This is a genomic window from Pseudonocardia cypriaca (assembly GCF_006717045.1).
GTDB lineage: Bacteria > Actinomycetota > Actinomycetes > Mycobacteriales > Pseudonocardiaceae > Pseudonocardia > Pseudonocardia cypriaca.
The window spans coordinates 3688284-3738413 of record NZ_VFPH01000001.1 but is presented as its reverse complement, the minus strand read 5'-3'; the positions used below and the strand labels follow the sequence as shown (position 1 = coordinate 3738413).

Annotated in this window: 53 protein-coding genes (1 of these 53 cut by a window edge); 34 read left to right on the top strand and 19 right to left on the bottom strand. The window is 71.8% G+C overall.

The window, feature by feature from the left end:
* Positions 1-246 (bottom strand): alpha/beta fold hydrolase (locus FB388_RS17845; protein ID WP_142102363.1); only part of this gene is annotated, 246 nt, incomplete at its 3' end.
* 123 nt (positions 247-369) lie between these two features.
* Here FB388_RS17845 and FB388_RS17840 point away from each other — a divergent pair.
* The 6 genes from FB388_RS17840 to FB388_RS17815 all read left to right on the top strand — a co-directional run bounded on the left by FB388_RS17840 (position 370) and on the right by FB388_RS17815 (position 5136).
* Positions 370-948 (top strand): TetR/AcrR family transcriptional regulator, encoded by a 579-nt coding sequence (locus FB388_RS17840; protein ID WP_142102361.1) that lies wholly within the window; start codon positions 370-372, stop codon positions 946-948.
* A 199-nt stretch (positions 949-1147) separates the two neighbouring features.
* Complete coding sequence (locus FB388_RS17835) at positions 1148-2440, top strand: sensor histidine kinase (protein WP_142102359.1); 1293 nt, start codon at positions 1148-1150, stop codon at positions 2438-2440.
* Complete coding sequence (locus tag FB388_RS17830) at positions 2437-2877, top strand: roadblock/LC7 domain-containing protein (protein ID WP_142102357.1); 441 nt, start codon at positions 2437-2439, stop codon at positions 2875-2877. Before FB388_RS17835 ends, FB388_RS17830 begins: the two co-directional genes overlap by 4 nt.
* Before the next feature lie 53 nt (positions 2878-2930).
* The gene (locus tag FB388_RS17825; RefSeq protein WP_142102355.1) at positions 2931-3272 is read left to right on the top strand and encodes a DUF742 domain-containing protein; all 342 of its coding nucleotides are present in this window, start codon (positions 2931-2933) and stop codon (positions 3270-3272) included.
* Between the two features lie 13 nt (positions 3273-3285).
* Positions 3286-3894 carry a GTP-binding protein gene (locus tag FB388_RS17820; RefSeq protein ID WP_246122128.1) on the top strand — a complete coding sequence of 203 codons (609 nt, stop codon included), beginning with the start codon at positions 3286-3288 and terminating at the stop codon, positions 3892-3894.
* Between the two features lie 12 nt (positions 3895-3906).
* On the top strand, positions 3907-5136 hold the full coding sequence (locus FB388_RS17815) for a styrene monooxygenase/indole monooxygenase family protein (protein WP_142102351.1): 1230 nt from the start codon (positions 3907-3909) through the stop codon (positions 5134-5136).
* On the opposite strand, the gene mftR is transcribed toward FB388_RS17815, so the two are convergent.
* Positions 5060-5770, bottom strand: coding sequence for a mycofactocin system transcriptional regulator (gene mftR / locus FB388_RS17810; RefSeq protein ID WP_142102348.1), 711 nt, complete (start codon positions 5768-5770; stop codon positions 5060-5062). The genes FB388_RS17815 and mftR overlap by 77 nt on opposite strands.
* Before the next feature lie 63 nt (positions 5771-5833).
* On the opposite strand from mftR, the gene mftD reads away from it, so the two are divergent.
* On the top strand, positions 5834-7024 hold the full coding sequence (gene mftD, locus FB388_RS17805; protein ID WP_142102346.1) for a pre-mycofactocin synthase MftD: 1191 nt from the start codon (positions 5834-5836) through the stop codon (positions 7022-7024).
* A gap of 12 nt (positions 7025-7036) precedes the next feature.
* On the opposite strand, the gene FB388_RS17800 is transcribed toward mftD, so the two are convergent.
* The gene (locus tag FB388_RS17800; RefSeq protein ID WP_142102344.1) at positions 7037-7621 is read right to left on the bottom strand and encodes a hypothetical protein; all 585 of its coding nucleotides are present in this window, start codon (positions 7619-7621) and stop codon (positions 7037-7039) included.
* 100 nt (positions 7622-7721) lie between these two features.
* Between FB388_RS17800 and FB388_RS17795 the strand changes: the two genes are divergently transcribed.
* Together FB388_RS17795 and FB388_RS17790 are read left to right on the top strand one after the other, a co-directional pair.
* Positions 7722-8717 carry a cation diffusion facilitator family transporter gene (locus FB388_RS17795; protein ID WP_142102342.1) on the top strand — a complete coding sequence of 332 codons (996 nt, stop codon included), beginning with the start codon at positions 7722-7724 and terminating at the stop codon, positions 8715-8717.
* A 110-nt stretch (positions 8718-8827) separates the two neighbouring features.
* Complete coding sequence (locus FB388_RS17790; protein ID WP_142102340.1) at positions 8828-9226, top strand: hypothetical protein; 399 nt, start codon at positions 8828-8830, stop codon at positions 9224-9226.
* A gap of 4 nt (positions 9227-9230) precedes the next feature.
* On the opposite strand, the gene FB388_RS17785 is transcribed toward FB388_RS17790, so the two are convergent.
* Positions 9231-10001: an SDR family oxidoreductase gene (locus FB388_RS17785; RefSeq protein WP_142102338.1), complete on the bottom strand. Its 771-nt coding sequence runs from the start codon at positions 9999-10001 to the stop codon at positions 9231-9233.
* A gap of 58 nt (positions 10002-10059) precedes the next feature.
* On the opposite strand from FB388_RS17785, the gene FB388_RS17780 reads away from it, so the two are divergent.
* Together FB388_RS17780 and FB388_RS17775 are read left to right on the top strand one after the other, a co-directional pair.
* Complete coding sequence (locus FB388_RS17780) at positions 10060-10884, top strand: class I SAM-dependent methyltransferase (RefSeq protein WP_142102336.1); 825 nt, start codon at positions 10060-10062, stop codon at positions 10882-10884.
* A 45-nt stretch (positions 10885-10929) separates the two neighbouring features.
* Positions 10930-11871 (top strand): U32 family peptidase, encoded by a 942-nt coding sequence (locus FB388_RS17775; protein WP_142102335.1) that lies wholly within the window; start codon positions 10930-10932, stop codon positions 11869-11871.
* 11 nt (positions 11872-11882) lie between these two features.
* On the opposite strand, the gene FB388_RS17770 is transcribed toward FB388_RS17775, so the two are convergent.
* The gene (locus tag FB388_RS17770; RefSeq protein ID WP_142102331.1) at positions 11883-13223 is read right to left on the bottom strand and encodes an APC family permease; all 1341 of its coding nucleotides are present in this window, start codon (positions 13221-13223) and stop codon (positions 11883-11885) included.
* 74 nt (positions 13224-13297) lie between these two features.
* On the opposite strand from FB388_RS17770, the gene FB388_RS17765 reads away from it, so the two are divergent.
* Positions 13298-14104 (top strand): alpha/beta hydrolase, encoded by an 807-nt coding sequence (locus FB388_RS17765; protein ID WP_142102329.1) that lies wholly within the window; start codon positions 13298-13300, stop codon positions 14102-14104.
* 4 nt (positions 14105-14108) lie between these two features.
* On the opposite strand, the gene FB388_RS17760 is transcribed toward FB388_RS17765, so the two are convergent.
* Positions 14109-14933, bottom strand: a complete 825-nt coding sequence (locus FB388_RS17760) for a DUF5602 domain-containing protein (RefSeq protein WP_142102327.1) — start codon at positions 14931-14933, stop codon at positions 14109-14111.
* A 242-nt stretch (positions 14934-15175) separates the two neighbouring features.
* The gene (locus FB388_RS17755) at positions 15176-16060 is read right to left on the bottom strand and encodes an AraC family transcriptional regulator (RefSeq protein WP_142103300.1); all 885 of its coding nucleotides are present in this window, start codon (positions 16058-16060) and stop codon (positions 15176-15178) included.
* A 116-nt stretch (positions 16061-16176) separates the two neighbouring features.
* Here FB388_RS17755 and FB388_RS17750 point away from each other — a divergent pair, with 116 nt between their 5' ends.
* From FB388_RS17750 to FB388_RS17735, 4 genes are all read left to right on the top strand, one after another.
* Positions 16177-17259, top strand: coding sequence for an aldo/keto reductase (locus tag FB388_RS17750; RefSeq protein WP_142102325.1), 1083 nt, complete (start codon positions 16177-16179; stop codon positions 17257-17259).
* Between the two features lie 411 nt (positions 17260-17670).
* Positions 17671-19086 (top strand): HNH endonuclease signature motif containing protein, encoded by a 1416-nt coding sequence (locus FB388_RS17745; RefSeq protein WP_170225654.1) that lies wholly within the window; start codon positions 17671-17673, stop codon positions 19084-19086.
* A gap of 95 nt (positions 19087-19181) precedes the next feature.
* Positions 19182-19601 (top strand): PASTA domain-containing protein, encoded by a 420-nt coding sequence (locus FB388_RS17740; RefSeq protein ID WP_142102321.1) that lies wholly within the window; start codon positions 19182-19184, stop codon positions 19599-19601.
* Between the two features lie 154 nt (positions 19602-19755).
* Positions 19756-20613 carry a formate/nitrite transporter family protein gene (locus FB388_RS17735; RefSeq protein ID WP_142102319.1) on the top strand — a complete coding sequence of 286 codons (858 nt, stop codon included), beginning with the start codon at positions 19756-19758 and terminating at the stop codon, positions 20611-20613.
* 25 nt (positions 20614-20638) lie between these two features.
* Here the strand turns inward: FB388_RS17735 and FB388_RS17730 are convergent, their stop codons facing one another.
* Positions 20639-21586 (bottom strand): alpha/beta hydrolase family protein, encoded by a 948-nt coding sequence (locus tag FB388_RS17730; protein ID WP_142102317.1) that lies wholly within the window; start codon positions 21584-21586, stop codon positions 20639-20641.
* A gap of 65 nt (positions 21587-21651) precedes the next feature.
* Between FB388_RS17730 and FB388_RS17725 the strand changes: the two genes are divergently transcribed.
* On the top strand, positions 21652-22062 hold the full coding sequence (locus FB388_RS17725) for a MerR family transcriptional regulator (RefSeq protein ID WP_425468545.1): 411 nt from the start codon (positions 21652-21654) through the stop codon (positions 22060-22062).
* Here FB388_RS17725 and FB388_RS17720 read toward each other — a convergent pair.
* The 4 genes from FB388_RS17720 to FB388_RS17705 all read right to left on the bottom strand — a co-directional run bounded on the left by FB388_RS17720 (position 22059) and on the right by FB388_RS17705 (position 26865).
* A complete protein-coding gene (locus FB388_RS17720; protein ID WP_142102315.1) occupies positions 22059-23267 on the bottom strand; it encodes a metal-dependent hydrolase family protein in 1209 nt (402 codons plus the stop codon). The genes FB388_RS17725 and FB388_RS17720 overlap by 4 nt on opposite strands.
* Positions 23264-24490 carry a D-mannonate dehydratase ManD gene (gene manD / locus FB388_RS17715; protein WP_142102313.1) on the bottom strand — a complete coding sequence of 409 codons (1227 nt, stop codon included), beginning with the start codon at positions 24488-24490 and terminating at the stop codon, positions 23264-23266. The genes FB388_RS17720 and manD overlap by 4 nt, the downstream gene beginning before the upstream one ends.
* Before the next feature lie 75 nt (positions 24491-24565).
* Entirely contained in the window at positions 24566-25237 is a 672-nt protein-coding gene (locus FB388_RS17710) for a response regulator (RefSeq protein WP_211361967.1), read from the bottom strand.
* Positions 25234-26865, bottom strand: a complete 1632-nt coding sequence (locus FB388_RS17705) for a sensor histidine kinase (protein ID WP_142102311.1) — start codon at positions 26863-26865, stop codon at positions 25234-25236. The genes FB388_RS17710 and FB388_RS17705 overlap by 4 nt, the downstream gene beginning before the upstream one ends.
* A 102-nt stretch (positions 26866-26967) precedes the next feature.
* Between FB388_RS17705 and FB388_RS17700 the strand changes: the two genes are divergently transcribed.
* The 3 genes from FB388_RS17700 to FB388_RS17690 are packed head-to-tail and all read left to right on the top strand — an operon-like array spanning position 26968 to position 29985.
* Positions 26968-27957 (top strand): Bug family tripartite tricarboxylate transporter substrate binding protein, encoded by a 990-nt coding sequence (locus FB388_RS17700; protein ID WP_142102309.1) that lies wholly within the window; start codon positions 26968-26970, stop codon positions 27955-27957.
* Positions 27954-28457 carry a tripartite tricarboxylate transporter TctB family protein gene (locus FB388_RS17695; RefSeq protein ID WP_142102307.1) on the top strand — a complete coding sequence of 168 codons (504 nt, stop codon included), beginning with the start codon at positions 27954-27956 and terminating at the stop codon, positions 28455-28457. The genes FB388_RS17700 and FB388_RS17695 overlap by 4 nt, the downstream gene beginning before the upstream one ends.
* 4 nt (positions 28458-28461) lie before the next feature.
* Entirely contained in the window at positions 28462-29985 is a 1524-nt protein-coding gene (locus FB388_RS17690) for a tripartite tricarboxylate transporter permease (RefSeq protein WP_142103294.1), read from the top strand.
* 39 nt (positions 29986-30024) lie between these two features.
* Here FB388_RS17690 and FB388_RS17685 read toward each other — a convergent pair whose 3' ends face one another.
* On the bottom strand, positions 30025-30906 hold the full coding sequence (locus FB388_RS17685; RefSeq protein ID WP_142102305.1) for a hypothetical protein: 882 nt from the start codon (positions 30904-30906) through the stop codon (positions 30025-30027).
* Positions 30907-31006: 100 nt separating this feature from the next.
* Positions 31007-32059 carry a LacI family DNA-binding transcriptional regulator gene (locus FB388_RS17680; RefSeq protein ID WP_342787913.1) on the bottom strand — a complete coding sequence of 351 codons (1053 nt, stop codon included), beginning with the start codon at positions 32057-32059 and terminating at the stop codon, positions 31007-31009.
* A 261-nt stretch (positions 32060-32320) separates the two neighbouring features.
* Between FB388_RS17680 and FB388_RS17675 the strand changes: the two genes are divergently transcribed.
* The 5 genes from FB388_RS17675 to FB388_RS17655 all read left to right on the top strand — a co-directional run bounded on the left by FB388_RS17675 (position 32321) and on the right by FB388_RS17655 (position 37240).
* Positions 32321-33643, top strand: a complete 1323-nt coding sequence (locus FB388_RS17675; RefSeq protein WP_246122019.1) for an extracellular solute-binding protein — start codon at positions 32321-32323, stop codon at positions 33641-33643.
* Entirely contained in the window at positions 33640-34533 is an 894-nt protein-coding gene (locus tag FB388_RS17670) for a carbohydrate ABC transporter permease (protein ID WP_142102303.1), read from the top strand. The genes FB388_RS17675 and FB388_RS17670 overlap by 4 nt, the downstream gene beginning before the upstream one ends.
* Before the next feature lie 94 nt (positions 34534-34627).
* Positions 34628-35449, top strand: coding sequence for a carbohydrate ABC transporter permease (locus FB388_RS17665; protein WP_211362085.1), 822 nt, complete (start codon positions 34628-34630; stop codon positions 35447-35449).
* 10 nt (positions 35450-35459) lie between these two features.
* A complete protein-coding gene (locus tag FB388_RS17660; protein WP_170225652.1) occupies positions 35460-36149 on the top strand; it encodes a ThuA domain-containing protein in 690 nt (229 codons plus the stop codon).
* Entirely contained in the window at positions 36134-37240 is a 1107-nt protein-coding gene (locus FB388_RS17655) for a Gfo/Idh/MocA family protein (protein WP_142102299.1), read from the top strand. The genes FB388_RS17660 and FB388_RS17655 overlap by 16 nt, the downstream gene beginning before the upstream one ends.
* 16 nt (positions 37241-37256) lie before the next feature.
* Here FB388_RS17655 and FB388_RS17650 read toward each other — a convergent pair whose 3' ends face one another.
* Positions 37257-38147 (bottom strand): ketopantoate reductase family protein, encoded by an 891-nt coding sequence (locus FB388_RS17650; RefSeq protein WP_142102297.1) that lies wholly within the window; start codon positions 38145-38147, stop codon positions 37257-37259.
* A 72-nt stretch (positions 38148-38219) separates the two neighbouring features.
* Here FB388_RS17650 and FB388_RS17645 point away from each other — a divergent pair, with 72 nt between their 5' ends.
* Positions 38220-39110 (top strand): hypothetical protein, encoded by an 891-nt coding sequence (locus FB388_RS17645; RefSeq protein WP_142102294.1) that lies wholly within the window; start codon positions 38220-38222, stop codon positions 39108-39110.
* Between the two features lie 3 nt (positions 39111-39113).
* On the opposite strand, the gene FB388_RS17640 is transcribed toward FB388_RS17645, so the two are convergent.
* Entirely contained in the window at positions 39114-40370 is a 1257-nt protein-coding gene (locus FB388_RS17640) for an MFS transporter (RefSeq protein WP_142102292.1), read from the bottom strand.
* Positions 40367-41812, bottom strand: coding sequence for an amidohydrolase family protein (locus FB388_RS17635; RefSeq protein ID WP_142102290.1), 1446 nt, complete (start codon positions 41810-41812; stop codon positions 40367-40369). The genes FB388_RS17640 and FB388_RS17635 overlap by 4 nt, the downstream gene beginning before the upstream one ends.
* Before the next feature lie 154 nt (positions 41813-41966).
* Here FB388_RS17635 and FB388_RS17630 point away from each other — a divergent pair, with 154 nt between their 5' ends.
* The 6 genes from FB388_RS17630 (at position 41967) to FB388_RS17605 (ending at position 47059) form a co-directional block, all read left to right on the top strand.
* A complete protein-coding gene (locus FB388_RS17630) occupies positions 41967-42773 on the top strand; it encodes an IclR family transcriptional regulator domain-containing protein (RefSeq protein WP_142102288.1) in 807 nt (268 codons plus the stop codon).
* A gap of 78 nt (positions 42774-42851) precedes the next feature.
* The gene (locus FB388_RS17625; protein ID WP_142102286.1) at positions 42852-44021 is read left to right on the top strand and encodes a CaiB/BaiF CoA transferase family protein; all 1170 of its coding nucleotides are present in this window, start codon (positions 42852-42854) and stop codon (positions 44019-44021) included.
* Positions 44014-44820, top strand: a complete 807-nt coding sequence (locus tag FB388_RS17620) for a citryl-CoA lyase (RefSeq protein WP_142102284.1) — start codon at positions 44014-44016, stop codon at positions 44818-44820. The genes FB388_RS17625 and FB388_RS17620 overlap by 8 nt, the downstream gene beginning before the upstream one ends.
* Positions 44813-45673, top strand: a complete 861-nt coding sequence (locus tag FB388_RS17615) for a DODA-type extradiol aromatic ring-opening family dioxygenase (protein WP_142102282.1) — start codon at positions 44813-44815, stop codon at positions 45671-45673. Before FB388_RS17620 ends, FB388_RS17615 begins: the two co-directional genes overlap by 8 nt.
* Before the next feature lie 73 nt (positions 45674-45746).
* Positions 45747-46109, top strand: a complete 363-nt coding sequence (locus FB388_RS17610) for a hypothetical protein (protein ID WP_142102280.1) — start codon at positions 45747-45749, stop codon at positions 46107-46109.
* Positions 46106-47059: a quinone oxidoreductase family protein gene (locus FB388_RS17605; RefSeq protein ID WP_246122018.1), complete on the top strand. Its 954-nt coding sequence runs from the start codon at positions 46106-46108 to the stop codon at positions 47057-47059. Before FB388_RS17610 ends, FB388_RS17605 begins: the two co-directional genes overlap by 4 nt.
* Here the strand turns inward: FB388_RS17605 and FB388_RS17600 are convergent.
* The gene (locus FB388_RS17600; protein ID WP_142102278.1) at positions 47056-47478 is read right to left on the bottom strand and encodes a PPOX class F420-dependent oxidoreductase; all 423 of its coding nucleotides are present in this window, start codon (positions 47476-47478) and stop codon (positions 47056-47058) included. The genes FB388_RS17605 and FB388_RS17600 overlap by 4 nt on opposite strands.
* A gap of 34 nt (positions 47479-47512) precedes the next feature.
* Here FB388_RS17600 and FB388_RS17595 point away from each other — a divergent pair, with 34 nt between their 5' ends.
* The gene (locus FB388_RS17595; protein ID WP_246122017.1) at positions 47513-48547 is read left to right on the top strand and encodes a 5-methyltetrahydropteroyltriglutamate--homocysteine methyltransferase; all 1035 of its coding nucleotides are present in this window, start codon (positions 47513-47515) and stop codon (positions 48545-48547) included.
* 4 nt (positions 48548-48551) lie between these two features.
* Here FB388_RS17595 and FB388_RS17590 read toward each other — a convergent pair whose 3' ends face one another.
* Positions 48552-49532, bottom strand: a complete 981-nt coding sequence (locus tag FB388_RS17590) for a helix-turn-helix domain-containing protein (RefSeq protein ID WP_142102274.1) — start codon at positions 49530-49532, stop codon at positions 48552-48554.
* Between the two features lie 351 nt (positions 49533-49883).
* Here FB388_RS17590 and FB388_RS17585 point away from each other — a divergent pair, with 351 nt between their 5' ends.
* Positions 49884-50130, top strand: partial view of a PP2C family protein-serine/threonine phosphatase gene (locus tag FB388_RS17585; RefSeq protein ID WP_142102271.1) — the 5' portion only. 1448 nt of this gene lie beyond the right edge of the window; the window shows 247 of its 1695 coding nt (coding positions 1-247); it begins with the start codon at positions 49884-49886; the stop codon falls past the right edge of the window.

Genomic DNA, 50130 nt, shown 5'->3' with positions numbered 1-50130 from the left:
GTCGAGGTCGTCGGCGAAGGTGTCGTAGTCGTAGCCGCCCGCCGGCTTGCTGGAGGCGCCGAACCCGCGGCGGTCGTAGGTGATGACGCGGTAGCCCGCGTCGAGCAGCCGGTCCTCCTGCTTCTCCCACGACGCCCCGTCGAGCGGGTAGCCGTGGATCAGGACGACCGGCTGGCCCGTGCCCCGGTCGGTGTAGTGCAGGTTGATCTCGACGGTGTTCTCGTGTCCGACGGTGATGTGCGACATGGCCGGAAACCCTTCCCGCTGGTTGCTGGTGCTGACGGAGATGAAGCTATTACCGAACGATCGGTAATACAACGTGACGGAGGCGACTCTGCAGCTTTACCGTTCGTTCGGTAACGTCGCCCCATGCCTCGCCCCCAGTCCGTTTCCGACGACGAGCTGTTCCACCGCCTCGCGGAGGTGTTCCGCGTCGCGGGGTTCGAGGGTGCCTCCCTCGGTGCGCTCGCCGAGGGGGCCGGGCTGCAGCGCGCCAGCCTCTACCACCGCTTCCCGGGCGGCAAGGTGCAGATGGCCGAAGCCGTCATGGAGTGGGCGAAGGGCGTCTTCACGAACGCGCTCGAACCCATGACGGACGACCCCGACGTCACCGTCGGCGTCGTCGAGTCCGCACGGCGGCTCTCCGCCATCTACGCCGACGGTCTGCTGCCCTGCATGCTCGACACGCTCTCGCTCTCGGGCGCCCCGGAGTCGATCCGCGCGATCGCCGCGGAGCTCACCGCCGGATGGATCGACGCGATGGCCGCGGCCGCCGAACGGGGTGGCGCCACGGCGGCCGATGCGCGCGTCGCCGCGGAGGAGGCGTTCGTCCGGGTGGAGGGCAGCTTGGTGCTGGCCCGTCTCCGCGACGACCCCACGGCGTTCCGTCGCGCGATCGCCGAGCTCCCTCAGATGCTGCTCGGGGGTCGGGCGCACCCATTCGCGTGACATCGCGACCCACCGAACGTGATCGCCCGGCGGGCGCGCCCGACGGAGCTGGGCGAACGCGCCACTGGTCCATGCAGGCCATCCTGGTGGCCTGGACGGTGCAGTCGACAAGCCCGCCCGACTCTGCTTGCATAGCCCGCGGTCCCGGGAGAGTGACCCACCCGGAACTGACCGTCACCGAAAGTCAGAGGTGAACCGCATGGCGACGCGGGCGCGCGCTCGTGAGATCTTCGATCGATCACGTGTACTGCTCGACCGCTCGCGCGTGGTCGCGGCGCACCTGCTGGACCCACCCCGACATCCCACGCCGAAGATCATCGAAGCCGCGCCGAGCGCGTGGGCCGAGGCCGCCCGGAACGAGTCGCTCGTCGACGTCTGCGCGAGCATCGCGCTGCGTGATCTCAACCTGATCGACACCCTGCTCGCCGAGCTCGAGGAGCTGGAGCGCAAGGAGGAGGACAGCACGCGGCTGGGCCAGCTGTACCGGCTCGACCACCTGGCCGCGCGGCTGCGTCGCAACGCCGAGAACCTGCGTGTGCTCGCCGACCGCGACGCAGGCGAGAGCGGTGGCGACACCATCTCGATCCTCGACACCGTGCGCGGTGCGATGTCCTCGATCGACCAGTACGCCCGGATCGGGATCGGCCGGATGGTGCCGCTGGGCGTGGTGGGCTTCGCCGCCGACGACCTCTCCCGGGTGCTCACGGAGCTCCTCGACAACGCCGCCAGCCACTCGCCGCCGAACGAGCAGGTCCGGGTCAGCGCCCACCTCACCGAGGAGGGCAGCGTGCTGATCCGGATCGAGGACGGCGGCATCGGGCTCCCCGCCGACCGCCTCGCCGAGCTCAACCGCCGGCTCTCCCGGGCGCTCCAGCTCGACGACGACGCCGTGCGACACATGGGCCTCGCGGTGGTCGGACGGCTCGCCGAGCGGCACGACCTGCGGGTGTCGCTGCACCGCAGGCTCCCGAACGGCACCACCGCCACCGTGCTCGTCCCGCCGTCGCTCGTGACGGAGCTGCCGGAGGAGGCGTGGACGGGCACCCACACCGTTCCCGTCAACGGCAAGCAGCAGCGGCGCCCGGCACCGGAGCCGCGCGATGCCGTCCCGGTGCCGGCCACCGGCGGTGGTCCCCACGCAGCCGCGCCGACCGTCCAGCCGATCACCGAGCCGACCGCCGAGCCCTCCGAGCTGCCTCGCCGGAGCCCACAGCCGTCCCGGCCCGCACCCCCACCCAGGCCGCCTGCCCCGGCGATCAGCGGCACCACGGCGAGCGGGCTGCCGCGCCGCGTGCCGCGCAGCATCAAGGACACCGCCGAGGTCGCAGAACCCGCGGGCAGCGACGAGACACCGGCCGACCCCGACGGCCACGACAAGTTCCTGGCCGACCTCGGCGACTTCGCCGACGGGGAGCAGAGCGCACTCGCCGCGGACGCCGCAACGGGCGCGGGACCGGACGAGGGTGACGGCGCGGACGGAGATCCGAAGTGACGACCGAGGGCCGGCGATCGCCCCGGGACTTCGGGTGGCTCCTGAACGACTTCGTCGGGCGCGTGCACGGTGTCACGCACGCACTGATCATGTCGTCCGACGGGTTCCCGCTGACCGCGTCGCGCACCGTCGCGCGCGACGACGCCGAGCAGCTCGCCGCGATCGCGAGCGGGTTGCTGAGCCTCGCCCGCAACAGCGCCGCGCTGTTCGACAAGGGCACGTGCGAGCAGATCATGATCCGCATGACGTACGGCTGGTTCCTGTTCATGGGCATCGGCTCCGGTGCCGGCCTCGCGGTGCTGACCGGCCCGGACTGCGACATGAAGGTCGTGGCCTACGAGATGACCCAGTTCGTGCGCAACACGGGTCACGCGCTGACCCCCGAGGTCCGCGCCGACCTCCGCCGGGTGCTCTCCGCGCGGCGGGCACCCGCGTGACGGGCCCTCGGGAGGTGACGCCCGTGTCGGGAGAGCCCAGGGGGAACCGGAAGATGCGCAGCAAACGGATCCGGCCCTACGCGCTGACCGGCGGCCGGACCCGTCCCCGCCGTGAGCTGCTGGTCGAGGCGCTGGTCTCGGTGCCGCGGTACGACCCGGGCTTGCCCGACTCGCTGATGCCCGAGTCGCGCGCGCTCTACGAGCGGGCCCGCACGCGCGTGTCGATCGCCGAACTGTCGGTGGCGCTCTCGATGCCGCTCGGCGTGGTTCGGGTCCTGGTCAGCGACCTCGCGGCGCAGGGCGCGATCTACGTCCACCCCACCGCGCACGCCTACCACCACGACCGCGAGATGCTCGGGAGGATCCTCGATGGGCTCGAGCAGCTACGGATCTAGGCCGCAGGCCGTGATGGCGGAGGAGGGTGGCGAGCCCGACGGGTTGCTCACGGTCTCGGCGAAGATCGTCGTTGCCGGGGGGTTCGGCGTCGGCAAGACGACGTTCGTCGGTTCGGTGTCGGAGGTCCCGCCGCTCAACACCGAGGCGTGGATGACCGAGGCGGGCACCGGTGTCGACGAGCCCGTCGACGCCGGCAAGTCGACCACCACGGTGGCGATGGACTTCGGCCGCATCACGCTGCACCCCGACCTGCTGCTCTACCTGTTCGGCACCCCGGGGCAGCCGCGGTTCTGGTTCCTCTGGGACGACCTCACGCGGGGTGCCCTCGGGGCCGTGGTGCTCGTCGACACCCGCAGGCTGGACCAGTCGTTCGCCGCGCTCAACTACTTCGAGAACGACTCGGACCTGCCGTTCGTCGTGGCGGTCAACAGGTTCCACGGGGAGCTGCACCACGACCTCGGCGAGGTGCGCGACGCACTCGCGCTTCCCGCCGACGTCCCGCTGATCACCTGCGACGCCCGGGAGCGGGGGTCGACGGTCGAGACGTTGCGGCGGCTCGTCACGCACGTGATGTCGCTCGGGGAGCTCTCGCAGCCGGGGAAGGTGCGCGCACATGCCTGAGGGGACGGGGAGATGCGCAAGATCTTGATCGTGGGCTCCGGGCAGTCGGGGCTGCAGCTCGCGCTGACTCTGCAGCAGCACGGGTACGACATCACGATGATGTCGGCGCGCACGGCCGAGGAGATCCGGGGCGGCCGGGTCATGTCGACGCAGTGCATGTTCGACAAGGCGTTGTCGATCGAACGCTCGCACGGGTTGAACCTGTGGGACGACGTGGCGCCCGCGATGACGCACCAGGGGCTCTCGCTCAGCGTCGAGCGGGGAGAGCGGGCGCTCAACTGGCTCGGCGAGTGGCCGGGTCCCGCACAGTCGATCGACCAGCGCGTCAAGATGGCGACGTGGCTCGAGCTGTTCGAGCAGCGCGGCGGCAGGGTGGTCATCCACGGCGTCACGACGGCCGACCTGAACGCACTCGCGGGGATGTACGACCTGACGGTCGTCGCCGCGGGCAAGGGCGAGCTGGTGCAGTTGTTCGACCGCGACGACGAGCGGTCGGTGCACACCAGGCCGGCCCGTGCGCTCTCGGTGTCCTACGTGGACCGGGTGCCGAAGCGGCCTGAGCGGCCCGAGGGCTCCGTCGACGTGTGGGTGAACATCGTGGCGGGCGTCGGGGAGAACATCAACATCCCTGGTTACACGGTGACCGGCGAGTGCGAGATCTTCTACCTCTCGGGCATCCCCGGTGGGCCGTTCGACGCGTTCTCCGACCGGCCGGGGCCCGAAGAGCAGTGGCAGCGGCACCTGCGCCTGCTCGAGACGTACCTCCCGTGGGAGTACGAGCGGTACCGCGACGCGAAGCTCACCGACGCACGCGGCACGCTCGTCGGCGGCTACACACCGATGGTGCGCCGCCCGGTCGGCGAGCTGCCGTCGGGGCACATCGTGCTGGGCATGGCCGACGTCGTGGTGGCCAACGACCCGGTCACCGGGCAGGGCGCCAACAACGCGTGCCGGTGCGCGCAGTACTACCTGGAGGGCATCCTCGCGCGCGGGAACGAGCCGTTCGACCGGGAGTGGATGCAGCAGACGTTCGAGGCGTACTGGACGCACGCGCAGTGGGTCACGAAGTTCACGAACACCATGCTCGACCCGCCCGAGCACGTGCAGGCGGTGCTGGGTGTGGCACAGACGAACCAGGCGGTGGCCGACCGGTTCGCGGGCGGCTTCAACGATCCTTCCGATCTCGCGGACTGGTTCTTCGAGCCGGAGAAGTGCCAGCAGTACCTGGCCAGCGTGTCGTAGCCACGATCTCAATTTCCCGGCGGGAGTCCGGCTCGGCGAGCGGCTCGCGGAAGCCGCCTGCGAGTGCGCGCAGCGCGGCGTCCAGGTAGACGGTCAGGTCGGCGTCCGCGCGGGCCGCCCACCGCTCGTAGGCCGCTCGGCACGCGGCGAGCGTGGCGCGGCCGACGACGTGCGGGAACAGCGATTCGGCCGGCTGCCCGACCCGCCGGGCGACGAACTCGCTGATCGCCCGCTCCCACGCGTCGTAGCGCACGGTGGCGCTCGCGGCGATCTCGGGCACGGTGCCGACGAGGGTCATGCGCATCCGCAGCTCGGGCACGTCGGCGGCCCGGTAGTGGTTGGCGGCGAGAACGGCGTGGCGGACGGCCTCCATCACCGGGAGGTCGTCGGGCGCGTCGGCGAGGGCGGTGCGGATCGCCTCGACCTCGCTGTCGAACGTCTGCCACAGCACGCTGGCCTTGGCGTCGAAGTAGCGGAAGAAGGTACGGGTGCTCACGCCCGCCGCGGCGGCGATCTGCTCGATCGTGGTCTCGTGGAAGCCCTGCTCGGCGAACAGGCGCAGCGCGATCAGCTCGAGCTCACGCGTGCTCGTGCCCCGCGGGCGGCCGCGGCGCGCAGGTCTTGTTCCCGTCACGGTGCGACGCTATCGTCCCGCTAATTCGTCACGTCATGTCGAAAGTCCGGTGAGAGGCTGATCATGGGTGGTGCCTGGTTCGAGACGGTGGCCGAGGCGCAGCGGCGCGCGCGCAAGCGGCTCCCGCCTTCGGTGTACGGCGCGCTGGTGGCCGGCTCGGAGAAGGGCCTCACCGTGCGCGACAACCAGGCCGCCTTCGACGAGCTGGGCTTCGCGCCCCGCACCGCCGGGTCCTCCGCCACACGTGAGCTGGGCACCACCGTGCTGGGGCAGCAGGTGTCGCTGCCGGTCCTGATCTCGCCGACCGGTGTGCAGGCGGTGCACCCGGACGGGGAGGTCGCCGTGGCCCGTGCGGCCGCGGCGCGCGGCACCGCGATGGGCCTGTCCTCCTTCGCGAGCAAGCCCCTCGAAGAGGTCGTCGCCGCCAACCCGCAGACGCTCTTCCAGATCTACTGGTGCGGCAGCCGCGACGTCATCGCGCAACGGGTCGAGCGGGCCCGCGCGGCCGGCGCGGTCGGGCTGATCCTCACCTCCGACTGGTCGTTCTCCCACGGCCGCGACTGGGGGAGCCCGGTCATCCCGGAGCGGCTGTCGCTGCGGGAGATGCTCCGCTTCGCCCCGGAGGGGATCACCCACCCCCGCTGGCTCCTCGACTGGGCGCGTCGCCGGCAGCTCCCGGACCTCACCGTGCCGAACATGTCCGTACCAGGGCAGCCGCCGACCACGTTCTTCGGCGCTTACGGCGAGTGGATGCAGACTCCGCCTCCCAGCTGGGAGGACGTGCGCTGGCTGCGTGAACGGTGGGACGGCCCGTTCCTGCTCAAGGGTGTGTTCCGGGTGGACGAGGCCAAGCGCGCCGTCGACGCCGGGGTCAGTGCCATCTCCGTGTCCAACCACGGCGGCAACAACCTCGACGGCACGCCCGCCTCGATCCGGGCGCTCCCGGGCATCGCCGAGGCCGTCGGCGACCAGGTGGAGGTCCTCTTCGACGGCGGCATCCGCCGCGGCAGCGACGTGGTGAAGGCCCTCGCCCTCGGCGCCCGCGCCGTCCTGATCGGCCGTGCCTACCTCTGGGGTCTCGCCGCCGCTGGGCAGGCGGGCGTGGAGAACGTCCTCGACATCCTGCGCGGCGGCATCGACTCGGCCCTGCTCGGGCTGGGCCGCAGTTCGGTGGCGGAGCTGGGGCGCGACGACGTCATCGTCCCCGCCGGTTTCAGCGATGCCGTGCTGCCCCGGGGCAGGGCGTCCACCTGACCCTTCCGCTCGTCAGGACGCGGGCGCGATGCGGTCGGGCGGTACGTCCGCGGTGAGCAGCACCTCCACGCGCTCCAGCCGCGACGGCAGCCCCGCCGGCGCCTCGGCGCGGCGGACCAGGGCGTGGTGGCTGCGCCGGTAGTGCCGGCACAGGTCGGGGAGCGCGACCACCCGTTCCCAGTACCGCTGGGCGAGCTTGTGCACGGTGCGGTCCGAGGCATCGTCGATGCGGGCGGCCAGCTCGTCGTACACCTCGAGGTCACTCACGTACCCGACGGCGGGGTCGACGGCCAGCCGCAGCGCGACGGCGCCGCTCGCCCCGCCCACCCGGGTGAGCCAGTCCCGCTCGGGAACCAGTCGCCCGGACTCGACGTCGAACACCAGGCCGTCCACCACCAGGTAGCAGTACGTGCACGCGTTCCGGTCGAGCCCTTGCAGGCGCAGGTGGTCGGGACGCAGGTCGTCGAGGACGTCGTTGGTCCGCCGGACCCGTGGCTCGTCGTGACCCGGCCCGCGGCGGCTGCACCGCAGCCCGTCCGTGAAGATCGAGTCGACCGACTCCGCGCTCGCCTTGTGGTAGATCGACATCTCCAGCACGTGGTGCGGCTACCCCGGTTCCGGGCCGGAATGCACCCGGATCGGGCGATCCCGCCACGTGGACCGGCGCGACCGACGTCCGGGCGTCTAGCCTCGCCCGGTGGCGAAGGAGGAGTCCGGGGAGAGCACGCTCACGGTACTGGTGGCCACCGCCGCCAACGCGACGATCGCCGTGCTCAAGCTCGTGGCGGGGTTCTTCACGGGGTCGGCGGCCATGTTCGCCGAGGCGGCGCACAGCATCGCCGACACGGCCACCGAGCTGCTGCTGCTCACCGCGTTGCGGCGCTCGTCGCGCAAGCCGGACCGGCAGCACCCGTTCGGCTACGGCAAGGAGCGGTTCTTCTGGGCGCTGATCGCCGCGGTCAGCATCTTCGTCTCCGGCGCGGTGTTCGCGATCATCGAGGGCGTCCGCACGATCCTCGGCGAGGAGGTCGAGCAGACGCTCGCGTGGGTCGCCTACGCGGTGCTCGCCGTGTCGTTCGTGCTGGAGGGCATCTCGTGGCTGCAGGCGGTGCGGCAGGTGCGCGCCGCGGCCGCCGCCGAGTCCACCACGCCGCTGCGCTGGCTGCGGGCCACCGACGACCCGACGGTGCGCAGCGTCTTCTACGAGGACAGCGCGGCGCTCGCCGGGTTGCTGCTGGCCTTCGGCGGGGTCGGGCTGCACCAGCTCACGGGCTCCTCGTTCTGGGACGGCCTCGCCTCGCTCCTGGTGGGCCTGCTCCTCACGGGCGTCGCCTACATCCTCGGGCGCACCAACATGGGTCTGCTCGTCGGACGCCAGGCCGACCGGGCCACCGTCCTCGCGCTGCGCGACGCGCTCGCCGCACGGCCGGAGGTCGACCAGGTCGTCGACCTGCTCACCATGACCATCGGCACCGACCAGGTGCTGTTGTGCGCCCGGCTCGACTTCGCCGACGCGATCGGCGTCGCGCAGCTGGAGCGCGCGTGCGTCGCGATCGACGCCGAGCTGCACGAACGGTTCCCGGACCTGCGCGAGGTGTTCCTCGAACCCGTGCCCCGCACCGACCCGGTCATGCGGCACCGGGTGCTGGAGCGCTACGGCCAGGGTGCCGCCGACCGCCTGGGCGGGACCTAGCGGCTCGGCAGCAGCACCCCGGCGGGCGCTATCCGACCTTGTCCCGGGCAGCCGACCGGCGTACGGTCCCTCTATCGAATCGATTCGATACCTCGAAGTGGAGGTCCGAGGTGGGTGACCGTCCGGTCGTGCTGGGGCTGCTCCTCTACACCGCCATCGCGGTCGCCCCGACCCTCACCGTCTGGCTCGCCGTGCGGGTCCTGCCCGCCGCCGTCACGTCGTTCTGGGAGCGCAGGCGGCGCACCGGTCCACGGCCGGGCCAGTGCCTGGAAGCCCTGGTCGCGAACCTGCGCAGGCTGCGCCGCCAACTGCTCGACTGCCGCCCGCCCACCAAGGTGCGGACCGTGGCCCTGCTCGGCGCCTACGACGACACGTTGCTCGAGGTCTGCGCGATGGTCGACGTCGACGCGCCACTCGCCACGGCAACCGGGAGCGACCGCGCCCTCGCCCGTCTGCTCACCGAGGCGGCCCTGGAGGACGCCGGCATCGCCCTCGATCCGCCGGCCTGACCGGTCACCGCGCGAGCCACCCGCCGTCGACCGCCAGCACCTGCCCGTGCACGTACGCGGCGGCGGGGGAGGCGAGGAACACCACGACGTTGCCGACGTCCTGCGGTGTGCCCCAGCGCCCGGCGGGGATGCGCGTCGAGATCTGCTCGCGCCGGACGGGGTCGGCGAGGAGCGCGGTGTTCAGCTCGGTGTCCATGTAGCCGGGGGCCACCGCGTTGACGTTGACGCCGCGCCCGGCCCACTCGTTGCAGAGCGCCTTCGTCAGCTGGGCCACGCCGCCCTTGCTGGCCGCGTAGGCCGGCACCGTGATGCCGCCCTGGAACGACAGCAGCGACGCCACGTTCACGACGGCACCGGCGCCGCGTTCGAGCATGGGGCCGCCGAAGAGCTGGCAGAGCTGGAAGACCGCCCGCAGGTTGACCTCGAGCACGTGGTCCCACGCGTCGAGCGGGAACTCGGCGGCCGGATACCGGTCCTGCACGCCCGCGTTGTTGACGAGGATGTCGACCCGGTGCTCGGCGAGCACCTCCCGTGCGGTCGCGGTGATCGCGGCGGAGTCGGCGAGGTCCAGGGCGTGGGCGGTGACCCGTCTGCCGAGCGCGGTGGCGGTGTCGGCGAGGTCGGCGGGCAGTGGCGAGCGGCCAAGCGAGACGACGTCTGCACCCGCTGCGAGCAGCGCGAGCGTGATCCCCCTGCCGAGTCCCCGGCCGCCGCCGGTGACGACGGCCGTCCGGCCCGTCAGGTCGAACGGGCCACGTTCTCGATCACCATCCATGTGCGGAGTATGGCCGGGGAAGCATCGCCACGTTATTGACAACGATTACTATCACCGAATGGCAGCTGCCCCGCAGGAAGGAACCCGGCGCGCCTTCGACGCCGCCGCAGCCGACTTCACCGCGCTCGGGCGCCACCTGTGGGGACCCATCGGTGCGGCGACCGCAGCGGCGGCCGGCCTTCGTCCCGGTGAACGCGTCCTGGATGCCTGCTGCGGCACCGGGGCTTCGGCGATTCCCGCAGCGCGCCTGGTCGGACCGGACGGGGTGGTCGACGCCGTTGACCTGTCGGGTCCGATGATCGACGAACTGCGGAGGTTGTCGGCCGACCTCCCACAGCTGCGTGCTCATCGGGCCGATGTGACCACCTGGGATGCCGGCGGCTACGACGTGGTCCAGTCCGCGCTCGGCATCTTCTTCTTCCCCGACATGACGGCCGACACCGAACGGTTGATCGGGCTGGCCCGCCCCGGCGGCCGGGTCGTGTTCACGATCTGGCGCGGTGACGCGATGGCGGCCGCCGGCCGGCACCTCGGTCGTGCGGTAGCTGCGGCCACCAGCGCGGCGCCCCCCGCGGAGCGCGAGCCCCATCTGATCGACCGGATCAACCAGGCAGCCGCCTACGCCACCTGGCTGGCCGAGCGTGGCCTTGCCGAGGTGGACGTCGCGGTCCACGAGCTGCGGCTGACCATGACCCCCGACGTGGCGTGGCTGGTGATCACCGGCTCCGGCTATCGGGGCGCTCTCGCGAACCTCGACCCCGACGTCGTCGACGTGGTTCGCGAGCGCTACCTAGAGTCCCTCCGCGCGGAGGGCGTGACGGAGCTCGACGCCACCACCCTGATCGGGGTCGGGACCACCCGGCTGCCGGTCCCGAATCGCTGAGCACACGTTGCGCGGAGCTTGTCTGACAACGCAGTATCGGGCGCGATGAACGAGACCAGAGCTTCCGTCGCCGACCTGCTCACGCGCCTGGGCTATCCCGCCCGGGAGGCCAACGACCTGCCCGACTCGCCGCTGCGGTTCCCGGACGGGGCGCAGTACCGCACCGAGATCCCGAGCGTGGAGGGCCCGGCCGCGCTGGAAGCCGTGTTCGACGAGGCGGACAAGCGGGGTGTGCGGGTGCACCGCGTCTCCTCGGGCAGCGGGATCATGCTGGCCACCGACGCCGAGATCGCCGACATGGTGCGCGCCTGTGCTGCCCGCCGCGTCGAGCTGTCGCTGTTCGTCGGCCCGCGGGCGCCGTGGGACATCGGTGCGCAGGCGCGCACACCCGCGGGCGGCGCCGTCGGCTGCCGGCACGAGGGTGCCGACCAGCTGGTGTACGCGATGGAGGACCTCGTGCGCGCCAACGCCCTCGGTGTGCGCGGCGCGCTCGTCGCGGACGAGGGCCTGCTCCTGATGACCAAGCACATGAAGGAGACCGGGCTGATCGCGCCCGACTTCGTCGTCAAGGTCTCGGTGCAGATGATGGCGTCCAACCCGGTGAGCGTGCGGCTCATGCAGGACCTCGGCGCCGACACCTACAACGTGCCGCCCGGCCTCACGCTGCCGCGGCTGGCCTCCATCCGGGCCGCCGCGCAGATCCCGATCGACATGTACGTCGAGTCGCCCGACACCCTCGGCGGGTTCGTCCGCCACCACGAGATCGCCGAGCTGGTGCGGGTGCTGGCCCCGATCTACGTCAAGTTCGGGCTGCGCAACCACCCCGACGTCTACCCGAGCGGCGCTCAGCACGAGGCGCTGAACGTGCAGCTGTCCCGGGAACGGGTCCGGCGCGCCGAGATCGGGCTCGGGTTCCTGCACCGGGCCGCGCCCGACCTCGTGACGTCAGAGCTGGGGGCGGACGGCCTGGCCGTGCCGGTGGCCTGAAGGCCCGAGCGTCACGAGGCGGCTTCGGCGTCGCTCATGCGCAGCTCGGGCGGCCGCTGGGTGAACACCCGGGTCAGCGCGAGCAGGTAGACGAAGCCGGCGGCGATCCACGCGAGGCCGACGACGAACGTGGTGCCCGAGAGGCTGGTCCACAGCCACAGCGTGAGCAGCACGCCGATGCCCGGCACCACGGCGTAGGCCACCAGGTTCGCCGGTGTCCGGTGCCCCTCGTCGATCACGTAGTGCTTGACGACCGACAGGTTGACGAGCGAGAACGCCACCAGCGCGCCGAAGCTGATCATCGAAGAGGCCAGCTCGAGGCTGATGACCAGCGCGATGCAGGACAGCAGGCCGACGACGGCCGTTGCCGGCGCGGGGGTGTGGAAGCGCTGGTGGAGCCGGCCGAAGATCTGCGCCGGCAGCGCGCCGTCACGGCCCATCGCGTAGAGGATGCGCGAGACGCTCGCCTGCGAGGCCATCGCGGAACCGAAGCAGCCCGCGATGTAGGCGGCGGTGAAGAACGCGGTCAGGACGGCGCCTCCCGCGGCCCCCACGACGTCGAGGGCGGCCGAGTCGACGTCGGTGAACTCCGAGTACCGCGGGAAGACCAGGTGCCCGACGTAGGAGACGAGGATGAACAACGCGCCGCCGATCACCGTGACCAGCATGATCGCGCGGGGGATGCGCCTGCGCGGGTCGTGGGTCTCCTCGGCGAGCGTCGAGACGGCGTCGAACCCGAGGAAGGACAAGCACAGGATCGCCGCGCCGCCGAGCACGGCGGACGCCTCGCCGCCGCTCGGGAGGAACGGCTCGGTGAGCGACGGCAGGTCGGATCCGGCGAGCGTCCGGCCCGCGGCCACCAGGAAGACCGCGATGAACACGACCTGGACGGCGACGAGCACGAAGTTCATCCGCGCCACGAGCCTGATGCCCAGGACGTTCAGGCCCGTCACCAGCAGGATCGCGCCGATGATCCAGACCGCCACGGGGACGCCCGGGAACGCGGCCTCCAGGTAGATGCCCATCACCAGGTAGTTGATCATCGGGAGGAACAGGTAGTCGAGCAGCAGCGCCCACCCCGTCATGAAGCCGAGGTGGGGCCCGAACGCCCGCTGCGTGTACGTGTAGGCGGAACCCGCGAACGGGTGGGCCCGCACCATCAGCCCGTAGCTGTAGGCGGTGAAGAGCATCGCGACGAGCGTGACGACGTACGCCGCCGGCAGGTGCCCCGCGGTCTGCTCGGTGACCACGCCGTAGGTGGTGAACACCGTGAGCGGCACGAGGTAGGCGAGCCCGAAGAGCACGATCGACGGCATCCCCAGCACCCGATCGAGGTGCGCGTTCCCGGCCATGATCCGGAGTATCGGGTGTCCAGGGCTCCGCCGACTAGCATGAGCCGCCGAAACCTCGGACCATCGGGCGGATCATGGGTACCGCGCTGCGGGTGGGCGCCGCCGTCGTCGTGCTGGCGGTCGTGGTCGTCGCACTGGCGTGGGTCTTCCAGCGACGGCTGGTCTACCTGCCGTTCGGGGCGCCGGACGCGCCTGCCGCCACCTACCTCGACGGTGGGCGCGACGTCGTTCTGCACACCGACGACGGGCTCGACCTCACGGCGTGGTGGGCGCCCGCCACCGGTCCACCCCGGGACAGGACGGTGCTCGTCGCCCCGGGCAACGGCGGCTCGCGGGTGCTGCGGGTGCCGCTCGCGCGGGCCCTCGCCGCCGAGGGCTTCGACGTGCTGCTCCTCGAGTACCGCGGCTACGGCGGCAACCCCGGCTCGCCCACCGAGGAGGGCCTCGCCGCGGACGTCGGCGCGGCCTACCGGTACCTGGTCGAGGAGCGCGGCGTGGCACCGGAGCGCCTCGTCCTGTTCGGCGAGAGCCTCGGCGGCGCACCGCTGACGCGGCTGGCCACCGAGCGCCCGGTCCGGGCGCTCGTGCTGCGCAGCCCGTTCACCTCGCTCGCCGACGTCGGCGCGCGCGCCTACCCGTTCCTACCGGTGCGGGCGCTCCTGCGGGACCGGTTCCCGTTGCTGGACCAGGTGCGGTCGGTGCGAGTGCCGGTCGCGGTGCTGGCGGGCGGGGCCGACGAGATCGTGCCGGTCGAGCAGAGCCAGGCGGTTGCGGACGCGGCGGGCGCGTCCTACGTCGAGGTGCCGGGGGCGCGGCACAACGACACCGCCCTGGTGAGCGGGCCGGCCGTCGTCGACGCCGTTGTCGCGGTGGGGTCCTGACGTCCTACGACGCTTCGCGCATCGTCATGCCGGCGAGCGAGATGACGTAGTCCTTCGACTGCTCGTCGACGTGGACGCCGTAGGTGGTCGGGTAGTAGGCCGTCTTCTGGTACGCCTGGGGCAGTTTCAGCGGCTGCTGGGATGCGGGCCCGGTCAGCAACCATTCGCGGGTGATCATCGGCTCGATGAACGTGTAACGGCTGTCCCAGGTGCCGTTGATGATGATGTGTTCGAAGTCGTAGGAGCCGGGGACGAGACTGCCGTCGCTGAAGTCGATCAGGTGCACACCCATGCCGGGCACGGCCTGCGCAGCGGCGGGTGCACCGGGCGGAACGACGTAGTCCTGTGGCACGTACTTGCTCTCGGGCGCACGTTCGGCCTTGGCCGCGTAGTCCGGATCGGACCCGATGATGGACTCGATCGTCGCCATGTCGACCATGTCGAAGTGGAAGTCGAAGTGCGGTTTGCCGAACAGCTCCGGCGGCTCGTGTCCTTCCGGGTTCCAGTTGAGCATGACATGGTCGAACGGGGTCGCCGAGGCCTGGTCGGGGAAGTCGAGCATCAGCGTCGGTGGGAGACCCCTGTTCGCTGCGGGTAGTCCGTCGAGGGCGGTGGGCGACAGTCGAAGGCCGATCTCGGTCGGACGTCCGCCGTCGTCGAGCGTGGTGTAGGTCTTGACCGTGCCGTTCCCGAGGGGTTGGGACGGGCCGAAGAAGGTACCGCTGTTACCGGGGGGCGGGCTCTCACTGCTGCACCCCGGGAGAAATGCGAGGGCCGTGCTCGCGGCGAAGGCGATTCCGAGGCCGCGGAGAAGTCGATGACGAAGCATGATCTTCTTCCGTCCTGATCGATGCCGACACGCTGGCGACCCCCGACGGCGCCGGTGCTCTGGGCCGTACCTGAATGAGCTACGGGACCTCGTGGAGCGGCGCTGGCGGTCGGTCAGTGCGGCGATCGAGGTCGACGCCCTTGTTCGCGCCGGCCCATGGTCCTCTGTGGAGTCCCGATCTGATGGAGGACGGCGAAAATACGCCTACCGGCGGCGTACGGCTAGGGCCGCATGGGGGTCGATCAGGGCAGGTAGCCGGCGGGCCCCGGGTCGGCCGCCGCGCGCAGACGTGCGCTGTCCTGCCGTGGCGGCGCACCGAAGAGCCGCCGGTACTCGCGGTTGAACTGGGACGGGCTGTCGTACCCGACGAAGTGCCCCACGCCCGCCACGTCGTCGGGCTTCGCCACCAGGAGCGCCCGTGCCTCCTGCAGGCGGATGCGTTTCTGGAACTGCAGTGGGCTCATGGTGGTGACGGCGCGGAAGTGCCGGTGGAAAGCGGCGGTGCTCATCCCCGCCATCCGCGCAAGGTCCTCGATCCGCGTCGGCTCGGCGTAGTTGTCGCGGATCCACCGGATCGCCCGGCTGACGTGGGACGTGCTGCTGTCGGCGAGCCCGATCTGGCGGACGATCGCGCCGTGCGGGCCGGTGAGCAGCCGCCAGAGGATCTCGCGCTCGACGAGCGGGGCGAGCACGCGGGCGTCGGCGGGCCGGCCGAGCAGGCGCAGCATCCGGGCCGCGGCGTCGAGCAGGTCGGGGCCGGCCTCGCCGGTGGCGATCGCCGGGCCGGCGTCGCCACGGGACGGCCCTCGCGGCGCGGTCTCCAGCAGCAGCTCCGCGATCGTGGCCGGCCGGAGCACCAGCCCCATGCCAAGGGCCGGGGTCTGCGGGCCGGCGTCGAGGAAGTGGCCGGTGACGGGCAGGCCGGTGGTGACCACGAGCAGCTGGCCCGCTCGGTACTCGAACACCTGGTCACCGAGCAGCAGCCGCTTGCCCCCTTGCGCCATGACGACCAGCAGCGGGTCGGTCAGCGAGTAGTCCGGCTCCGTCGTCTCCACCCGCGACAGCAGCAGCCCGGGGATCGAGGTCTGCAGGTCCGGCCGGGCGTGGGCAGCGATCAGGCGGCCCATCTCGGTCAGGAGGTCGGCGGCGCGCACACATCGATCAGATCGAAGGTGCGAGGATCAGGCAAGAGCCGGCGCGTATCGATCTACCGGCGCCAGGCCCCGCGCGTTTGCATTGAGCCATGCCTCTCGACCACTACGTCACCCTCGGCCGGTCCGGCCTCCGCGTCAGCCCGTTCGCCCTCGGCGCGATGACCTTCGGCGAGGATCCCGGCGGCGCCGGCTGCAGCGTGGAGGAGTCGGAGAAGATCCTCGCGACCTACCTGGACCGCGGCGGGAACTTCGTCGACACCGCGAACTTCTACACCAACGGCCACTCCGAGAAGATCCTCGGCGACTTCTTCGCCGCCCGCCCCGGCCGCCGTGAGCACGTGGTTCTGGCGTCGAAGTTCTTCGGGAACATGTTCCCCGGCGACCCGAACGGCGGCGGTGCGGGTCGGGGCTCGATCGTCGCCCAGCTCGACGAGACCCTGCGCCGCCTGCAGACCGACCACCTGGACCTGTACTGGCTGCACAACTGGGACCGCCACACCCCGATCGAGGAGACGATGCGGACCCTCGACGACCTCGTCCGGGCGGGGAAGATCCGCTACATCGGTTTCTCGAACACGCCGGCATGGGTCACCGCCCAGGCCCAGACCACGGCACTGCTGAAGAGCTGGACCCCGCTGATCGCCCTGCAGGTCGAGTACTCGTTGCTCGCCCGCACCGTCGAGGGGGAGCTCGCGCCGCTCGCCCTCGACCAGGGAATGGCGCTCGTGCCGTGGAGCCCGCTCAAGAACGGATTCCTGTCCGGGAAGTACCGGCGCGGCGCACAGGTCGCCGACTCCGCCCGCAGCGCCTTCGTCGGCGGCCCGACCGAGGACGACCACGCGGTGATCGACGCGGTGGCCACCGTTGCCGACGAGCTCGGCACCACGTCCGCGGCGGTGGCACTGGCCTGGCTCCGCGCCCGCCGCGGTACCGTCGTACCGATCGTGGGCGCCCGCCGCGTGGAGCACCTCGAGGACAACCTCGCCGCACTGGACGTCACCCTCGCGCCGGAGCACCTCCGCGTGCTCGACGAGGTCTCGACGCCGACCCTGGACTACCCGGCGCCGATGCACGGCGCGCAGCGGGCGATGCTGCAGTTCGCCGGCACCACGGTGGACGGGGTGGAGTCGGGTGTGTACCCGCCGCTCCTGCAGAGCGCCGTGCGCTATTGAGGGGTGGCGGCCTGCGTTGATCTCTTGCGTTCCGCTCTCCTGCGTTCCGCGGAACGCTTGCGGTTGGCGCGCCGTTCCCGGCTCGGGTCCCAAGGAGTCGGGTGCTGGCCCCGGGCTTCGCGTGAATCCGCGGGCTCGCATCGGACCTCTTGCGTGGCGTGGTGGCTGGTTTGGCACAACTACCGAATATTGTGGTTGCGCTGGCGGCCGTCCCCGGCGCGGGGGCACGCCCGTTTCCGACGAGTCCGTCTCTGCCGGGTGGGCGGGGACTGTCCTGTGGTCCCGAATCCGTTCTCCATGATCACCAGAATGGGACTGTTCTCGCCGCGTTCCGCGGAACGCGACCGCCCGGAATTGTCGGACCCTCGTGCCATTCTTAAGTCGCACATTGATCCGACTCCGGGGGTTCTCGTGTCCGCTGCCGCCGTCATTCCGCTGCCCACCCCACTGCAGGCCATGCCGACCCACGCCCTGGAATCGGAACTACTCGGTCTGGCGGGGCACATCGCCGCTGCGGAATGTCGGTTCCTGCAGCTGTTGGCCGAGTTCGACGAGCGGGGTGGCTGGTGTGGGGACGGGATCCGCTCGTGTGCGCACTGGCTGTCCTGGCGGGCCGGGATGAACCTGCGCACCGCCGTCGAGCACCTGCGGGTCGCGCACGCCCTGCAGCACCTGCCCCGCATCACCGAGGCGTTCGCCGCCGGCCGGGTGTCCTACTCGAAGGTTCGGGCGATCACCCGAGTCACCGGGTCCGATACCGCGACCCTGACCCGGATCGCCGCCGACATCGCCGCCGGCACGTCGGAGCTGCGGCACACCGCGGTCGCGGACCCGCAGACCGCGGAACAGGTCCTGCTCAACGTGGCCCTGTCCGGCACCGCCAGCCACGTGGAGAGCGTGGTGCGGGCCGTGCGGCGCCGCTACACCCCACCCGAAGACCTCGTGGCCCGCCGATCCCTGACCTGGCAGTGGGACGAGGACGGCTCCCTGATCCTGCGCGCCCGGCTCACCCCCGACGACGGGGCCACCCTCATCGCCGCCATCCAGGCCCTGGCACCAGCCCCCGCCCCGGCACGCCATCCGGTCCAGCCCGCACCGCAGGACCTGGACCAGCAGGCCCGCGAACACGAACCCGGCCCGGCCGCCGACCGGGTGGCCGCCCGCCGGGCCGATGCCCTGCTCACCCTGGTTAACCGGGAGGGCGGGGAGGAGGCCGGTCCGGTGGTCGAGCGCGGGCAGGCCCAGGTGATCGTGCACCTGGACGCCACCACCGGTACCGCCCGCCTAGAGGGCGGCCCGGAGATCCCGGCCACCACCGCGCAGCGGCTGACCTGCGACGCCCGCGCCCAAGTGCTGCTCAACGACCGGGAGGGCAACCGCCTGTATCTGGGCCGCTCCCGTCGGCTCGCCACCCCCGCCCAGATCGCGGCGTTGACCGTGCGCGACGGGGCGGGCTGTCGGTTCCCCGGCTGCACCCACACCCATTACCTGCACGCCCACCACGTGCGGCACTGGCTGCACGGCGGCCGCACCGATGTGGACAACCTGGTCCTGATCTGCAGCTTCCACCACCGCCTGATCCACGACCACGGCTACCGGATCCGATGGGCCTCCGCCGGCTGGGTGTTCAGCCGCCCGGATAACACTGCGATTCCCACCGTCGCACCGGTGTTGACCGGTAGCCGCGAGAGTCTGATCGAGATGCACACCCGGGACCGGCTGCGGATCACTCGCACCACCCTGACCCCGGACTGGTATGGCGAACGGCTCGACCCACAGCCGATCCTGGACGCGCTGCTACCTCGCAGGGTAAGGACCGCGGCCTGAACCCCGCGCCGCGTTCCGCGGAACGCGATGCACGAGCGGTAACACGGTGATCACGACCAGCGAGCACACGATCGCCGACCCGACAGGAGCTCCCCGTGCGTCACGCTCTATCCGCGGCAGTCGCCGTCGCTGCTGCGCTCACCGCGTGCGGCACGCCGCCGCCCGCACCGCCGCCCGCACCGCCGCCGGCCACCGAGACTGTCGCCGTCCCGCCTCCTAGCCCGGAGACGATCACCTACCCGCCGACCGTCGTGCCGTCCGTCGTGGAGACCGCAGCCCGCTGGACGATGCCGAACCTGGTCGGCTCGGGGCTCCAGGATGCGCAGGACGCGATCCAGGAGCTGACGGGCTTCCGGATCGCGGTCACCGCGTCGCACGACGCGACGGGCGCGAACCGGATGCAGATCAACGACCGCAACTGGAAGGTGTGCACGCAGAACATCCCGCCGGGAGCCACGATCACGGCGGACAGCCGCATCGACTTCGGGACCGTGAAGGTCGAGGAGAGCTGCTGAGCTCGTGTTACGCGCGCGATACGCCCAGCTGACCGGACGGTGACGTGGGGCGTGAGCGGGGCGTGACGCGATGATCGTGTGGGCGTAACCCGGGGGAAACAGCCGCTTCCAACACTCGAACCGGCCTGCCGCGAACATCCCCAGGAGTGCCGATATGTCCTACCTGAACCCGTCGGAGTTCGTCGTCAAGATGATCGACGCCGGCGAGTCCAAGGTCTTCATGTCCACGCGCGACACCGTGATCAGGGCGTACATGGCGGGCGCCATCCTGTCCCTGTCCGCGGCGTTCGCGGTGACGGTCGCCGTGCAGACCGGCTCGGCGCTCGTCGGGGCGCTGCTGTTCCCGGTCGGGTTCTGCATGCTGTACCTGCTGGGCTTCGACCTCCTGACGGGCGTCTTCACGCTGGTGCCGCTCGCCTGGATCGACAAGCGGCCCGGGGTCACGCTCAAGGGCGTCCTGCGCAACTGGGGCCTCGTGTTCGCCGGCAACCTCGCGGGCGCGCTCACGGTGGCGCTCATGATGGCCGTGATCCTGACGTTCGCGTTCAGCGTGGACCCGGACCAGGTCGGCCAGCGGCTCGGCGAGATCGGCGCTTCTCGGACGGTGGGTTACGCCGACCACGGGGCCGCCGGGATGTTGACGCTCTTCCTCCGCGGTGTCCTGTGCAACTGGATGGTCTCCACGGGTGTGGTCGCCGCGATGATCTCGACGTCCGTGTCCGGCAAGGTGATCGGGATGTGGATGCCGATCCTGGTGTTCTTCTACATGGGCTTCGAGCACTCGGTCGTCAACATGTTCCTGTTCCCGTCCGGCCTCATGCTCGGCGGCGACTTCTCGATCCTCGACTACCTCGTGTGGAACGAGCTCCCCACGGTGGTCGGCAACCTCGTCGGCGGGCTCACGTTCGTCGGGCTCACGCTGTACGCCACCCACGCCCGGCCCGGCACCGGCCGGGCGCGCCCGATCCGTGCGGACGTCGGTGTCCCGGCCGAGGTGGGTGCCGCCCGCTGAACCATCGCACATGCCTCCTGATGCTTCACTTGGACTCGATCCGCCCCAGTGGATCAGCGCTCTCCGACAAGGTCTTCTGTGCCAGCGTCCAGCCGGCATCCTCGATGTCGAGCGCGTGGCGGAGGTAGGCCCAGGTGATCTGCTGGATCAGGGCCACTCGTCGCGGATTCTCGTCGGTGGTCTCCTTGGCCTCGTAGCCACTGATCCCGCCGAGCGAGTGTTCCGCCCCGAACAGGGTGAGCAGACTCTTGCTGCCGGGGCTCAGGACGTAGGCGTCGGTCGTCCAGGCGGGCCCTCGAACGGTCAGCGGGAGGTCGTCCTGATCCCCCACGACCACCAGCGCCGGTGTGGCCATGTGCGCGAAGCTCGGGTTCCTCAGCCACGGGAAGTTCTCGGCTGCGTACGGTGTCAGGTCGGCTCCGCCCCGTCCGGCCGTGGCGAGGAGCACGCCGGCCTTGATCCGCGGGTCGGAGAGGTTGTCGCTCCTGTTGCTCTCCGGATCGAGGATCCGCAGGCCCAGCAGAATGCCGGCGGTCTGGCCGCCGAAGGAGTGTCCGGCTGCGGCGATCCGGCTGCGGTCAAGGCGCCCGCTGAGGCCCGGAACGGCGGCCTCCAGGAGCTCGAGCTGATCGAGGATGTGCTTCACGTCCTCTACCCGGGAACGCCAGATCCGCGGTGTGCGGGGATCGTCCGGGGGGAGGCCCACCGTCCGCGAGTCGAGATGGGTGGGTTGGATGACCGCGAAGCCGTGAGCTGCCCAGAAGTCGACCAACGGGCCATAGCCGTCCAATGACGAGCCGTACCCGTGTGAGAAGACGATGATGGGCAGGTCACGCCCGGTCACGGGCGCGGAGATGCGGACGCGCAGGTCCTCGCCGCGGCCCGGCGCCGACAGTGCCACCGGCTTCAACGCGACGATCGGAGCGGGTGCACCGATGGCCACGCCGGTGGTCGCCGTTTCTGTTTCGGTCATCGAAGATCTCCCTTTTCAGCCGGGAGGTACGCTAGAACCTGACGCTGGCGTCAGAGGCGAGAAGCGTGGCCCGGGTCACATCGGGGAGAATGATGCGTATTGGCGACCTCGCGGCCAGGACAGGTGTCAGTGTTCGGTCGCTGCGGTACTACGAGCAACAGAACCTGCTCGCCTCTGAGCGGAGCCCGCGCGGCCAGCGACACTATTCCGAGAGCGCGGTCGACCGTGTCCGACTGATCCAGCAGTTGTACGCGGCCGGGCTGTCGAGCAAGGTGATCCGGGAATTGCTGCCGCGCGTCGTGAACGGCCGAGCCACGCCGGATCTGCTCTCCGGACTTTCTGCCGAACGGGATCGTATGGACGAGCAGATCGGCGATCTGACGAGCGCCAGAGATCGGCTCGACGCCGTCATCACCAACGCCGCGGCGAACTGGCGTACGGGCCGACGCTGCCGCGGCGGGGGCGAGGACCTCTAGACGATCGCACCGCCCTGCACGACGTGCCGCAGGTGCTCCGGCTCGACCAGCACGCCGATGTCGGCGAGTGGGTCGCCGTCGAGCACGAGGAGGTCGGCGTGCGCGCCGGGGCGCAGCGTGCCGATCTCGCCGGGCATGTTCACCAGCTCGGCCGCGACCGAGGTGGCGGACCGGATGACGTCGAGCGGCTGCTGCACCTCGGCGCGGAGCCGGAACTCGTGCTTCTGGTGGCGGTGCATGCCGCCGAGCAGATCGGTGCCGTAGACCAGCTCGACGCCGCCGCGCGCGGCCCGTTCCAGCGCTGCCAGGCCGGCGCCGAGCACCTCGTCGACCTTGCGCCAGCTCGGCTCGGGGAGCCCGAACTCGCGACCCTCCGCCTTGAGGGCCCAGTACGTCACCAGCGTCGGCACGAGGAAGGCGTTGCGCTCGCGGAACAGCTCGACGCTGCGGTCGTCGAGGAGGTTGCCGTGTTCGATGGAGCGGATCCCCACCTCCAGGGCGCGGTTCACGGCGCGTGCGGTGTAGGCGTGCGCGGCGACGTACCGGTTCGCGGCCTCCGCCTCCTCGACGATCGCGCGCAGCTCCTCGACCGAGTACTGGGTGGAGTCGATGCGATCGGTCGGCGACGCGACGCCGCCGGAGGCCATCACCTTGATGTGGTGGGCGCCCTTGCGCAGCTCGTCGCGGGCGGCGGTGCGCACGGCGTCCACCCCGTCGGCGATCCGGCCGAGGCCCGCGCAGCACGGGTGGTCGTCGTGGCGGTTGGAGCCGCGGGAGCGGCCGTCGCCGTGCCCGCCGGTCTGGCTGAGCGCCCGCCCGCAGAACAGCAGGCGGGGCCCGCGGACCAGGCCTTCGGCCTGCGCGTCGGCGAGCCCGTGGTCGGCGCCTGCGGCGTCGCGGACCGTGGTGAACCCGCGGTCGAGCATCTGCCCCATGATCCGGGCGCTGTGGGCGGCGACGTAGGAAGGGGCGAGCGACGGGAGCGAGCTCAGGTCCGCGGTGAGGGCGGTGACGTGGACGTGGGCGTCGATCAGACCCGGCAGCACCACGGCACCCCGCACGTCCTCGGTTCGCACGTCGGGCGCGGTGAGGCCGGTGCCGATCTCGACGATCCGGCCATCGGCGCAGCGGATGTCGCCCTCGACGTACCCGCCGTCGGCGGGGTCGAGCAGCCGGGCGTTGCGGAGCAGCAGCGATGCGTTCACCAGTCGTGGACCGTGCCGTCCGTCAGCCGGTTCACCGGCAGGTACGCCGGGCGGTACTCGAACTTCGCCGCGGCCTCCTTGTCCACCGTGACGCCGATGCCCGGGGTCTCGCCGGGGTGCACGTAGCCGTCGGAGAACGTGTAGGAGCGGCGGAACACCTCGTAGGTCTCGGCGGTGTGCGGCATGAACTCCTGGATGCCGAAGTTGTGGATCGCGAGGTCGAGGTGCAGGCCGGCGGCCATGCCGACGGGGGAGATGTCGGTGGGGCCGTGGATCCCCGACTTCACCTGGTAGAGCGCGGCGTAGTCGAAGAGCTTGCGCATCGGGGTGATCCCGCCGGTGTGGGTCACGGCGGAGCGGACGTAGTCGATGAGCTGCTCGCGGATGAGCGTCTGGTAGTCGAAGACGGTGTTGAACACCTCGCCGATCGCGAGCGGGGTGGTGGTGTGCCTGCGGACCAGCCGCAGACCCTCCTGGTTCTCCGCCGGTGTGCAGTCCTCCATCCAGAACAGGTCGTACGGCTCGAGCGCCTTGCCGAGCGTGGCCGCCTGGATCGGGGTGAGCCGGTGGTGCACGTCGTGCAGCAGCGGCAGCTCGGGTCCGAACTCGTTGCGCACCGCCTCGAAGACCGTCGGCAGGTGGCGCAGGTACGCGCGGGTGTCCCAGGTCTCCTCGGCCGGCCGCGGGTGCCGGCCGGCCGGTTCGTAGCCGCGCCCGCCGGTGGGGTCGGGCGCGGCGGAGATCCCGTAGATCGTCTCCAGCCCGGGTACGCCGGACTGCACGCGGATCGACCGGAAGCCCTCGTCCCGGCGGGCCCGGACCGAGTCCAGCAGCTCGGGCAGGTCCCGCCCGCTCGCGTGCCCGTACGCCATGATCCCGGTGCGGCTCGCCCCGCCGAGCAGCTGGTAGAGCGGCATGCCCGCGGCTTGCGCCTTGATGTCCCACAGCGCCACGTCGACGGCGGCGATCGCGGCCATCGTCACGGGTCCGCGCCGCCAGTAGGCGCCGCGGTAGAGGTACTGCCAGGTGTCCTCGATCCGGTGCGCGTCGCGGTCGGCGAGCAGCGGGACGACGTGGTCGCGCAGGTAGCTCGCGACCGCGAGCTCGCGGCCGTTGAGGGTGGCGTCGCCGTAGCCGACGAGGCCGTCGTCGGTGGTGATCTCGAGCGTGACGAAGTTGCGTCCCGGGCAGGTGACGATGACGTCGGCGCCTGCGATCCGCATGGAGGTCCCTTCCGTTGGCCCTTGGTCGAGCCGGCCGTGAGGCCGGCGACAAGGTAGCGCTACGTCAGATGCCGATCAGCCGCTCCATCGATAGCGGCGCTCGGGGCGGCCGGTGCCGCCGTAGCGCAGGCGCACGGTCGCGGCACCGGTGGCCACGAAGTGCTCCAGGTAGCGGCGCGCGCTCACCCGCGACAGCTGCGTGAGCTCGGCGCACTCGGCCGCGGAGAGGTCGCCGTCGTGCCCGCGCAGCACCTGCTCGACGAGCCGGGCCGTGGGCGCGGTGAGGCCCTTGGGCAGCCGCGTCGTTCCGCCGTGGCGGCCGCCGAACACGCTGTCGATGTCGTCCTGCCCGGCTCGCTGGAGACCCGCGAGCCGCCCGCGCACCCGTGCCACCCGCTCCACCTGCTCGCGCAGGACGGCCGCGTCGAACGGCTTCACGAGGTAGTGCGTGGCGCCGCCGTGCAGCGCGGCGGTGACGGTGCCGGGGTCGTCGGCGGCGGTGATCACGAGCACGAACGGGTCGTCGGGGGAGCCGGTGCGCAGATCGCGCAGCACCTCGAGCCCGGACCGGTCGGGCAGGTAGACGTCGAGCAGCACGAGGTCGGGTCGCTGCTCACCGGCCAGCCGCACGGCGTCGGCACCGGTGTGGGCGACGCCCACCACCTCGCAGCCGGGGATCCGGGCGACGTAGCCGCTGTGCACGCGGGCGACCATGAAGTCGTCGTCGACGACGAGCACCCGCATCACGTGCGTACCCGGGCGGGAACCAGCGGGAGGCACGCGGTGAAGACGGCGCCGATGTTGTCGGGGTCCCCGTCGTTGTGGAGCGTGATCGACCCGCCGCGGCGCAGGCAGACCTCCCGGGCCAGCGCCAGGCCGAGGCCGCGACCGCCGGTGTCGTGCTCGGCGGCCTTGGTGCTGAAGCCGTGCCGGAACACCTCCTCGACCAGCTCCGACGCCACGCCGGGGCCCGAGTCGCGGACCGTCACGCGCACGGTGTCGTGGTCCGGGTCGTCCTCGGTGGTGAACCCGACCTCCACCCACCCCGGCCCGGCGGCGTCGAGCGCGTTGTCGACGAGGTTGCCCAGCACGGTGACCAGATCGGCCGAGAGCGCCGGGTCCCGCTCCGGGTCGACGGCGTCGAGCCGGCTGCCGGGCGCGAGCCGCAGCTCGGCCCCGCGCTCGGTGGCGAGGCTCGCCTTCGCCACCAGCAGCGCCGCGACCGCGGCGTCCCCCACGCTCGCCGTGACCTCGCGGCGCCACTGGTCCGACCCCGCGACGATGCCCGCCACAAACCGCCGCACCTCGTCGTGCTCGCCGAGCTCGGTGAGCCCGGCGATCGTGTGCAGGCGGTTGGTGAACTCGTGCGCCTGCGCGCGCAGCGTGTCGGTGACGTGGCGCGAGGCGTCCAGGCGGTGCTCCAGCGCGGCCAGCTCCGTGCGGTCCCGGAGGGTGACGACGGCGCCGACGGGCGCGCCGTCGACCACCACCGGCATCCGGTTGAGGACGAGCACCCGGGTGCCGTGCAGCACCACCTGGTCGGGCCCGACCGCCGTGCCCGTGAGGACGTCCCGCAGCCGGTCGTCCAGACCGAGGTCGTCCACGCTGGTGCCGACGGAGTCGATCCCGAGCAGCTCGCGGGCCGCGGCGTTGAGCAGCGTGATCCGGTCGGCGCGGTCCAGGCCGAGCACGCCTTCCTTCACGCCGAGCAGCATCGCCTCGCGCCGCTGAACCAGCTCCACGATCTCGTTGGGCTCCAGCCCGAGGGTCTGCCGTCGCACGCGCCGGGCGAGCAGCAGCGACCCGGCCACCCCGAGCACGACCGCGGCCCCCACCAGCGCCACCGCGGGCGCGGGCGCCGCGAGGAGCCCGGTGAGCAGCGGCGGCGCCTCGACCCGGGCGGCCACGAGCCCGACGACGCGCCCGTCGTCGGCGAGCACCGGCACGTGCGCGACGACGGTGCGCCCGTCGGGGTTGCCGACCCACGCCCGCCCGGCCGGTGCGGTGCTCTCGCCCGCCGCGAAGGGCTCCCCGACCTCGGCGGGATCGGCGGCGCTGCGCACCACGAGGTCGGAGTCGACGATCACGATCTCGTCGGCACCCGACAGGTTGCGCGCGCTGGTGCCGAGCGCGGGCAGCGGGCCGAAGCTGCGGGTCGCGAGGCTCTCCCGCACCCCCGCCGTGGCCGCGACGTCCTCGGCCACCGACAGCATCCGCCGCCCCTGCGTCTCCCGGAACGCGGCGTCCGACTGCACAACGGCGAGCGCGCTGACGGCGGCGAGCAGCAGCCCCACGATCCCGAGCTGCCAGCCCAGGAACTGCCGTGCGAGCGTCCGCGCCACGCGGGGGAGCCTCTCACGACCACCGCGCCCCATGACCACAACGACCACAACGACCGATGTGCGAGCAAGGCAGACACCGTCGCCGTCGCAGCCCAGGCTGTGCGCCACGACATACCTCGATGGAGAGGCAGACATATGCGGACCCGAAGTGTGGTCGCGGTGGTCGCGGCGCTCGCCGCGGTGCTGCTCATACCGCCGGTGGTCGGCGGGCTCACCGGTGGCGGCGACGGCACGCAGCTGCGTGGCCTGCGCTTCCTGGTGCCCAACGCGCCCGGTGGCGGATACGACATCACGGCGCGCACCGCCGCCAAGGCGATGGAGGACGCGGGGATCACCGGAGCCGTGGAGGTGTTCAACCTCCCGGGCGCCGGCGGCACGGTCGGGCTCGGCCGCACGGTCAACGAGAGCGGCAACGACCGGCTCGTGATGTCGATGGGCCTCGGCGTGGTCGGCTCGGTCTACACCAACGACTCGCCCGCGAAGCTCACCGACACCACGCCGATCGCGCGGCTCACGCAGGAGACCGAGATCGTCGTCGTCGGCAAGGACTCGCCGCTGCGCACGCTCGACGACCTCACGGCGGCGTGGAAGGCCGATCCGGGCGCGGTGCCCGTCGGCGGCGGCTCCAGCCCGGGCGGGCCGGACCACCTCGCGCCGATGCTCATGGCCGAGGGCATGGGGATCGACCCGCGCGCCGTCAACTACGTGTCCTACGACGGCGGCGGCGAGCTGCTCGCCGCGGTCCTCGGCGGCAAGGTGGCGTTCGGCGTGTCCGGTCTGTCGGAGTACGCCGACCAGATCGAGGCCGGTGAGCTGCGGGTGCTCGCCGTGACCGCGGCGCAGCGCGTACCGGGCGTCGACGCGCCGACGCTGAAGGAGTCGGGCGTGAACGTCGAGTTCGCCAACTGGCGCGGGGTCGTCGCGCCGCCGGGCCTGTCCGACGAGGGTCGCGCAGAGCTGGTGGCGGCGTTCACGACGCTGCGCGAGTCGCCGGAGTGGAAGGAAGCCCTCGAACGCAACGGGTGGCAGGACGCGTACCTGCCCGGCGACGAGTTCGCGGCGTTCCTGCACTCGGAGAACGACCGCGTCGCCGGTGTCCTGCGGAACCTGGGGTTGGTCGCATGAGCACCGTCGTTCCCTGGCTGCGCGAACGCTCCGAGCTGGGCGTCGCCGCGTTGCTGCTCGCATCCGGGCTGCTGGTGCTCGCCGACGTGGCGCTCGCGCCGCGCTCGGGCAACGCCGCCGACCCGCTCGGCCCGAACGCCGTGCCGATCCTCCTGGGCGTGCTGCTCCTTGTGCTGGCCGCTCTGCTCACGGTCGACGTGCTGCGCGGCGGCCACGGCGAGGCCGAGGCGGGCGAGGACGTCGACCTCGCCGTCCCCGCCGACAAGCGCACGGTGCTCATCCTCGCCGGCGTGATCGTCGCGACCGCCGCGCTGATCCCTCTGCTCGGCTGGCCGATCGCCGGGACCGTGCTGTTCTGGGGCGCCACCTACGCGCTCGGCTCCCGCGCGTTCCCGCGCGACCTGCTGATCGCCGCGGGCGTCTCGCTGACGACCTGGCTCGTGTTCGACGCGCTGCTCGGCGTGGACCTGCCCGGCGGACCGCTGATGGGGCTGATCTGACGTGATCGAGAACCTCACCCACCTCTTCGAGGGCTTCGGCCACGCGCTGACCCCGACCAACCTGCTGTTCTCCGCCATCGGCGTGCTTCTGGGCACCGCGATCGGCGTGCTGCCCGGCATCGGGCCTGCGATGGCGGTGGCGCTGCTGCTGCCCGTCACGTACGCGTTCGACCCCACCGGCGCGTTCATCCTGTTCGCCGGCATCTACTTCGGGGCCATGTTCGGCGGGTCGACCACGTCGATCCTGCTCAACACCCCCGGCGAGAGCGCCTCGGTGATGGCGGCGATCGAGGGCAACCCGATGGCTCGCGCCGGGCGCGGGGCCCAGGCGCTCGCCGCAGCCGCGATCGGGCACTTCATCGGCGGGCTCGCGGGCGCGCTCGGGCTGGTGCTGCTCGCACCGCTGGTGGCATCGGTCGCCGTCGACCTCGGCGCCCCCGACTTCTTCGCGATCATGGTGCTGGCGTTCGTCGCCGTCTCGGGGGTGCTCGGCAGTTCCCGGGTGCGCGGGTACGCGGCGCTCGCGATCGGCCTGACGATCGGGCTGGTCGGGCTCGACCCGCTCACCGGCCAGGCGCGGCTGACGTTCGGCATCCCGCAGCTCGCCGACGGCATCGACGTCGTGATCGTCGCGGTCGGCCTGTTCGCGGTGGGCGAGGCACTGTGGGTGGCCGCCCACCTGCGGCGGACCGTCGACACGCCGATTCCCGTCGGGCGGCCGTGGCTGTCGCGCGACGACCTGCGCCGCACCTGGAAGCCGTGGCTGCGCGGCCCGTTCATCGGGTTCACGTTCGGCTCCATCCCGGCCGGTGGGGCGGAGATGTCGACGTTCATGGCGTACGTGACCGAGCGGCGCCTCTCCCGGCGCCGCGAGGAGTTCGGCAAGGGCGCGATCGAGGGCGTGGCCGGCCCGGAGGCGGCGGCCAGCGCGTCGTCGGCGGGCACGCTCGCCACGATGCTCACGCTCGGCCTGCCGACCACCGCGATCGCAGCCGTCATGCTCGCGGCGTTCCAGCAGTTCGGCATCCAGCCCGGCCCGCTGCTGTTCGAGAACGAGCCCGACCTGGTGTGGACGCTCATCGCCAGCCTGTTCATCGGCCTCGTCCTGCTGCTGGTGCTGAACCTGCCGCTCGCGCCGGTGTGGGCGAAGCTGCTGCGCATCCCGCGGCCGTACCTTTACGCGGGGATCCTGTTCTTCGCCTGCGTCGGCGCCTACGCGGTGAGCGGCCAGCCCGTCGACCTGCTGGTGCTGCTCGCGATCGGCGCCGTCGGGTTCCTCATGCGCCGCTACGGCCTGCCGGTCCTGCCGGCGATCATCGGCGTGATCCTCGGACCGGACGCGGAGCTGCAGCTGCGCCGCGCTCTCCAGCTCGCCAACGGCGACTTCACCACGCTGGTGTCCACACCCGTTTCGGTGGTGGTGTACCTGGTGATCGCGGCCCTCCTCCTGATCCCGCTGGTCGGGAAGCTGAGGAAGCGCGGGACGCCGACCCCGCCCGAGCCGCCCCGGGAACGCGTGGGCGTCTGAGGAACGTCGGCAAGGTGGCGAGCTCGACGGCCTCGGCTGCTAGCCCACGGGCTGGTCCGGCCGGCTGTCCGGCGCCCGTCGGATCGTGCGAAGGGCCTCCTCGGTCCAGCGCTGAGCCTCTCGCACGGCGCCGAGGCTCTCGGCGTCGGCAGGGGGACGGGCCGTCGTGTAGGCGTCGGTCGCGGAGCGCAGCTCGAAGACCGCGGCCCGCAGCTGGTCGATGCCGGCCCGCCGGTCTTCCGGCGCCGACGCAGCGACCTCGTTCAGGCTGATCGTGAGCGTGTCCACCCGCGGTCGGTAGGCGGTCCAGGTGGCGAGGCGCGCCGCGGCGTCCTGACTGCCGAGTGTGTTCGGGAGCAGCTCGTGGGCCAGCCACGTCGTCTCCGCCACCACGGCGTCGAGCCGCGCGGTCCAGGCCCCGGCCCGGCGGGCGCGGGCCGACGCAACGATGATCACCACGGCGCCGACGGCCAGCAGGCCGAGCAGCCACCAGAGCCAGCTCGCGGCGGAGGTGGACGACGGTTCGGCCGGAGCCGCCGCGGCGGGCGTCGGCGTCAGCTCGGCCGGGCCGGCGGTCGTGGCCGGCGCTGAGCCGGTCGTCTCCGCCTGCGCGGGGGTCGTGGCCGGTGACGGGTCCTGCGTGGGGAGCAACGCCTCGGAACGCGTCGGTAGCGCGACCGCGGTCCGCGGCGGTTGATCCGGGGACTCCTCGGGCGTGGTCGCCCGCACCGGCGCGGTGAGCGAGATCTCGGGGAGCTCGACCGTGGGCCGCGCGGTGAGCGATGGTGCGGGCAGCTCGTCGGTGGCCTGTGCGGTCGAGGCGGGAGGCCCACCGCCGCCACAGGCAGCGACAGCCAGCCCGAGAACACCCGCGAGGAGAACGACCCGAGGCCTGCCGAGTGGTCCGTGCACGATGGTCACTCAGCAGATCGTCCTCATCCGCCCGATTGCGGGCGTCGCCCGCAACGGATGAATCGGGTCCGATCACTGTGCGCGATCAGGGTGGTCAACGGCGTCGGATTCAGCTCTCCGGCGGGGCTCCGGCGGGCGGGGCGGTGGTGCCCCGGACGACCAGCTCGGTGGCGAGCTCGACGTGGTGCGAGTCGAGCGTCTCGCCGGCCGCCATCTGCAGCACGGTCTTGACGGCGACGCGGCCCATCTCCCGCAGCGGTTGGCGGACGGCGGTGAGCGGGGGAGAGGCCATGCGGGCGAGCTCGGTGTCGTCGAAGCCGGTGACGGAGAGGTCTTGCGGGATCCGCAGGCTGCGCAGGCGGGCTGCCTCGATGATCCCCAGGGCGATGGTGTCGCTGCCGCCGACGACGGCGGTGGGCGGGTGGGGGATGTCCAGCAGGCGTGCGCCCGCCCGGAGGCCCACCTCGTAGTGGAAGTGCTCGTTGTGGACGAGGCCGGGGTCGGTGGCGATCCCGGCGCTCTCCAGCGCGGCGCGGTAGCCGTGCAGGCGGGCCTGGTTGCAGCCGGAGTCCGGGGGGCCGCCGACGTAGCCGATGCGGCGGTGCCCGAGCGCGAGCAGGTGCTGGGTGGCGGCCAGCCCACCCGCGAAGTTCGTGGACCCGACGCTGGTGACCTCGACGCGGGGCAGGCTCATCGGGTCCAGGACGACGAGGGGCAGCCCGGTGAGCGCGAGCGCGTCGATGTGGGCGCTGGTGAGTGCCCCGGTGACGATCACGACCCCGGCGCGCCCGCTGGTCGCGAGGCGGCGGGCCCACGTCTCGGGGGAGCCGGCCGGGAGATCGTCGTCGTCCACCTGGCCGATGGCGATGGATGCGCCCATCTCCGAACCGGCATGCACGACCCCCTCGATCACCTGTGTCGCGTAGGCGCCGAACGAACCGTGCACGATCAGCTCGACCGTCGCGCCCGTGCCGACCGACCGGCGTGCCGACGGCGGCACGTACCCGTGCTGGCGCAGCAGCTCCTCGACCTGTGCGCGGGTGTCGGGCGCGACGTCCTGGCGGCCGTTGACGACCTTGGACACGGTGGCGACGGAGACGCCGGCCGAAGCGGCGATCATCGCGAGCGTGGTGCGTCCCGTCTGCCGCCCGCCGGCAGACACGTGCGATCCGGTCAGGGGGCCACCTCCGGCCTCGGTGCCTGGTGGGCGCACCGTAACCGCCGGACGGCCGTCCGGGGAAGACACGCACCGAAACTTTTCGAGGCCGATTTGCTGCAGAATCAGGCCTTGACCCCCGGTGGGGTGGTCATTATGGTGCGGGTCACGCGTAGTTGTTTCGAAAACTTTCGGAGCTGTCGGACGGCAGCTCCGCGTCCGGATCGAGCGGCCGCATTGATGCGGCCCGGCGCAACGGAGATCGACGTGGATCAGAAGCGGATTTCCCGACGGTCGTTCCTGGCCCTCGCGGCGGCCGCACCGATCGGTGCGAGCGTGCTGGCCTCGTGCGGCACCTCAGGCCCCGGCCAGGCCAGCAGTGGCGAGGCGAGTATCTGGTACCTCACGGGCCAGCCGCAGGAAGGCCTTCGCAAGGCGTCGGTCGACGCCTTCAACGCCGCGCGCCCCGAAGGGAAGCTCGCGGCCACGTTCTTCGAGAACGACGCCTACAAGACCCGGATCCGCACGGCCGTCGGCGCGAACCAGGCGCCCACGGTGATCTGGACCTGGGGCGGCGGCGGCCTGCGCGACTACGTGCGCAACGGCCAGGTGGACGACCTCACCGACTGGTTCAACCAGAACCCCGACGTCAAGTCGAAGCGCTTCGACACCTCCTTCGCAGCGGCCACGGTCGACGGGAAGATCTACGCGGTGCCGTGCGAGCAGGTGTCGCCGATCGTCATGTTCTACAACAAGCAGCTGTTCGAGCAGGTCGGCGCGCAGCCGCCCACCACGTGGGGCGAGCTGATGGCGCTCGTGCCGGTGTTCAACAACGCGGGGATCGCACCGTTCTCGCTCGCCGGGCAGTCGCGCTGGACCAACATGATGTGGCTGGAGTTCCTGTTCGACCGCCAGGGCGGTCCCCAGGTCTTCGACGCCATCGCCGCGGGCGAGCCGAACGCCTGGTCGCACCCGGCCGCGATCGCCGGGCTGACGAAGGTCCAGGACCTCGTCCGGGCGGGCGGGTTCGTCAACGGCTTCCAGTCGATCGCCGCCGACGCCAACGCCGACCAGGCGCTGATGCACCAGGGTCGCGCCGCGATGATGCTGCACGGCGCGTGGACCTACGGCTCCATGAAGGAGGAGGGCGGCGACTTCGTCCCGAGCGGCAAGCTCGGTTGGGTCCCGTTCCCGGCCATCGAGGGCGGAGCGGGCGACCCGAGCACCGGCGTCGGCAACCCCGCGTCGTTCCTGGCGCTGTCCTCCCAGGCGTCGGAGGAGCAGAAGGCCATCGCGCGGGAGTACTTCAAGAACGGTTTGCTGACCGACGCGGACATCGACGGGTGGGTCGCCAGCGGCGCCGTGCCGATCGTCAACGGCGTCGACAGCAAGTTCTCCGGTCCCGACGCCCCGTTCCAGCAGTTCGTCTACGACACGGCCACGCAGGCGAAGTCGTGGGTGCACTCCTGGGACCAGGCGCTGCTGCCCGGGCCCGCCGACGAGATGCTCAACAACATCGAGCAGCTGTTCTCGCTGTCGATCAGCCCGGAGCAGTTCGCGACCAACATGAACGCGGTCCCCTCGTCGTGACCAGCGGTTCGGTCAGTGCTCGGCAGCACGGGTCGCTCGCGTGGCTGGTGCTGCCGGCGTTGGCGTTCTTCGCGGCGTTCGGGGTCATCCCGCTGATCGGTGTGCTCCTGCTGAGCTTCACCAGCTGGAACGGCATCGGTGAGATCACGCCGATCGGTTTCGACAACTGGGTGTCGGTGCTCAGCGACCCGGGTTTGGTGCACTCGCTCGGCGTCACGTTCCTGATCATGGCGCTGTCCTGGCTGGTGCAGACCCCGATGAGCATCCTCGTCGGCGTGTTCATCGCGGGCCACCAGCGCTACCGCACGGTGCTCGCGGTGCTGTACTTCACCCCGCTGCTGCTGAGCTCGGCGGCGATCGCCATCACCTACAAGGCGCTGCTGGACCCCAACTTCGGCCTCGGTGCCTCGCTGGGGATCCCGCTGCTGGTGCAGAACTGGCTCGGCGACCCAGTGCTCGCGATCGCCACGGTGGTCTTCGTGGTGTCCTGGCAGTTCATCCCCTTCCACTCCCTGATCTACCAGGGCGCGGTGCGCCAGATCCCGGCGTCGCTGTACGAGGCGGCCCGGATCGACGGCGCCGGGCGGGTGCGCCAGTTCTTCTCGATCACGCTGCCGCAGCTGAAGTACACGCTCATCACGTCGTCCACGATGATCGTGGCCGGGTCGATGACGCTGTTCGACCTGATCTTCGTGCTCACCCTGGGCGGCCCGAGCGACGCCACCCGGGTGCTGGCGCTCGACATGTACCTGCGGGGGTTCCGCGGCAACATGATGGGACCCGCGAGCGTGATCGCGCTGATCATCGTCGTGGTCGCTGTGCTGCTCGCGATGGGCGTCCAACGCATGGGCGGCAAGGACGCCAACGAGAGCCGGCTGGAAGGAGCCTGACGTGGCCGCACCCACCAGCGCCGCCGCCGGCGCACCATCGGCGGTCTCCGTCCCGGCTCCCGGGAGGAAGGCCCAGCCACGGCGACGGCGCTCCGTGTCCGCGGACCGGCCCAACTACCTCGGGAGCATCGCGAGCTTCGTGTGGCTCGGGATCATCATCATCCCGGTCTACTGGGTGGTCATCACCAGCTTCAAGCCGCAGTCGGCGTACTACTCGAGCAACCCCATGCTGCCCGCCGAGCCGACCCTGGAGAACTACCAGGCGGTGATCGAGGCCGACTTCCTGACGTACTTCCTGAACTCGGTGATCGTGACCGTCGGCGCGACGGTGCCCGCGGTGCTGGTGTCGTTCATGGCGGCGTTCGCGATCGTCCGCGGCGGGCGCGGCCGGTTCCTGCGGTTCAGCAACACCGTCTTCCTGATGGGGCTGGCCTGCCCGCTGCAGGCCGTGATCATCCCGGTCTACCTGATCATCATCCGGCTGAGCCTCTACGACAGCCACCTCGCGCTGATCCTGCCCTCGATCGCGTTCGCCATCCCGCTGTCGGTGCTGATCCTGGCCAACTTCATCCGCGACGTGCCGAACGAGCTGTTCGAGTCGATGCGGATGGACGGGGCGACCGAGTGGGGCACGATGTGGCGGCTGGCGTTCCCGCTCACGCAGCCCGCGCTCATCACGGTGGCGATCTACCAGGGCCTGCAGGTGTGGAACGCGTTCCTGCTGCCGCTGGTGCTCACCCAGAGCCCGGAGCTGCGGGTGCTCCCGCTCGCGCTGTGGGCCTTCCAGGGCGAGTACGGGATCAACGTGCCCGCCGTGCTCGCGTCCGTGGTGCTCGCGACGCTGCCGATCCTCGCGCTGTACGTCATCGGGCGGCGGCACCTGTTGGCCGGCATGACTGCCGGGTTCTCCAAGTGAAGGGATTTCCGTGACGGAACGGCAAGCGTTGGTGGTACGGGGCGGCTGGGAAGGACACCACCCCGTCGAGGCCACCGACTACTTCCTCCCGCACCTGCAGGCCAACGGTTTCGCGGTGCGGGTGGAGAACTCGCCGAAGGTCTACGCCGACGCCGACTTCATGGCGGGCGTCGACCTGATCGTGCAGTGCATGACGATGAGCACCATCGAGAAGGACGAGCTCGCCGGGCTGACGCGCGCCGTGGAGAACGGCACCGGACTGGCCGGTTGGCACGGCGGGATCGCCGACTCCTACCGCAACTCCAGCGACTACCTGCAGCTCGTCGGTGGCCAGTTCGCCTGCCACCCGCCCAAGGCGCCGGACGAGCGCAAGGGCGAGCAGTCCGACTTCTTCATCCCGTACCGGGTCGAGATCACCGCCACCGACCACCCGGTGATGGAGGGGATCGCCGACTTCGACCTGGTCACCGAGCAGTACTGGGTGCTGTCGGACGAGTACAACACCGTCCTCGCCACCACCACGCTCGCCAAGAACGAGTGGGAGCCGTGGCACCGGCCGATCACCTCGCCCGCGATCTGGACGCGGGACTGGGGCAAGGGCCGGGTGTTCGTCTGCACGCCCGGGCACGACATGGACGTGATCCGGAACGAGGACGTCACCACGATCATCCAGCGGGGGATGCTGTGGGCGGCGCGCTGAGGGTCGGGATCGTCGGCGCCGGCAACATCTCCGGGCAGTACTCGGCGAGTCTCGGTCGGCTGCCGCAGGTGCAGGTCACCGCCGTGTGCGACCTGCAGCACGAGCGGGCCGATGCGCTCGCCGCGCAGCACGACGGTGCCCGGGTGGTCGACCTCCCCGGTCTGCTGGCGGCCGACGACGTCGACGCCGTGCTCGTCCTCACGCTGCCGGCCACGCACGCCGACGTCGCGCTGTCCGCGCTCGCCGCGGGCAAGCACGTGTACGTCGAGAAGCCGCTTGCCACTTCGGTGGCGGAGGGCCGCGAGGTCGTCAAGGCGGCGGCGGGCGCAGGCCTGCGGGTGGGCTGCGCGCCGGACACGGTGCTCGGCACGGGCGTGCAGACCGCGCGGGCCGCGGTGGACGCGGGCCGGATCGGCACCCCGCACTCCGCCACGGCGTTCATGACCACCCCCGGGCACGAGCGCTGGCACCCCGACCCGGAGTTCTACTACCAGCCGGGCGGCGGGCCGCTGCTGGACATGGGGCCGTACTACCTGACGTCGCTGGTGCACCTCCTCGGCCCGGTCACGCGGGTGGTCGGCGCGTCGACGAGACCGTCGGCCACCCGGACCATCGGCTCGGGCCCGAAGGCGGGCGCGTCGTTCGACGTGACCGTCGACTCCACGATCACGGGGATCCTCGAGCACGCCTCCGGCGCGGTGTCCACGCTGATCATGAGCTTCGACATCTGGGCCGCCCGCCTGCCCCGCATCGAGGTGCACGGCACCGCAGGCTCGCTGTCGGTGCCCGACCCGAACCACTTCGCAGGCCCGGTCGAGCTGTACTCCGCCTCGGCGGTCGACGACGGCTGGGTGGACATCGGGGCCACGGCCGGCTACGTCGACTCGGGCCGCGGCTACGGGCTGGCGGACATGGCGCTCGCGATCGCCGATGGCCGCCCGCACCGGGCGGGCGACGAGCTCGGCCTGCACGTCCTGGACATCATGGAGTCCGTGCAGCAGGCCGCCGACACGCACGCGTCGGTGGAGCTCACCACCACCTGCGAACGCCCCGCCGCCGTCTCCGGGCCGGTGGACCTCACCCGCGGGTGACCGTGGTGCTGCCGATCTAGTTCCGCCCGTCGGCTGCCCCGGCGATCTCCGCGACCACCGCGCGGGTGACCGGGGCGCCGTCGGGCAGCGCCCGCAGGATCGGGCCCGCGATGGCGTCGAGTTCCAGCGTGGCGCCGGCGAGCGCGTCCTTGAGCATGGACGAGCGCATCCCCGCCGGTAGGCCGGCGATCCTCTTCGCGACGGCGGCCGGGTCGACGTCGGCACCGGCCGTGGCGGCCGCGGCGGCGGTCTCGGTGATCAGCCCGTCGACGAGGTCGGGGTGGGTCTCGCGGGCCGGGCCGAGCGGCTGCCGCGCGCGGGTCGTCAGCAGGGCCAGCGGTGCGAGGAACGAGAGCTTGCGCCACAGCAGCGTGGCCTCGTCCGGCGCGGACGCGTCGACGTCGAGGCCCGCCGTGCGCAGCAGGGCCTCCGGGTCGACGCGGGCGCGCTCGCGTTCCTCCGCGAGCGCATACTCGACGAACGGCGAGACGTGCTCGATCACGCCGGGTCCGGTGCGCGTGGCCTCCACCGACACCGTCATCGGCACGACCGCGGCCTGCGGCAGGGCGGCCCGCAGCAGCGCGACGTGGTCGGTGCCGTTCAGCAGGGGCGCGACGGCGGCGTCGGTGAGCAGCGCGGGTGGCACCCGGGTCAGCGCGGCGAGCAGGTCGGGGGCCTTCGTCGCGACGAACAGGACGTCGACCGGGGCCGTGAGGTAGGGGCGCGCCGGCACCCGCGCCTCCCGGTCGCCGAGCATCTGGCTGCGCAGCGCCAGCCCGCCGACGTTGATCGCGGTGCTGGTGCGCTCAGAGGCCAGCACGGTGACCTCGTGGCCGGCGTCGGCGAGCAGTACCGCCAGCATCCCGCCGACCGCTCCCGCTCCGAGGATCCCGACCCGCTCCGCCATGCGCCCGCTCCTTCTCCTGCCACGTGTGAGCCCGGCCGCGACCCGCCGCCGGGCACCCGCCAGACTGCTCCCATGGGCGGGGGACCGAGTCGTCGGGTGCCGGTGCTGCTGGTTGCCGGCGTGATCGGGCTGGTCGCGGCGGTGCTCGCCACCGGGCTGGTGTGGCCGGGCTGGATGCGGCAGGAGATCGCGGGAACTGCGTCGGCCGTCGTCGACCGCTCCACCCCGGAGGGCACAGCGCGCGGCGTCACCGACGCGCTGAACCGGCGCGACGTGCGGAAGTTCGTCGACCAGCTGGTGTGCCGGGACGGGCGCACGCTGACCGAGGACGGCGACATGACGCTCGCCGAGGAGACCCTCTACCGCGACATCGAACCCTTCGACCCGAGGAGCGACGCGCCCGTCGCGGCGGTCGACCCGGTGTTCGCCGTCGAGGAGGTGCGGGACCTGCGACCCAGCGACCCGGGCTACGACGACGAGATGGCCGGGGCGAAGGTCGCGATCGTCACCGTCTCCTTCGCGTCCGCCCCACCCGAGGTTCGCCAGCAGCTGCCGGACCGCAAGGGCGCGCTGACGATGGTCGACGAGGACGGCGCGTGGGTGGTGTGCGTGATGGGGTTCGCGCCGGTCGGTGAGCTGTCCGGCGAGGTGCCGCCGGACGCCGACCCGGCCAGCCCGACCGGGCGAGCGCAGGCGTTCATCGCCGCGGTCAACGCGGGCGACCAGGCCGACGCGCGGATCTACATGTGCTCCACGGCGCGCGAGGTGGACGAGTTCGTGAAGAAGGCGATCGCCGACGGTGCGCAGCTGCGGCTGAACGCCCCGGTCGACACGTTCGGCGACGGGGACGCGTCGGTGCAGATCTGGCACACCGTCGGCGGGCAGGAACGCCGGGCGCCCGGCTTCATGAAGCAGGAGCCCGACGGGTGGTGCGTGTTCGCCCTCGCCCTGCAGGGCGGTTGATGGTCACGCCGCCTTGCGCACCGCAGGTGGCAGCAGCATGCGTCGCGGGTCGACGAGCGCGAGCGCGGCGAGCCCCAGCAGGGGGAGCAGCGTGAGCTGCACCAGGCCCGCGCCCTGCCAGCCGATGCCGGCGACCAGGCGGGCGAAGACCAGCCCGGACACCGCCGCGGCGACGTAGTAGGTGAGGATGAACAGCCCCGCCCCGCGCCCGACGTGCTCGGGCCGCACCGAGCGCTGCAGCACCGTCGTGCAGTTGGTGAACAGGACCCCGCTCGCGAAGGTGCCGACGAGGAACGCGAGGACGTACTGCGCGACGGGGCCGGTCGCCACCGTGTAGGCGAGGAGCGTGGACAGGGCCGTGCCCACGAAGCCGACCGCGAGGAGCAGTCGCTGGTCGACGCGGTCGGCGAGCCACCCCACCGGGAGCGCCATCATCGCGCCGAACCCGACGAGCGATGCGGCCAGCGCCGCCTGGCCGGGGGCGAACGAGAGCGCCTCCCGCAGGAAGGTCGGGTAGAGGCCGAGGAAGCCGTAGAAGACCAGGCCCGACACCGCCGAGGTGATCGCGAAGGCGAGCGAGTTGCGGTTGTACGGGTTGGCCGGCACGTGGTCGTAGTCCGCCGCATCGGGTGCGTCGGAGCGACCCGCCAGCGCCTCGCTCATCGCCTTCGGCACCGCGACCAGCAGGATCAGCGCCATGACCAGGCCGGCGACGCCGAACACGTAGAACGGCGTGCGCCACGTGCCCGAGGCGGTGACCAGGCCCTGCCCGATCACCGGGCCGAGGAACACGCCGAGGCCGAACGCGACCCCGATGAACCCGGCGGCGAGTGCCCTGCGGTGGAAGTAGTAGGCGCCGATGATCGCGTAGATGGCGGTGGCCTGCACACCTTCGCCCACGCCGGAGATCAGCCGGTAGACGGCCATGTCGAAGAAGCCGGCGGCGAGCGGGATGGCGACCGTGCCCGCCGAGTAGACGACCACGCTCACCACGACGATCGTCTTGCGGGACATCCGGTCGAGCAGGTACCCGGCCGGCACCCCGGTGAGGGCGAGGCCGAGCGTGAAGCCCGTGGCGAGCAGGCCCGCCTGGTCGAGCGAGAAGCCGAACTCCGCACGGATCTCCGGCACCAGCGGGTAGAACACCTGCCGGTCCATCGCGTTGAGCAGGTACGACAGGCACAGGACGGTGAAGCCGAGCATGACCGCCGTCCGACCTGCCTCGGCCGGGGCGGTCCGCTGCGTTCCTCGCTGGATCACTGCACCTCCTGCGCGTCCGTGCGGCGGTAGTCGGAGTACATGTAGGGGTTCTCGAGGACCCCGCTCGCCGGGACGTCCGGGTGCATCCCCTGCTCCCACGCCTCCTCGCCGAGCTGCGCCCGCAGGTACTCCACGGTGCGCTCCGCCTGGTGCCGCGCCGCGGCGAGGTCGACCCCGACGAGCCGGTGGTCGGTCTTCACGATGCGCCCGTTCACGAGGACGGTGTGCACGTCGGCGCGCTGGGCCTGGAACGCGACGTGGCCGTGCGGGTGCAGCAGCGGGAACATCACCGGGGACTGATCGTTCTTGAGCAGCACGAGGTCGGCCAGCTTGCCGACCTCGACGCTGCCGAGCCGGTCATCCCGTCCGAGCGCGCGGGCGCCGCCGAGGGTGGCCCACTCCACCACCTGCGCGGCCCGCAGCGAGGAGTGGGTGACGGTGTCGCCCTTCGCGTGCGCCTCCAGGTGCTCGCGGGAGCGGTCGGCGCCGAGCGTGGTCCGCATGGCCGAGAAGAGATCGGCGCTCCACCACACCGAGGTGTCCATCGACAGCGACACCGGGATGCCGTAGGCCCGCAGCGCCCACGTGGGCGGGTAGCCCTGGCCCGCGCTCTGCTCGCTCTCGGTGGCCACCGAGACGGAGCCGCCGGTCGCGGCGATGCGGTGGTAGGAGTCGGGAGACAGCGATGCGGAGTGCACGTAGACGGTCTCGGGGGTCATGAAGCCGTTCTCGTGCATGAGCCTGATGCCGTCGTCGCCGGTGGCGCCCCACACCCCGGCGTGGGTGGTGACCGGCACGCCCAGCTCGCGGGCCACCTCGAACGCGGGCTTCTCCGGGAAGGCCGGGTCGCCGAGGACGTCGAACGCGAGCTGGAACCCGAGCATGTCGTCGCCGCGCCCGTTCGGGAAGCGGCGGGTCACGAAGTCGCGGAAGCCGGGTGAGGCCGTCCAGTTCGCGGGCGCGTCCTGGAGGTTGCCGTAGGCCAGTACGAACCGTCCGGGGACGGCCGCCAGGGCGTCGACGGCTGCGTCGGCGTGCTCGGGGGTCTGCAGCCCGTGCGACCAGTCCACGGTGGTGGTGACGCCGGCGTCGATCGCCTCGATCGCGGACAGCAGGTTCCCCGCGTGCACGTCCTCGGGCCGGAAGATCTTGCCCCACTCGAGGTAGTACCAGACGAAGTACTGCGTGAGCGTCCAGTCCGCGCCGTAGCCGCGCATCGCGGTCTGCCACATGTGCCGGTGGGTGTCGATCATCCCGGGCATGACGATGCCGCCGCCGGCGTCGATCTCGATGGTGCCCTCGGGCACCGCGAGCCCCGGGCCGATCTCGGCGATGGTCCCGCCGGTCACCAGCACGTCGTGGCCCGGGAGCACCCGGTGGTCGGCGTCGACGGTGAGGACCGTGCCGCCCCGCAGGACGACCGGAGTGGGCTCGTGCGTCACCAGGTGCTCCTTTGCAGCGGACGGACGTCCGTGTGCCGGTCGTCCTTGGACGCGGAGCTTCGTGCAGGTCCGGCGCGGTGTCAATCCGCTCTCTGATCGACCATCCCCGTCCCGCGACTGTCCGTCTCGCGGACAGGGCGGTTACGCTCGTGCGATGCCACGCGCAGGGACCGGTCCCGACTTCATCGAGGCGCTGGCCCGCGGGCTGGAGGTCATCACCGCCTTCCGTCCGGGGCGCCCCGCGATGACGCTCGCCGAGGTGGCAACCGCCACCGGCCTCGCCCGCCCGACCGCCCGCCGGATCCTGCTGACGCTCGAGGAGCTCGGCTACGTCCGCACCGCGGAGCGGGGTTACTCGCTCACGCCCCGCGTGCTGGAGCTCGGGGTGTCGTACGTGCGGTCGATGGGGCTGTGGGAGGTCGCGCGCCCGCATCTGGAGCGGCTCGTCTCGCGCACCAACGAGTCCTGCTCCATCGCCCAGCTCGACGGCTCGGACATCGTCTACGTCGCCCGCGTGGCCGTCCCGAAGATCGTGGCGTTGGCCGTGCAGATCGGCACCCGGTTCCCGGCCCTGCCGACGTCGTTGGGCAAGGTCCAGCTCGCCGCGCTGCCGCCGGACGAGCTGGACCGCGTGCTCGCCGAACCGACGCGCTCGGGCCTCGTCCCGCGCTGGCAGCCCGACCGCTCCGAACGCGACGCCGTGCTGCGCGAGGTGCGGGCCCGCGGGTGGGCGCTCACCGACGAGCAGCTCGCGCTGGGCATCCGGTCGATCGCCGCACCGCTGCGCGACGGCTCGGGCCGGGTGATCGCGGGCATCAACGTGAACTGCCACGCCGCGGAGACCTCGGTCGAGCGCCTCCTCGAACACCACCTCCCGCTGCTGCTGCAGACCGCGGGGGAGATCAGCGCCGACTTCGCGCGCCTCGACACCGTCCCGCACGTGGCGGTCAACGCCTCCTGACGGGTTGACGGACGCCCGCGCCCCGCGAAAGGATCCGTTGACGGACGCATGTCCGTTGTACGGACGGAAGGTGGGTGGATGGCCGAGAACGCGGCGGGACCGCTGGCCGGGATCCTGGTCGCGGACTTCTCCCGCATCCTGGCCGGCCCGTACGCCACGATGCTGCTGGCCGACATGGGCGCCGACGTCATCAAGGTCGAGGGCCCGGCGGGCGACGACACGCGCACGTGGATCCCGCCGGAGCACGACGGCGTCTCCACCTACTACCTCGGCATCAACCGCGGGAAGCGCTCCATCGCGCTCGACCTGCGCGACGAGGCCGACGCCGAGGTGGCGAGGGAGCTGGCCCGGCGCGCCGACGTGCTGATCGAGAACTTCAAGCCCGGCGGCCTCGCCCGGTACGGCCTCGACTACGACGCGGTGCGGGCCACGAACCCCGGCGTGATCTACAGCTCGATCACCGGTTTCGGTGCCGGGAAGGGCAGCCACGTGCCCGGCTACGACCTGATGGTCCAGGCGATGTCGGGCCTGATGAGCCTCACCGGAGACCCCGACGGCCCGCCGTACCGGGCCGGGATCTCGGTGTTCGACGTGATGGCCGGCAACCACGCGCTGATCGGCATCCTCGCCGCGCTGCGCCACCGCGACCGGTCGGGCGAGGGTCAGCTCGTCGAGGTCAACCTGCTCTCCTCGGCGCTCACCGGGCTGGTCAACCACAGCTCGGCCTACGTGGCCGGGGGAACGGTGCCGTTCCGGATGGGCAACGCGCACCCGAGCGTGTTCCCGTACGAGCCGCTGCCCACGGCCGACGACGACATCATCATCGCCGCGGCCAACGACCGGCAGTTCCGCAAGCTGTGCGAGGTGCTCGGCATCGCGGAGGTGGCCGACGACCCGCGGTTCGCCCGCAACGTCGACCGCACAGCCAACCGGGAGGAGCTGCGCCCGATGCTGGTCGAGCGGCTGGCGCAGCGGGGCGCGGTGGAGTGGTTCGAGGCGCTGGTGGCCGTGGGGGTGCCGTGCGGGCCGATCCAGACGATCGACGGCGGCTTCGCGATGGCGGAGCGCTTCGGGCTCGACCCGGTCGTCCAGGCGGGGGAGGGGGAGCGGGCCATGCCCACCACCCGGCACCCGATCCGGTTCTCCGCCACCCCGGCCGGCTACCGCCTGCCCCCGCCCGAGCTGGACGAGCACGGCTCGGAGCTGCGCAAATGGCTCTCGACTCCGCAGGATGAGACGCATGCCTGAGTACCGGACCGCCCTGGGGGCGTCCAGCCTGACGAAGATCACGCTCCTCGGCCAGGACCTGGCCGAGGACGTCATGGGCAACGTCGGGTTCGGCGAGCTCGCGTTCTGGCTGGCCACCCAGCGGCGCCCCACGAAGGGCGAGGCGCGGGTGTTCGAGGCCGTCCTCGCGGCGCTCGCCGACCACGGCTACACGCCGACCGCGATCGTCACGCGGCTCACCTACCTGTCGGCGCCGGACTCCGTGCAGGGCGCGCTCGCGGCCGGGCTGCTCGGCGGCGGGTCGCGGTTCCTCGGGGTCACCGAGGACACCGGGCGCTTCCTGCACGACGTGCTCACCGGCCTCGACGAGCTGCCCACCGACGAAGCCGGCTGGGACGCGGTCGCGCTGCAGACCGTCCGGGACCAGCGCGCCGCGAAGAGGTTCGTGCCGGGGCTCGGCCACCACGTGCACAAGAACGGCGACCCACGCACCCCGAGGTTGATGCAGATCGCCCGCGAGGAGGGCCTGTTCGGGCCGCACCTGCAGCTGTTCGCCGCGATCGGCCGCGTCCACCCGGAGGTGCTGGGCCGCACGCTCCCGCTCAACGGTGCGGGCGTCTGCGGTGCGGCGCTCGCCGACCTCGGCCTGCCGCTCGAGCTGCTGCGCGGGTTCGCCCTGCTCGCGCGTACCGCCGGGCTCATCGGCCAGCTCGCCGAGGAGCTGCGCCACCCCGTGGCGAACGACATCTTCCTGTCGGTGGACCTGAACAACCGGTCCGTCGCGCCCGATCCCTACGAGCCGGGAGGCCCCCGTGGCTGAGCTGGTGGCGGTGATCGCCTCGACCCACCATCCCTTCTACTACCGCGCCAGTACTTCGACCGGTGAGGACCGGCCGCCGTTCGCGGACGAGTGGGTGCGCAAGGTGGAGGCGTTCCGGGAGACGCTCACCCGGGCCCGGCCCGATGTGCTGGTGATGGTCGGGTCCGATCATTTTCACCAGTTGTGGTTGGACAACATGCCGCAGTTCCTGGTGGGTAAGGCGCCGGTGTATGACGCCAACTGGTACAACGAGGAACGCGAGTTCGGCCTGCCGCGCATGGTCTTGAAGGGGCAGGAGGACCTGTCGGCCTACATCCTGCGTGAGGGCCTGGATGCCGGGTTCGATCTGGCGTTCTCCAACGAGCTGCGGATCGATCACTCGATCACGTGTCCGATCATCACGCTGCGGCCGGAGGCGGATCTGCCGATCGTGCCGGTGTACACGAACATCTTCGCGCCGCCGCTGCCGCAGCCGAAGCGGTTCGTGCAGCTGGGGCGCGCGATCCGGGAGCTGGTGGAGTCGTGGCCGTCCGAGCAGCGGGTCGCGGTGATCGGTACCGGGCACCTGTCGTTGGAGCTGGGTGGGCCGCGTCAGTTCGGCCCGCACGGGCCGGATCCGCAGTTCGACCAGAGGGCGGTGGAGTGGATCTCCTCGGGTGACATCGAGGGTTGCCTCGCCGAGGTCACCCTGGACAGCTTGCACGCCCCGGGCAACGCCACCCACGGGTTCATGGACTTCATGCTGATGATGGGTGTGGCGGGCGAGGGGCAGAAGGCCGACTACGTCGACACCTACGACCTGTTCCACACGATGGAGGCCTACTTCACCTGGTATCCGGGGGGTTCGAAGTGAGCGAGCGTAGCGAGCGAACAATCCCACACAGCGCATTCGCGAAGCGCCCGACCGAGCGCAGCGAGGGAGTGCGATGAGCAAGTACCTGCTGGACAAGTTTCTGTTCACCGTCGACCGCGACCCGGACCTCGTCGAGCGCTACCGCACCGATCCCGTGGGCACCGTGGCTTGGTGGGAGGCGGAGGAGGCCAACCGGATCCTGAACTGCCTCGCCGCCGAGAAGAGCACGTGGCTCGCCTTCGACGACGAGGAGCGCCAGGCCCTCGCGGCGCACGACTACCCGAAGCTGTTCGAGCTGGGTGCGCACCCGTTCCTGACGTTGACGCTGTTCATCGCGATGTTCGAGCGCGACCACGACGAGCCGCTCGGGTTCCAGAAGGAGTACGCGCGCAAGCTCGCCCACTTCTCCCTGCCCTACCCGGACATCGCCACGTGAGGGCTGCCCAGGTCGTCGAGTGCGGCCGGCCGCCGGTGGTGGCCGACCGGGAGCCGCCCGCAGCCCCCGACGGTCACGTGCTGGTGGACGTGCTGGCCGCGCCGATCACCCCGCTCGACCTGCTGTGCGCCACCGGCACGTCGTACTTCGGGAAGCCGGCCACCCCGTACGTCCCGGGCGTGCAGGGCGTGGGGCGGGCCGGGGACCGCGTGGTGTGGTTCCCGATGTCCGCCGGGATGGCTCCGGGAGACGGCAGCATGGCCGAGCGGGCCGCCGTGCCCGAGGCGGACCTCGTCCCGCTGCCCGCGGGCGTCGACCCGGTGGAGATCGCGGCCCTCGGGCTGTCGGCCGTCGCCGCGCACATGGCCCTCACCTGGCGCGGCGAGCTGGCGCCCGGCGAGCAGGTGATCGTGCTCGCAGCCGGGGGAGTGGTCGGGCAGGCCGCCGTCCAGCTGGCCCGCGCCGCGGGCGCCCGCCGTGTGATCGCGGGCGCACGGTCGCAGGCCGCGCAGGCGCGGGCCGGGAAGGCCGGTGCCGATGCCGTCGTGGCGCTGGACACCGACGACGTCGGCGAGCTCGCCCGGCGGTTCACCGCCGCCGCCGACGGACCCGTCGACCTCGTGCTCGACCCCCTGTACGGCGCACCGGCGGCCGCGGCGGCCCGCGCCCTGCGCCCCCACGGCCGGCTGGTGAACCTCGGCAGCTCCGCCTCGGAGACCTGCCCGATCAACTCGTCAACGCTGCGCGGCAAGTCGCTTCGCCTGCTCGGCTACACCAACAACGCCCTCACGCGCGAGCAGCGCGCCGCCGCCGTGACGGTCGTCGCGGAGCACGCCGCGCGGGGCGCGCTCGCCGTCGCGCACGAGGTGATGCCACTCGCCGAGGTGGGCGCGGCCTGGCAGCGGCAGGCCGGGGGCGGCGCTGCCGGCCGGATCGTCCTGAGGTGCTAGTGGGAGCTCGTCCAGGGACCGACGCCGCCGATGCGCTCCACCTCGTACCGCACGACGTAGCCAGGGCCCTTCGGTGCGGGGAACTGGTCGTCGGGCGACATGTAGATCTTCGTGAGGCGGTCGAGCAGGTCCCACGCCTCGTCGCTGGGTTCCACGGTGGCCCGTGCGCGCAGCACGGCGTACGGGTTCAGGACCACGCTGGGATCGCGGGGTGCGTCGAACGACAGCACGACCCGCGGGTCGCGTTCGATGTTGCGCAGCTTCGCGTAGTGGTTCATGTGGCCGGACACGATCCCGTCGCCGTCCAGGCCGATCCAGATGACGCTCACCTGGGGGCTGCCGTCGGGGTTGATGGTGCTCAGGTGGGCCAGCGGGCCGGACTCGATCAGGTCCCGGAGCTCAGCGGGAAGTGTGCTCACGAAGTCGATGGTATCGATCTATGAGGAGGCACCCGTGTCGTTGCCGCTGCTGCCGACGTCCCTGGTCGGAAGCTACGCCCAGCCCGAGTGGCTGATCGACCGGGCGAAGCTCGCCGGCCGGTTCCCACCCCGTGTGCGCGCCAAGGAGCTGTGGCGCATCCCGCCGGAGCACCTCGCCGAGGCGCAGGACGACGCCACGATCGTCGCGATCCGGTCGCAGGAGGAGGCCGGGCTCGACATCCTGACCGACGGCGAGATCCGCCGGGAGAGCTACAGCAACCACTTCGCCACCGCGCTCGACGGCGTCGACATCGACAACCCCGGCACCGCCCTCGACCGCAGCGGCCACCCCAACCCGGTGCCCAGGATCGTCGGCCCGATCCACCGGCCACAGCCGGTGGAGGTGGCCGACCTGCACTTCCTGCGCGCCCACACAAAGCGGACGATCAAGATGACCGTGCCGGGGCCGTTCACGATGTCGCAGCAGGCGCAGAACGACCACTACCCCGACGCCGAAGCCGCGGCTCTTGCCTACGCGGCCGCCGTGAACGCCGAGGTCAAGGACCTGTTCGCCGCGGGCGCCGACATCGTGCAGCTCGACGAGCCGTACATGCAGGCCCGCCCGGACGCCGCGCGCGCCTACGGGCTGAAGGCGCTCAACGCCGCGCTCGACGGCGTCACCGGCACCACGGCGGTGCACATCTGCTTCGGCTACGCCGCGATCATCCACGAGCGGCCGGAGGGCTACTCGTTCCTGCCGGAGCTCGCGGGCTGCCCCGTCGCCCAGGTCTCGATCGAGACCGCGCAGTCCGGGCTCGACCTCGGCGTCCTCTCCGACCTCACCGACAAGACGATCATCCTCGGGGTGCTCGACCTGTCCACGCCCGAGGTCGAGAGCGTCGAGACGGTCGCGGCAAGGGCCCGGCGGGCGTTCGACCGCATCCCGCCCGAACAGCTCGTGCTGGCGTCCGACTGCGGCATGAAGTACCTGCCACGGGACTCCGCGTTCGGGAAGATGCGGGCGCTCGCCGGCGCCGCGCGGGTGCTGCGGGAGGAGCTGGGCGGGTGACGCCCTACCCGGCCGTTACGGCCTCGGCGACCGGGTGGAAGGCCCGGCGATAGGCCGAGGGCGAGGTCCGCATCGCCCGGGAGAAGTGGTGGCGGAACGTCACCGGCGTGTCGAACCCGACCGCGGCCGCGATCTGCTCGACCCCGAGATCGGTGCGCTCCAGCAGGGGCAGGCTCGCCTGCACGCGGCGGGCGATGAGCCACTTGATCGGGCTGGTGCCCGCGCACCGCTGGAACTGGCGCAGGTAGCTGCGCGCCGACATGTTGGCGCGCTCGGCGAGCTGGTCGAGCGTGATCGGCCGGTCGAGGTTCTCCAGCATCCAGGTCATGCTGTGGGCGATCCGGTTGTCGTCGGGATCGTCCGCGACCGGGGACTCGATGTACTGGGCCTGCCCGCCCTCGCGGTGCGGCGGGATCACCAGCCTGCGGGCGACCGCGTTCGCCACCGCCGCCCCGTGGTCGCGACGCACGAGGTGGATGCAGAGGTCCAGGCCCGCCGCGCAGCCCGCGCTGGTCAGCACCTCGCCGTCGTCGACGTAGAGCGGGGCGGGATCGACCTCGACGCGGGGGTAGCGGCGGCGCAGGAGGTCGCTGTGCCGCCAGTGCGTCGTGGCCCTCCGCCCGTCGAGCAGGCCGGCCCCGGCCAGCGCGAACGCCCCCGTGCAGATGGACACCAGCCGCGCGCCGTCGTCGCGGGCCCGCCGCAGCGCCGCGACGACCTCCGCGGACGGTTCGCGCTCCGGCTGCGCCACGCTGGGGACGATCACGGTGCCCGCAGCCGCCAGTGCGTCGAGACCGTGCGGGGTCTGCAGCGTGGCGCCGCCGATCACCCGCACCGGCTCGCGGGTCTCGGTGCAGATGGTGAGCCGGTACCAGGGGACGTCGATCTCGGGCCAGGCGATCCCGAACACCTCGGTGACGATGCCGGTCTCGAAGGCCGACATCCCGTCGTAGGCGAGTACGGCGACGGAGCGGGTGTCACGCATGGCGATATCTTAGCGATGTGCGTCGTCGTCGCCACTGTGCTGGGAGTCGTCGGCCGCGCAGGCTGATGGCATGACGAACCGGACGAATCGCAGGACGCTGCTGGAAACCCTCCGACGAGGCGTTTCGGTACTCGCCGACATCGCCTACGGCATCGACGCGGGAAGCGCCATCCGGCACGGGCTGCCCGTGCCGCCGCAGCCGGGCAGGACCGCTCGACCGCGAGGCTGAGCGACGCCGCCACGCCGGGACGCGGCGCTGCCGGAGCGGCCGAGCCCGGTTAGGCTCGCTGACGCGGCCCATCGTCCCGGGCCGCCGGGCCGCCGCGACCGGATGCGCGGAACGGGAGTGGTGTGGTTCGTCGCAGCGAGGATCTCGAGGTCGGGCGGCAGCAGCGTGCCGGGCCCGCGAGCGGGGTCCTCGGGGCGCCCCTGCCACCCGTTGCCCCGCTTCCCGAACCCCGACCCAGCCTCGCCGAGATGCTGCTCGACGGCGTCGACACGGCGGTTCTCGCCTGCGACGAGCGTGGCCTGGTCCGCACGGCCAACGCGGCGGCGCGACGCATGTTGCCGCAGGTGCGCGTCGACGAGCTGCTGCCCG

Coding starts and splice junctions, on each gene's coding strand:
- FB388_RS17760 (WP_142102327.1), bottom strand. CDS start 14,933: ATGCTTCGTCATCGACTTCTCCGCGGCCTCGGAATCGCCTTCGCCGCG.
- FB388_RS17705 (WP_142102311.1), bottom strand. CDS start 26,865: ATGGGGCGCGGTGGTCGTGAGAGGCTCCCCCGCGTGGCGCGGACGCTC.
- manD (WP_142102313.1), bottom strand. CDS start 24,490: ATGCGGATCGCAGGCGCCGACGTCATCGTCACCTGCCCGGGACGCAAC.
- FB388_RS17750 (WP_142102325.1), top strand. CDS start 16,177: ATGCCTCTCGACCACTACGTCACCCTCGGCCGGTCCGGCCTCCGCGTC.
- FB388_RS17650 (WP_142102297.1), bottom strand. CDS start 38,147: ATGGCGGAGCGGGTCGGGATCCTCGGAGCGGGAGCGGTCGGCGGGATG.
- FB388_RS17785 (WP_142102338.1), bottom strand. CDS start 10,001: ATGGATGGTGATCGAGAACGTGGCCCGTTCGACCTGACGGGCCGGACG.
- FB388_RS17770 (WP_142102331.1), bottom strand. CDS start 13,223: ATGGCCGGGAACGCGCACCTCGATCGGGTGCTGGGGATGCCGTCGATC.
- FB388_RS17735 (WP_142102319.1), top strand. CDS start 19,756: ATGTCCTACCTGAACCCGTCGGAGTTCGTCGTCAAGATGATCGACGCC.
- FB388_RS17625 (WP_142102286.1), top strand. CDS start 42,852: ATGGCCGAGAACGCGGCGGGACCGCTGGCCGGGATCCTGGTCGCGGAC.
- FB388_RS17695 (WP_142102307.1), top strand. CDS start 27,954: ATGAGCACCGTCGTTCCCTGGCTGCGCGAACGCTCCGAGCTGGGCGTC.
- FB388_RS17630 (WP_142102288.1), top strand. CDS start 41,967: ATGCCACGCGCAGGGACCGGTCCCGACTTCATCGAGGCGCTGGCCCGC.
- mftD (WP_142102346.1), top strand. CDS start 5,834: ATGGGTGGTGCCTGGTTCGAGACGGTGGCCGAGGCGCAGCGGCGCGCG.
- FB388_RS17620 (WP_142102284.1), top strand. CDS start 44,014: ATGCCTGAGTACCGGACCGCCCTGGGGGCGTCCAGCCTGACGAAGATC.
- FB388_RS17825 (WP_142102355.1), top strand. CDS start 2,931: ATGCGCAGCAAACGGATCCGGCCCTACGCGCTGACCGGCGGCCGGACC.
- FB388_RS17645 (WP_142102294.1), top strand. CDS start 38,220: ATGGGCGGGGGACCGAGTCGTCGGGTGCCGGTGCTGCTGGTTGCCGGC.
- FB388_RS17780 (WP_142102336.1), top strand. CDS start 10,060: ATGGCAGCTGCCCCGCAGGAAGGAACCCGGCGCGCCTTCGACGCCGCC.
- FB388_RS17815 (WP_142102351.1), top strand. CDS start 3,907: ATGCGCAAGATCTTGATCGTGGGCTCCGGGCAGTCGGGGCTGCAGCTC.
- FB388_RS17835 (WP_142102359.1), top strand. CDS start 1,148: ATGGCGACGCGGGCGCGCGCTCGTGAGATCTTCGATCGATCACGTGTA.
- FB388_RS17755 (WP_142103300.1), bottom strand. CDS start 16,060: ATGGGCCGCCTGATCGCTGCCCACGCCCGGCCGGACCTGCAGACCTCG.
- FB388_RS17700 (WP_142102309.1), top strand. CDS start 26,968: ATGCGGACCCGAAGTGTGGTCGCGGTGGTCGCGGCGCTCGCCGCGGTG.
- FB388_RS17590 (WP_142102274.1), bottom strand. CDS start 49,532: ATGCGTGACACCCGCTCCGTCGCCGTACTCGCCTACGACGGGATGTCG.
- FB388_RS17820 (WP_246122128.1), top strand. CDS start 3,286: ATGGCGGAGGAGGGTGGCGAGCCCGACGGGTTGCTCACGGTCTCGGCG.
- FB388_RS17730 (WP_142102317.1), bottom strand. CDS start 21,586: ATGACCGAAACAGAAACGGCGACCACCGGCGTGGCCATCGGTGCACCC.
- FB388_RS17610 (WP_142102280.1), top strand. CDS start 45,747: ATGAGCAAGTACCTGCTGGACAAGTTTCTGTTCACCGTCGACCGCGAC.
- FB388_RS17765 (WP_142102329.1), top strand. CDS start 13,298: ATGGGTACCGCGCTGCGGGTGGGCGCCGCCGTCGTCGTGCTGGCGGTC.
- FB388_RS17775 (WP_142102335.1), top strand. CDS start 10,930: ATGAACGAGACCAGAGCTTCCGTCGCCGACCTGCTCACGCGCCTGGGC.
- FB388_RS17840 (WP_142102361.1), top strand. CDS start 370: ATGCCTCGCCCCCAGTCCGTTTCCGACGACGAGCTGTTCCACCGCCTC.